General features: G+C 67.6%; 59 protein-coding genes (2 of these 59 only partly in view). 35 read left to right on the forward strand and 24 right to left on the reverse strand.

All coding sequences use genetic code 11. From position 1 onward, the window contains the following. On the reverse strand, positions 1-254 hold the beginning of the coding sequence (locus IEX69_RS19745; protein ID WP_085021821.1) for an ABC transporter permease. Its footprint begins 799 nt before the window's first position; only the first 254 of its 1,053 coding nucleotides appear in the window; its start codon is at positions 252-254; its stop codon lies beyond the left edge, outside the window. A 193-nt stretch (positions 255-447) separates the two neighbouring features. Here IEX69_RS19745 and IEX69_RS19750 point away from each other — a divergent pair, with 193 nt between their 5' ends. After that, positions 448-2,259: a sigma-54-dependent Fis family transcriptional regulator gene (locus IEX69_RS19750; protein ID WP_085021820.1), complete on the forward strand. Its 1,812-nt coding sequence runs from the start codon at positions 448-450 to the stop codon at positions 2,257-2,259. Between the two features lie 435 nt (positions 2,260-2,694). Here IEX69_RS19750 and IEX69_RS19755 read toward each other — a convergent pair whose 3' ends face one another. Continuing rightward, complete coding sequence (locus tag IEX69_RS19755) at positions 2,695-3,426, reverse strand: N-acyl homoserine lactonase family protein (RefSeq protein ID WP_229756489.1); 732 nt, start codon at positions 3,424-3,426, stop codon at positions 2,695-2,697. A gap of 235 nt (positions 3,427-3,661) precedes the next feature. Here IEX69_RS19755 and IEX69_RS19760 point away from each other — a divergent pair, with 235 nt between their 5' ends. Genes IEX69_RS19760 through IEX69_RS19770 form a run of 3 tightly spaced genes read left to right on the forward strand, consistent with a single transcriptional unit; the run spans position 3,662 to position 7,023 of the window. Beyond that, a complete protein-coding gene (locus tag IEX69_RS19760) occupies positions 3,662-4,750 on the forward strand; it encodes a zinc-binding dehydrogenase (protein ID WP_085021818.1) in 1,089 nt (362 codons plus the stop codon). Between the two features lie 27 nt (positions 4,751-4,777). Next, positions 4,778-6,238, forward strand: coding sequence for an NAD-dependent succinate-semialdehyde dehydrogenase (locus IEX69_RS19765; protein ID WP_085021817.1), 1,461 nt, complete (start codon positions 4,778-4,780; stop codon positions 6,236-6,238). A 23-nt stretch (positions 6,239-6,261) separates the two neighbouring features. Next, positions 6,262-7,023, forward strand: a complete 762-nt coding sequence (locus tag IEX69_RS19770) for an SDR family NAD(P)-dependent oxidoreductase (RefSeq protein ID WP_085021816.1) — start codon at positions 6,262-6,264, stop codon at positions 7,021-7,023. A gap of 60 nt (positions 7,024-7,083) precedes the next feature. Here the strand turns inward: IEX69_RS19770 and IEX69_RS19775 are convergent, their stop codons facing one another. From IEX69_RS19775 to IEX69_RS19785, 3 genes are read right to left on the reverse strand one after another with little or no spacing between them, the layout of a single operon-like run. After that, on the reverse strand, positions 7,084-9,189 hold the full coding sequence (locus tag IEX69_RS19775) for an acetate--CoA ligase family protein (protein WP_085021815.1): 2,106 nt from the start codon (positions 9,187-9,189) through the stop codon (positions 7,084-7,086). Beyond that, positions 9,186-9,548, reverse strand: a complete 363-nt coding sequence (locus tag IEX69_RS21230) for a Zn-ribbon domain-containing OB-fold protein (protein ID WP_085021814.1) — start codon at positions 9,546-9,548, stop codon at positions 9,186-9,188. Before IEX69_RS21230 ends, IEX69_RS19775 begins: the two co-directional genes overlap by 4 nt. Beyond that, positions 9,548-10,720, reverse strand: coding sequence for a thiolase family protein (locus IEX69_RS19785; protein WP_229756490.1), 1,173 nt, complete (start codon positions 10,718-10,720; stop codon positions 9,548-9,550). Before IEX69_RS19785 ends, IEX69_RS21230 begins: the two co-directional genes overlap by 1 nt. Before the next feature lie 123 nt (positions 10,721-10,843). Between IEX69_RS19785 and IEX69_RS19790 the strand changes: the two genes are divergently transcribed. Genes IEX69_RS19790 through IEX69_RS19810 form a run of 5 tightly spaced genes read left to right on the forward strand, consistent with a single transcriptional unit; the run spans position 10,844 to position 16,207 of the window. Beyond that, positions 10,844-12,484, forward strand: coding sequence for a flavin-containing monooxygenase (locus IEX69_RS19790; RefSeq protein ID WP_085021813.1), 1,641 nt, complete (start codon positions 10,844-10,846; stop codon positions 12,482-12,484). 3 nt (positions 12,485-12,487) lie between these two features. Further along, positions 12,488-13,321: a transketolase gene (locus IEX69_RS19795; RefSeq protein ID WP_229756491.1), complete on the forward strand. Its 834-nt coding sequence runs from the start codon at positions 12,488-12,490 to the stop codon at positions 13,319-13,321. Then, the gene (locus tag IEX69_RS19800; protein ID WP_085021812.1) at positions 13,314-14,294 is read left to right on the forward strand and encodes a transketolase family protein; all 981 of its coding nucleotides are present in this window, start codon (positions 13,314-13,316) and stop codon (positions 14,292-14,294) included. The genes IEX69_RS19795 and IEX69_RS19800 overlap by 8 nt, the downstream gene beginning before the upstream one ends. A 1-nt stretch (position 14,295) precedes the next feature. After that, positions 14,296-15,090, forward strand: a complete 795-nt coding sequence (locus IEX69_RS19805) for an SDR family NAD(P)-dependent oxidoreductase (protein WP_229756492.1) — start codon at positions 14,296-14,298, stop codon at positions 15,088-15,090. Between the two features lie 4 nt (positions 15,091-15,094). After that, complete coding sequence (locus tag IEX69_RS19810) at positions 15,095-16,207, forward strand: glycerol dehydrogenase (protein WP_085021810.1); 1,113 nt, start codon at positions 15,095-15,097, stop codon at positions 16,205-16,207. 34 nt (positions 16,208-16,241) lie between these two features. Here IEX69_RS19810 and IEX69_RS19815 read toward each other — a convergent pair whose 3' ends face one another. Then, on the reverse strand, positions 16,242-17,330 hold the full coding sequence (locus IEX69_RS19815) for an ABC transporter permease (RefSeq protein ID WP_174604639.1): 1,089 nt from the start codon (positions 17,328-17,330) through the stop codon (positions 16,242-16,244). Between the two features lie 100 nt (positions 17,331-17,430). Between IEX69_RS19815 and IEX69_RS19820 the strand changes: the two genes are divergently transcribed. After that, positions 17,431-18,051: a TetR/AcrR family transcriptional regulator gene (locus IEX69_RS19820; RefSeq protein WP_174604638.1), complete on the forward strand. Its 621-nt coding sequence runs from the start codon at positions 17,431-17,433 to the stop codon at positions 18,049-18,051. A gap of 133 nt (positions 18,052-18,184) precedes the next feature. Here IEX69_RS19820 and IEX69_RS19825 read toward each other — a convergent pair whose 3' ends face one another. Beyond that, positions 18,185-18,892: an efflux RND transporter periplasmic adaptor subunit gene (locus tag IEX69_RS19825; RefSeq protein WP_085021809.1), complete on the reverse strand. Its 708-nt coding sequence runs from the start codon at positions 18,890-18,892 to the stop codon at positions 18,185-18,187. A gap of 37 nt (positions 18,893-18,929) precedes the next feature. After that, positions 18,930-20,141, reverse strand: coding sequence for a DUF3500 domain-containing protein (locus IEX69_RS19830; RefSeq protein WP_085021808.1), 1,212 nt, complete (start codon positions 20,139-20,141; stop codon positions 18,930-18,932). 186 nt (positions 20,142-20,327) lie between these two features. Between IEX69_RS19830 and IEX69_RS19835 the strand changes: the two genes are divergently transcribed. Beyond that, positions 20,328-21,053, forward strand: a complete 726-nt coding sequence (locus tag IEX69_RS19835) for an SOS response-associated peptidase (protein WP_085021807.1) — start codon at positions 20,328-20,330, stop codon at positions 21,051-21,053. Between the two features lie 11 nt (positions 21,054-21,064). Here the strand turns inward: IEX69_RS19835 and IEX69_RS19840 are convergent, their stop codons facing one another. The 3 genes from IEX69_RS19840 to IEX69_RS19850 form a co-directional block, all read right to left on the reverse strand. After that, on the reverse strand, positions 21,065-22,066 hold the full coding sequence (locus IEX69_RS19840) for an ATP-dependent DNA ligase (protein ID WP_085021806.1): 1,002 nt from the start codon (positions 22,064-22,066) through the stop codon (positions 21,065-21,067). Between the two features lie 9 nt (positions 22,067-22,075). Then, positions 22,076-22,432: a DUF2188 domain-containing protein gene (locus tag IEX69_RS21010; protein ID WP_229756493.1), complete on the reverse strand. Its 357-nt coding sequence runs from the start codon at positions 22,430-22,432 to the stop codon at positions 22,076-22,078. Positions 22,433-22,495: 63 nt separating this feature from the next. Next, on the reverse strand, positions 22,496-22,741 hold the full coding sequence (locus IEX69_RS19850; RefSeq protein WP_157127525.1) for a hypothetical protein: 246 nt from the start codon (positions 22,739-22,741) through the stop codon (positions 22,496-22,498). A gap of 977 nt (positions 22,742-23,718) precedes the next feature. Between IEX69_RS19850 and IEX69_RS19855 the strand changes: the two genes are divergently transcribed. The 3 genes from IEX69_RS19855 to IEX69_RS19865 all read left to right on the forward strand — a co-directional run bounded on the left by IEX69_RS19855 (position 23,719) and on the right by IEX69_RS19865 (position 26,436). Next, positions 23,719-24,687, forward strand: a complete 969-nt coding sequence (locus IEX69_RS19855; protein ID WP_229756494.1) for a ParA family protein — start codon at positions 23,719-23,721, stop codon at positions 24,685-24,687. Next, positions 24,677-25,216: a ParB family protein gene (locus tag IEX69_RS21275; protein ID WP_506256322.1), complete on the forward strand. Its 540-nt coding sequence runs from the start codon at positions 24,677-24,679 to the stop codon at positions 25,214-25,216. Before IEX69_RS19855 ends, IEX69_RS21275 begins: the two co-directional genes overlap by 11 nt. A 422-nt stretch (positions 25,217-25,638) precedes the next feature. Beyond that, positions 25,639-26,436, forward strand: a complete 798-nt coding sequence (locus tag IEX69_RS19865; RefSeq protein WP_174604633.1) for a replication protein RepA — start codon at positions 25,639-25,641, stop codon at positions 26,434-26,436. 215 nt (positions 26,437-26,651) lie between these two features. On the opposite strand, the gene IEX69_RS19870 is transcribed toward IEX69_RS19865, so the two are convergent. Continuing rightward, entirely contained in the window at positions 26,652-28,397 is a 1,746-nt protein-coding gene (locus IEX69_RS19870) for a hypothetical protein (protein ID WP_229756495.1), read from the reverse strand. A gap of 1,117 nt (positions 28,398-29,514) precedes the next feature. Here IEX69_RS19870 and IEX69_RS19875 point away from each other — a divergent pair. The 4 genes from IEX69_RS19875 to IEX69_RS19890 all read left to right on the forward strand — a co-directional run bounded on the left by IEX69_RS19875 (position 29,515) and on the right by IEX69_RS19890 (position 32,608). Beyond that, positions 29,515-30,030 carry a hypothetical protein gene (locus IEX69_RS19875; protein ID WP_157127524.1) on the forward strand — a complete coding sequence of 172 codons (516 nt, stop codon included), beginning with the start codon at positions 29,515-29,517 and terminating at the stop codon, positions 30,028-30,030. After that, positions 30,030-30,992 carry a hypothetical protein gene (locus tag IEX69_RS19880; RefSeq protein ID WP_085021800.1) on the forward strand — a complete coding sequence of 321 codons (963 nt, stop codon included), beginning with the start codon at positions 30,030-30,032 and terminating at the stop codon, positions 30,990-30,992. Before IEX69_RS19875 ends, IEX69_RS19880 begins: the two co-directional genes overlap by 1 nt. Before the next feature lie 109 nt (positions 30,993-31,101). Continuing rightward, positions 31,102-32,178, forward strand: coding sequence for an alpha/beta hydrolase family protein (locus tag IEX69_RS19885; protein ID WP_085021799.1), 1,077 nt, complete (start codon positions 31,102-31,104; stop codon positions 32,176-32,178). After that, positions 32,162-32,608 (forward strand): hypothetical protein, encoded by a 447-nt coding sequence (locus tag IEX69_RS19890; protein ID WP_157127522.1) that lies wholly within the window; start codon positions 32,162-32,164, stop codon positions 32,606-32,608. The genes IEX69_RS19885 and IEX69_RS19890 overlap by 17 nt, the downstream gene beginning before the upstream one ends. Here IEX69_RS19890 and IEX69_RS19895 read toward each other — a convergent pair. Further along, entirely contained in the window at positions 32,605-32,913 is a 309-nt protein-coding gene (locus tag IEX69_RS19895) for an ArsR/SmtB family transcription factor (protein WP_085021797.1), read from the reverse strand. The genes IEX69_RS19890 and IEX69_RS19895 overlap by 4 nt on opposite strands. A 642-nt stretch (positions 32,914-33,555) precedes the next feature. On the opposite strand from IEX69_RS19895, the gene IEX69_RS19900 reads away from it, so the two are divergent. From IEX69_RS19900 to IEX69_RS19980, 16 genes are all read left to right on the forward strand, one after another. Then, the gene (locus IEX69_RS19900) at positions 33,556-33,969 is read left to right on the forward strand and encodes a hypothetical protein (RefSeq protein ID WP_085021796.1); all 414 of its coding nucleotides are present in this window, start codon (positions 33,556-33,558) and stop codon (positions 33,967-33,969) included. Between the two features lie 203 nt (positions 33,970-34,172). Continuing rightward, on the forward strand, positions 34,173-35,471 hold the full coding sequence (locus IEX69_RS19905; protein WP_188760991.1) for a hypothetical protein: 1,299 nt from the start codon (positions 34,173-34,175) through the stop codon (positions 35,469-35,471). 23 nt (positions 35,472-35,494) lie between these two features. Next, the gene (locus IEX69_RS19910) at positions 35,495-36,064 is read left to right on the forward strand and encodes a hypothetical protein (RefSeq protein ID WP_085021794.1); all 570 of its coding nucleotides are present in this window, start codon (positions 35,495-35,497) and stop codon (positions 36,062-36,064) included. Further along, positions 36,061-36,354: a hypothetical protein gene (locus tag IEX69_RS19915; RefSeq protein ID WP_085021793.1), complete on the forward strand. Its 294-nt coding sequence runs from the start codon at positions 36,061-36,063 to the stop codon at positions 36,352-36,354. The genes IEX69_RS19910 and IEX69_RS19915 overlap by 4 nt, the downstream gene beginning before the upstream one ends. Beyond that, positions 36,351-37,103 (forward strand): DUF8175 domain-containg protein, encoded by a 753-nt coding sequence (locus IEX69_RS19920; protein ID WP_085021792.1) that lies wholly within the window; start codon positions 36,351-36,353, stop codon positions 37,101-37,103. Before IEX69_RS19915 ends, IEX69_RS19920 begins: the two co-directional genes overlap by 4 nt. Beyond that, the gene (locus IEX69_RS19925) at positions 37,100-38,701 is read left to right on the forward strand and encodes a hypothetical protein (protein ID WP_157127521.1); all 1,602 of its coding nucleotides are present in this window, start codon (positions 37,100-37,102) and stop codon (positions 38,699-38,701) included. The genes IEX69_RS19920 and IEX69_RS19925 overlap by 4 nt, the downstream gene beginning before the upstream one ends. Beyond that, on the forward strand, positions 38,698-40,191 hold the full coding sequence (locus tag IEX69_RS19930) for an SCO6880 family protein (RefSeq protein WP_085021790.1): 1,494 nt from the start codon (positions 38,698-38,700) through the stop codon (positions 40,189-40,191). The genes IEX69_RS19925 and IEX69_RS19930 overlap by 4 nt, the downstream gene beginning before the upstream one ends. A gap of 1,500 nt (positions 40,192-41,691) precedes the next feature. Then, the gene (locus tag IEX69_RS19940) at positions 41,692-42,255 is read left to right on the forward strand and encodes a hypothetical protein (RefSeq protein WP_157127519.1); all 564 of its coding nucleotides are present in this window, start codon (positions 41,692-41,694) and stop codon (positions 42,253-42,255) included. A 12-nt stretch (positions 42,256-42,267) separates the two neighbouring features. Further along, the gene (locus tag IEX69_RS19945; RefSeq protein ID WP_085021788.1) at positions 42,268-43,425 is read left to right on the forward strand and encodes a hypothetical protein; all 1,158 of its coding nucleotides are present in this window, start codon (positions 42,268-42,270) and stop codon (positions 43,423-43,425) included. Further along, a complete protein-coding gene (nrdH, locus tag IEX69_RS19950; RefSeq protein ID WP_085021787.1) occupies positions 43,422-43,685 on the forward strand; it encodes a glutaredoxin-like protein NrdH in 264 nt (87 codons plus the stop codon). Before IEX69_RS19945 ends, nrdH begins: the two co-directional genes overlap by 4 nt. 45 nt (positions 43,686-43,730) lie before the next feature. Continuing rightward, positions 43,731-44,093, forward strand: coding sequence for a single-stranded DNA-binding protein (locus IEX69_RS19955; protein WP_085021786.1), 363 nt, complete (start codon positions 43,731-43,733; stop codon positions 44,091-44,093). A gap of 3 nt (positions 44,094-44,096) precedes the next feature. Further along, a complete protein-coding gene (locus IEX69_RS19960; protein WP_085021785.1) occupies positions 44,097-44,516 on the forward strand; it encodes a hypothetical protein in 420 nt (139 codons plus the stop codon). Then, complete coding sequence (locus IEX69_RS19965) at positions 44,513-45,133, forward strand: DUF6668 family protein (protein WP_085021784.1); 621 nt, start codon at positions 44,513-44,515, stop codon at positions 45,131-45,133. Before IEX69_RS19960 ends, IEX69_RS19965 begins: the two co-directional genes overlap by 4 nt. Beyond that, positions 45,130-46,959: a type IV secretory system conjugative DNA transfer family protein gene (locus tag IEX69_RS19970; RefSeq protein WP_085021783.1), complete on the forward strand. Its 1,830-nt coding sequence runs from the start codon at positions 45,130-45,132 to the stop codon at positions 46,957-46,959. The genes IEX69_RS19965 and IEX69_RS19970 overlap by 4 nt, the downstream gene beginning before the upstream one ends. After that, complete coding sequence (locus IEX69_RS19975) at positions 46,950-47,630, forward strand: DUF4913 domain-containing protein (RefSeq protein ID WP_085021857.1); 681 nt, start codon at positions 46,950-46,952, stop codon at positions 47,628-47,630. The genes IEX69_RS19970 and IEX69_RS19975 overlap by 10 nt, the downstream gene beginning before the upstream one ends. 26 nt (positions 47,631-47,656) lie before the next feature. Then, complete coding sequence (locus IEX69_RS19980; protein ID WP_085021782.1) at positions 47,657-48,925, forward strand: hypothetical protein; 1,269 nt, start codon at positions 47,657-47,659, stop codon at positions 48,923-48,925. Positions 48,926-49,001: 76 nt separating this feature from the next. On the opposite strand, the gene IEX69_RS19985 is transcribed toward IEX69_RS19980, so the two are convergent. Both IEX69_RS19985 and IEX69_RS19990 read right to left on the reverse strand, forming a co-directional pair. Next, complete coding sequence (locus IEX69_RS19985) at positions 49,002-50,615, reverse strand: relaxase/mobilization nuclease domain-containing protein (RefSeq protein WP_085021781.1); 1,614 nt, start codon at positions 50,613-50,615, stop codon at positions 49,002-49,004. Beyond that, on the reverse strand, positions 50,612-51,040 hold the full coding sequence (locus IEX69_RS19990) for a MobC family plasmid mobilization relaxosome protein (protein ID WP_373284509.1): 429 nt from the start codon (positions 51,038-51,040) through the stop codon (positions 50,612-50,614). Before IEX69_RS19990 ends, IEX69_RS19985 begins: the two co-directional genes overlap by 4 nt. Positions 51,041-51,207: 167 nt before the next feature. Between IEX69_RS19990 and IEX69_RS19995 the strand changes: the two genes are divergently transcribed. Next, positions 51,208-51,513: a hypothetical protein gene (locus IEX69_RS19995; protein WP_085021779.1), complete on the forward strand. Its 306-nt coding sequence runs from the start codon at positions 51,208-51,210 to the stop codon at positions 51,511-51,513. 579 nt (positions 51,514-52,092) lie between these two features. Here the strand turns inward: IEX69_RS19995 and IEX69_RS20000 are convergent. The 9 genes from IEX69_RS20000 to IEX69_RS20035 all read right to left on the reverse strand — a co-directional run. Next, a complete protein-coding gene (locus tag IEX69_RS20000; RefSeq protein ID WP_085021778.1) occupies positions 52,093-52,365 on the reverse strand; it encodes a hypothetical protein in 273 nt (90 codons plus the stop codon). Positions 52,366-52,367: 2 nt separating this feature from the next. Beyond that, positions 52,368-52,697, reverse strand: a complete 330-nt coding sequence (locus IEX69_RS20005) for a type II toxin-antitoxin system HicB family antitoxin (protein WP_085021777.1) — start codon at positions 52,695-52,697, stop codon at positions 52,368-52,370. Continuing rightward, on the reverse strand, positions 52,694-52,945 hold the full coding sequence (locus IEX69_RS20010) for a toxin HicA (RefSeq protein ID WP_085021776.1): 252 nt from the start codon (positions 52,943-52,945) through the stop codon (positions 52,694-52,696). The genes IEX69_RS20005 and IEX69_RS20010 overlap by 4 nt, the downstream gene beginning before the upstream one ends. Positions 52,946-52,969: 24 nt before the next feature. Then, the gene (locus IEX69_RS20015; protein WP_085021775.1) at positions 52,970-53,305 is read right to left on the reverse strand and encodes a hypothetical protein; all 336 of its coding nucleotides are present in this window, start codon (positions 53,303-53,305) and stop codon (positions 52,970-52,972) included. Next, positions 53,302-53,634, reverse strand: a complete 333-nt coding sequence (locus IEX69_RS20020) for a hypothetical protein (RefSeq protein WP_085021774.1) — start codon at positions 53,632-53,634, stop codon at positions 53,302-53,304. Before IEX69_RS20020 ends, IEX69_RS20015 begins: the two co-directional genes overlap by 4 nt. A 12-nt stretch (positions 53,635-53,646) precedes the next feature. Further along, on the reverse strand, positions 53,647-53,886 hold the full coding sequence (locus IEX69_RS20025; protein WP_085021773.1) for a glutaredoxin domain-containing protein: 240 nt from the start codon (positions 53,884-53,886) through the stop codon (positions 53,647-53,649). A gap of 14 nt (positions 53,887-53,900) precedes the next feature. Next, a complete protein-coding gene (locus IEX69_RS20030; protein WP_085021772.1) occupies positions 53,901-54,140 on the reverse strand; it encodes a hypothetical protein in 240 nt (79 codons plus the stop codon). A 394-nt stretch (positions 54,141-54,534) separates the two neighbouring features. Next, positions 54,535-54,660: a hypothetical protein gene (locus IEX69_RS21125; RefSeq protein ID WP_268235443.1), complete on the reverse strand. Its 126-nt coding sequence runs from the start codon at positions 54,658-54,660 to the stop codon at positions 54,535-54,537. Beyond that, a protein-coding gene (locus tag IEX69_RS20035) for a hypothetical protein (RefSeq protein WP_085021771.1) crosses the window boundary here: on the reverse strand, positions 54,657-55,068 show its 3' portion. 137 nt of this gene lie beyond the right edge of the window; 412 of the gene's 549 nt are visible here — the last part of the coding sequence; its start codon lies beyond the right edge, outside the window; the stop codon is at positions 54,657-54,659. The genes IEX69_RS21125 and IEX69_RS20035 overlap by 4 nt, the downstream gene beginning before the upstream one ends.

Consider the following 55,068-nt stretch of genomic DNA (forward strand, 5'->3'; position numbering starts at 1 on the left):
GTGATCACCGAGGGGATGCTGAGGTCGATTCCGCCGGTACCGATCACGAACGCCTGAGCGAGGCCGACGAGGATCATGACGCCGAGCAAGGGGGTCAGGGTCGAGAGGGTGCGAGGCTCGAAGAGGTTCTGGCCGGCGACCACCTGCAGGTAGATCAGCAGCAGGACGTTGGCGATGACGATGACGACCAGCGGCGACCACGTGAACGAGGGACGACGACGTCGCACGGCAACCTGCGTGTTCGACTCTGACACTCGCAACCCTCCCTTGGGCTTGTCGGTGCGAGCATCCTCTCCTACGGTCAGACGCCCCTCAGGGCGCTGTGCCAAATCAGGACACCACGCCCGAACGCGGGAGGAGTGCAGCGAGAATCTCTCCGAGCGGTCTTCTGAGCCCGGCAGAGAGATGCTTCAATTCGTTCATTCGCAATGAGGCGAAAGGTGGCGCATGCCCGCACGTACGAGTCTCGACGACCTCCGCGACGCGTTTCTCAGCGGCGGGACGCTGGACGGCAGTGTCGAGCACCTGGTCCGTCCTGTCGTCCTCGAGTCCTGGAAGCGGTCACGAGTGTTCGGCAGTGCCCGTCGATCGGAGCTGCCCTTCCAGTCGCCCATCGTCAGCGATTCCGTCCTTTTGAGGGCGGCTCGGCCCATCCTGTCGACGCTCGCCGACGAGTTGGGCATGAACGATGCAAGTCTTCTCATCGCCGATCGTCACGCGCGCATCCTGGAGACGTGGATCTCGAACCGCGATCTCGCCAAGCGGCTCGAACGCGTGGGGTCGGTGCCCGGACATTCCGCGTCCGAGGAGGTCGTCGGGACGAACGGGGTGGGAACACCCGCCGCTGATCGAGCCTCGAGCATGATCGTCGGAGCAGAGCACATCTCCGATGCGCTCCAGGACTTCGCGTGCGTCGGCGCTCCCATCAACAACCCCCTGACAGGAAGGACCGAGGGCATCGTCACGCTGACTGCTCTCGCCACCGACGCCAGCCCGATCCTCCCCAGCCTGATCAATCAGGCGGCCCGCGAGGTCGGTCGACAACTCGTCAACCTCTCGAGCATGCGTGAACGCGTCTTGTTCGACGCCTTCCTCACGGCATCTCGGAACGGTCGTCCGGTTGCGGTCGTGGGTGGGGATCTGCTCATGGAGAACCCCTCCGCTACCGAGTATCTGCACCAGGTCGACAAGTCGACGCTGTGGATGATCGTCAGCGAGTCGATCTCCGCTGCAAGGCCGACCCGCCTGATCAGGCTGGAGTCGGAGACGTCCCTGACGGAGTTGAGCTGCACGGCCGTCGTCTTCGACGGGGAGATGATCGGCGCGATCATCGAGGTGAAGCAGCAGATTCACGCCGAGCCGCTCACTCCCGCCCAGTCCTCGGGGCAGCAAGGCCAAGGGTGGCCGCCGCTGGCGGAGTCCTTGCCAGGAACCAGCCAAGCCTGGGTCTACGCGCGAGACCAAGCCGAGTCCGCCATGCGCGCGCACCTGCCCGTCGTCGTCTTCGGCGCCCCGGGGACCGGCAAGTTCACGCTGCTTCGGCACATGCTCGACCGCATCGCGCCCAAGCAACCGCTGACGGTCCTCAAAGCGCACGAAGCACAAAAGGCTCCCGACAAGTGGTTCCAGGAGCTCGCCTCGGCGATGGAGAAGAGCACGCCCGTGGTCTTCCGCCACCTGGACGATCTGGACCCTGCGATCGCGCGCGACGCGGCAGACGTGCTCGGTTCCGCCCCGACGCTCCTCAGCCGGGGCCTCGTGCTGGGCACGGCGCACGCGCAGGGCTCCAAGCCTCTCGACGAGGGGCACCAGGCGTTGCTGGATCAGATCGGCGTCGGGCGGATCGACATGCCCAACCTTCGGGAGCGGAAGAACGACATGCGCACGATCCTCCAGGTCTTCGAGCGCCGATACGCGTCGGCGGTCACCGTGAGCTACACGCAGGGCGCGTACACCGCGCTGTCGCGGGCTCCGTGGCCCGGAAACCTCCGTCAGCTCGACTCCGTCATGCGAGGGGTCTTCGCACTCGGCCGGCGCAGTGAGGTCACCGTCGATCAGCTGCCCCCGGCCATCGCGGCCTACGCGCGCCGGCGCGACCTGACGATGCTCGAGCAGTTGGAGGTCGACGGCATCATCAACGCGCTGATCCGGTGCTCCGGGAACAAGGTGATGGCGGCCGAGATGCTCGGCATCTCACGGTCGACCCTGTATCGGAAGATCAGCGGGTACAAGCTCGACGAGGAACGGCTCTTCGTCTGATCACGGGGAAGCGGGGCGACCGAGATCCGGATCGCCCCGCTCCTTCGTGCCCCGGCGGTCAGTGATGGCCGTGCGAGAGCACATCCGCCTTCGTCGGGGGTGTCGCTGCGGCAGCGGCCTCCTGCCGCGAGAGCTCAGCGTCGAGAGCCCTGGTGTCGCGGCGGAAGCGTGCTACCCAAGCGCGTCCCGCGCTCGGTGACATGTGGCACAGCCCAGGCACGTCGGGGTTGGCGGCGCACAGTGCCGCCGTCGAGACGTCCGGCGGCGCCTCAGATGGCCCGCCTCGGCCGCTCACGATGCCCACCGGCGTCCAGCGACGACGACTCTCACCCCCGCACGCGTGACAGGCGACCACCTCGGGCACGGGCCACGTCACGGTTCTCTCCGCGATGACGCCGCACGAGACGCATCGGAAGTCGACGAGGACGGCCATGATCACTCGTAGAAGCCGGGGGCGTGGACGAACTCGGCCCAGTCCTCCGGGTCGTGGCTGATCCACACCGTGGCGCCCATGCTCTCCCGGAGGTTCTTCAGTCGCCGCAGCGAACGAAGCGCGGTCTTCGTGTCCGCGTCGATTGGGAAGTGGTATTCCTGCTCCATCTGGGCCCGGAGATGGATCGCATCACCGGTCAGGAGGAACGTCCTGGAGGGAAGTCGCACGGCCAGGCTCACCTCACCCGGACTGTGCCCGGGGGTGGCGAGGATGGTGATGGCCCCGTCTCCGAACAGGTCGAGATCTCCGACCACTTCGCGGGTGTCGAGTCTCCGGATCACATCGAGCACCTCCTGGCGGTAGACGAAGGACTGGATCGGGTCGGGCCAGTTCGCGTATCGCAGCTCACCTTCCCCGAAGAAGTGCTTGGCCTCGGGGAAGAGGAACAGGCCTCCCGTGTGATCGAAGTGGCCGTGGGAGGAGATGACGTGCGTCACATCGCTGAGCTTGTAGCCGAGGGCCGTGATCTGGTTGTCGAGACGCTGGTCCTCCGATCCCCCGATCCCGAGGAGCGGAACCAGGTCCGCTCCGTAGATCCGCTCGGGGTCGGTGATCGCGTCCGGATGCAGGCCCGTGTCGAAGAGGACGAGGCCTCGCTGATGCTCGATCAGGTAGGAGGGGCACGGTATCGTCACCTCCCCGCTCGTGCCGTAGAGGAGGGTCTCCGATTGCACTGTGAGCGTCGGTGAGTCCAGTGCCCAGAGTCGACGTGCGTGACCGTGTGTCATTCGACTTCGCTCCTTTCGCGAGTACGTCGTCGTACCCTCGTCAGTCTGCCGTCGATGCTCACGCGCCCTCTGTCCCATTGTGAGTCAGGGCGGCGGCTCGTCGCCTGCACGGCTGCTTACCATCGGCCATCGGCGCGGCCTGCCGGGCCTGCCGGGTTGAGTGTCACGCAAAGGAGCGTCCGTGCAGGGAAGAGTCGCAGCGGTCATCGGACCCCATGAGTTCGCCGTCAAGGAGTACGAGGTGCCCGATCCGGCGCCAGGGGCTCTGGTGCTCGACGTGCGAAGGGCCAACGTCTGCGGATCCGACATCCACCAGTTCCATTACGACAGTCCGGCTCTTCGAGAGGCAGCACTCGGCCACGAGTTCGTCGGTCAGGTGGCTGCACTGGGTGAGGGTGTCACCCGAGACAACGCGGGCCAGCCGATCGCGGTCGGAGATCGCGTCGTCGCGGTGTACTACGTCACCTGTCGGCGCTGTGCGGCCTGCTTGCGCGGGGACTTCGGCATGTGCTCCAACTCGCTCCGTGAGTGGTCGAAGAACCCTGACGAGGCGCCTCACTTCCTGGGCGCGTTCGGGACCCACTACTACGTGAACGAGGACCAGTTCTTCTACAAGGTTCCCGACGAGCTCGAGGACTCCGTGGTCGCGGGCGCGAACTGCGGCCTGTCGCAGATGCTCTTCGCCCTGGACAAGACCCGCCTGACCGCGGGGTCCACTCTCGTGGTGCAGGGCGCAGGAGGTCTCGGACTCTATGCCGTCGCGGTCGCCAAGGAACGCGGCGCCCGAGTCCTCGTGATCGATGGCGTACCGGAACGCCTGGCTCTCGCCCGCGACTTCCACGCCGACGAGGTGATCGACATGGGCGAGTACACCTCGACCGACGCGCGAGCAGCACGGGTCGCAGAGCTCACCGGAGAGGCTGGAGCGGACATCGTCCTGGAGGTCACGGGGGTCGCCGCCGCGTTCTCCGAGTCCCTGGCCCTCGTCCGAACAGGGGGCGAGATCGTCTCCGTCGGGAACCTGAACGTCGGTGAAGGCTTCGAGATAGCTCTGTCTCCTGGCCTGCTCACTCGCAAGAACGTCCGCATCCAGGGAGTCCTCCGATACGACCCCTGGTACCTCCACAAGGCCCTCGACTTCCTCAGCCGAACGCGCCGGAGCTTCCCCTTCGAGGCGTTGACGAAGGAGGCGCACGCTTTCGATGACCTGGCAGGGGCGATCCGGGACGGCGAGTCCCGCAGCGTCGCCCGCGCCTCGATCGTGATCTGACCGACAACCAGAGAGAGCAGACCGACAATGACCGACTACTTGGACAGACTCTTCATCGACGGCGAATGGCAGCAGTCCAGCTCCGGTGAGACCTTCCCCGTCGTCAACCCCGCTGATGGCTCCGAGTTAATCCGGATCGCCGACGGCGACGCCGAGGACATGACCCGGGCGATCGATGGGGCGGAGGCAGCGCAAGCGGATTGGGCTGCGCGACCCGCTCTCGAGCGATCCCAGATCCTCCGTCGCGCCGCCGAGATCGCGCGCGCCGACATCGACCGGCTCGCCGCAGTCATGACGGCCGAGCACGGGAAGCCGCTCGCGCAGTCCGTCGGTGAGCTCGACTACGGACTCGGATTCATCGAGTGGTTCGCAGAGGAGGCGCGCCGCGCGTACGGCACGACCATCCCGTCCACCAGCCGAGACAAGAGGATCCTCGCGATCCCTCAGGCCGCCGGGGTCAGCGTGGCGATCACTCCCTGGAACTTCCCCTCGTTGCAGATCCTTCGCAAGCTGGGAGCCGCTCTGGCCGCGGGCTGTTCCATGGTCGTCAAGCCCGCGGCCTTGACCCCCCTCTCGGCGCTGGAGATCGGACGTTTCTTCTCCGAGGCGGGCCTGCCCGCCGGCGTCCTCCAGATCGTGCCCAGCTCGCGCGCCTCACGGGTGAGCCCGACGATCATGGCTGATGGTCGCGTTCGAGTCCTCTCGTTCACGGGATCCACCGAGGTAGGGAAGATCCTCATGCGTGAGGGGGCAACGACCATGAAGCGGCTCTCGCTCGAGCTCGGTGGGCATGCGCCCTTCATCGTCTTCGACGATGCCGACGTCGACCTCGCCCTCGACCAGCTGATCGCGGTCAAGATGCGGAACATGGGCCAGACCTGCGTGTCCGCCAACCGGGTGTTCGTCCAGCGTTCGATCGCCCCCGACTTCACGCGGCGCCTCGTCGAAAGGCTGTCGGCGATGCGGATCGGCTTCGGCTCTGAGGAGGGAGTCGAGGTCGGACCCCTCATCGAGGCATCGGCGGTCGAGAAGGTGGAGTCGCACGTCGCGGACGCGGTCGCGTCGGGAGCGACGGTGCTCACGGGGGGCAAACGGCCCGAAGCCGAAGAGCTCGGACGCGGGCACTTCTACGAGCCGACGGTGCTGGCAGGCGCGACCGACGACATGCTCATCGCCCGGGACGAGACGTTCGGACCCGTCGCACCGATCTTCGAGTTCGACACGGAGGAGGAGGTGGTCCGGCGCGCGAACAACTCGCCTTATGGCCTTGCTGCGTACTTCTTCACCCGCGACGTCAATCGAGTCGTGCGCGTGTCCGAAGCACTCGAGTACGGCACCGTCGGAGCCAACGACGGCACCATCTCCGCCGTCCAGGCGCCTTTCGGCGGCGTCAAGGAGAGCGGCATAGGACGTGAGGGCGGCCACTGGGGCGTTGAGGAGTACATGGACGTGAAGTACATCTCGCTCGCGGGTCTGTCGCGTCCGTGATCGCGAGTCAAGAAGGAGAAGACATGTCGCAGAAGTTGAAGGGCCGTAAGGCCGTGGTGACCGGCGCAGGCTCGGGCATGGGGCGCGCGATCGCGAAGCGGTTCGCCGAGGAGGGCGCGTCCGTCGCCGCACTCGACCTCGATCTCGCCGCAGCGGAGTCGACCGCGCAGAGCATCGTCGAGGCCGGGGGCACAGCGTTCTCCCTGCGGGTCGACGTCTCCGACGACGCTTCCGTGAGGGCAGCGATCGACGGCAGCGTCACGGCGTTGGGCGGCATCGACGTGCTCGCCAACATCGCGGGGATCCTCGACGGCTACGCTCCCGTCCTCGAGACCAGCGAGCAGCTGTGGGACCGCATCATCGGGGTCGACCTCAAGGGGCCCTTCCTGATGACCAGGGCAGTGCTCCCCACCATGCTCGAGAACGGCGGTGGGACCATCGTGAACATGGCCTCGATCGCAGGGTTCGTCGCCCGAGGCGGAGGTGCCGCCTACACCTCGGCCAAGCACGGGGTCATCGGACTGACCAAGCAGACCGCGGCCGACTACGGCCTCCGTGGCATCAGGGTCAACGCGATCTGCCCGGGCGCCGTCGAGACCGCGATGACGAAGCAGATCCTCGACGAGGGAGAGGCTGCCGTGATCGAGTCGATCAACGCAGTCCCGGCGGGTCGTCACGCACAGCCGGAGGAGATCGCGAACCTCGCGCTCTTCCTCGCGAACGACGAGTCGTCGTTCGTGCACGGAGCAGCGTACGTCATCGACGGCGGCTGGACCATCGTCTGACCTGACGACCACGATGCCCCGGACCGATCCTCTCGGCCCGGGGCATCGTCGTGTGAGCACTCAGGATGCGGCCGCTGCGCTCCTCACGACGACGCCATCGACCGCCACGGCTCCGCCGCGCCCGTCGACCGCCTCCAGCAGCATCAACGGGTTGACGTCCAGCTCTCGGATGCCGAGAGCGGGATCGAGCATCGCCTCGCCCAGCCGCACCGCCGCCTCTGCCCAGGCATCGACATCGACCGCCGGCGCTCCTCGAACGCCGCCCAGGACCGCGGCGATGCGCAGCTCGCCGATCGCCGCCTTCGCCTCCTCGAAGGAGAACGGGGGCAGGAGGAGTCGGACGTCGGGCATCGACTCCACGTAGATGCCGCCGGCGCCGACCATGACGACGGGGCCGAACACCGGGTCGTGCCGGGCGCCGAGCATCCCCTCATGCCTGCCCTTCACCATCTCCGCGATGATCACGCCATCTGTCGCCACCCCTTCTCCGTCGAGGATCGCGATCATCTCCTCCGTCGTCCTCACCACGTCATCGCGGTCCACGTTCACGCGGACCAGACCCAGCTCGGACTTGTGCGTGATCGCCGACGAGCATCCCTTCACGACCAGCCGCTCGGACTCGAGCCGTTCGAGCGCCGCCGGGACCTCGTCGCTGCTGCCCACCAGCACCCGGCCCACCGTCGGCACTCCGATACGCTCGAGGAGGTCGAGGCTCTCGGCCTCGTTGAGCGTCACGGCGGGCCCGTCCGGATGGGCGCGACCCCCCGGGTCCACCCGCCGAGCCCGAGCCCGCTCGATGAGCGCGTGGTGACGGAGGTACTGAGCGAGGCCGCGGATCGCCTGGGCCTCATCGGGGAAGACCAGGATGCCGCGCTCCCTGAACACCCGCGCGATCGACGACTGCGGCACGACCATCACCACCGGGATGTCGGTGTCCGCCTCGAAGGCGGCGACGTCGCGGGCGAAGCGCTCGACGTCGTACCCCTTCCCGGCGACGGGGATGCCGACGACGCACGCGTCGACCCCGCCGTCACGGCCGAGGATCGGAAGCACCTTTCCGAACAGGGAGCTGTCGGTGAGGAGCGCCGCCGTGACGTCGATGGGATTCTCCACCGAGGCGAAGGACGGCAGGGCGGCCGTCAGGTCCGCCCGCGTCTCAGCGCTCAGCACGGTGAGCGGGAGGCCCTCCTCACCCGCGGCGTCGGCGGCGAGGACGCAGATCGCGCCGGAGTTGCTCACGATCGCGATCTCGTCGCCTCGGGGCCGCTCGCGACGCAGGTACAGTGGTGCAGCAGCGACGAGGTCGCCGGTGCTGCGTGCCCGCCAGATGCCGTGCTTCTCCAGGAAGACGTCCACGACAGCCTCCTCCGTCGCGAGCGCCCCGGTGTGCGACGCGGCCGCCTTCTGGCCCGCTTCGCTCCGGCCGCCCTTCAGCGCGACCACGGGGACGTCCGCCTCGAGCGCGACCCTGGCGACCTCGGCGAGCGGCTCGAGGTCGGAGATGCCCTCGAGGTAGAGCAGCAGGAGCCGGACCTCCGGATCCTTCAGGACCTCCACGGCGAGCTCCGCAGCGGTGACATCGATGTCGTTCCCCGTGGCGTGAGCGTATCGGACACCGAGCCCCGCCTCGCGCAGCAGCCCGTAGGGCACTGAGCAGAGAGCTCCGCTCTGGCTGACGATAGCGATCGACCCGTCCTGCGGGGGCTGTTCGGTGAACAGCGTCGAGAAGCTCAGGATGGAGCCCGAGGCGAAGTCCGCGAGCCCCTGCGAGTTCGGCCCGACGATCCGCATCCCCGAGCGGGCGGCCGCGTCGAGCATCTCACTCTGCCAGGCCAGTCCCTGCGCATCGCCGGTCTCGCCGAACCCCGATGCCATGATGACGCACCCCTTGACGCCGACCTCAGCGCACCGGACGACCTGGGCCACCGCAGAGGCTCCGGACACGGCGATGATCGCGACATCGGGCGCCTCGTCGAGCGAGTCGAGGTCGGGATAGGCCTGGATGCCCTGGATGCGGTCGCGGCTCGGGTTGATCGGATACAGGCGGCCGGTGAACCCTCTCTCGAGCATGTACTTGATGGGGCGGCCGCCGATCTTCTCGGGGTCGCTCGACGCACCGATCACCGCGACCGAACGCGGCTCGTGGAAGAAGGAGAGGTCGCTCACGAGGCCACCTCCTGGCACTCGGGAAGCAGTCGCCCCGAATCCTCGTCGAAGACGAGCGACACCTGGACTCGACTCCCGATGGTCGCATCGGGTGGGCACCGGACCATCACCCTCGCGCCCTCGTCGAGATCGACCAGGGCTATGCCTATCGCCTCGCGAGCGGTCCCGTCTGCTCTGGCGGGACGGCGGTGCACGGTCGTCCGCGAGAACAGGGTCCCGGACCCCTTCACGTCGAAGGAGTCCGCGATCTCACCACATCGAGGGCACCTCGCCCTGGGGAGGTACCAGGTGTGCCCCTGGGCACACCGCTGAGCCAGGAGCCGAGCCTCCCCCTCCGTCCAGTCCTTCACCATGGTCATCAGCGACCACCTTTCATCGTCGAGCTGAGGACGGCCGTCACATGGGCCGAGAGCACGCCCCCGTCAGCGTGGAGGAGGCCGCGACGTGGGCGGGAGTCGAGCTGCCGTTGCTGGGCCTCGCCTCGCATCTGGACCACCATCTCCACGAGGTGGGCCATGCCGCCGGCGACCCCGGAGTGCCCATACGACAGCAGCCCGCCGTGGAGGTTCAGGGGGAATCGGCCCTCGGGACCGAAGAGACCCTCCGCGGCCCGCCGCCCTGCGGTACCCGGCTCGACGATCCCGATCTGCTCGAGCAGGATGGCGAGGGTGATCGTGAAGCTGTCGTAGATGCCGAGGATCTCGAGGCCGTCGATGGCGACGCCTGCCTCGCGGAGGGCAGCCTGCGCGCTGGATCGTGCTCCGACGTCGTGGAAGTCGGCTTCGCTCACATGCTGGTGCGGGTTCGACTGTCCGATCCCGGCCACGGTGACGGCGCGCGGATCGCCTCGGTCGATCGAGATCACCACCGCGGCGGCTCCGTCGGAGATCGGGCAGCAGTCGAGCAGCCCGAGCGGATCGGCGATCAGCGGCGCCGCGAGGACGTCGTCGACGGAGATCGGCTTCCTGAACTGCGCACCGGGGTGAGTGACGGCGTGCGCGCGCATCTGCACGGCCAGAGGGGCGAGATCGGCCCTGCCCAGACCGTATCGGTCGAGGTACTCCGCCGCCAGCAGTGCGTAATAGGCGGGGATGTTCGCACCCAGCAGCACCTCGTGCGTCGCGTGCCCGACCTGGGCGAGCGTGGCGATCGCCGTGTCCCGCGTCTGACCGCTGGCACGGTTCTCACCTCCCACGACGAGGACGTTCTCGGCCTCGCCGTTCCTCACGAGTCGCACGGCTTCAGCCACCATCGCCAGGCCCGTCGCCCCACCAACGCTCATGCCGAACGCCCGCTCAGGCCGGGCACCGAGGTACTCGGCGAGCACGTTCGCGGGCATGATGTGGTTCAGGGTCGTGGCGTACCCGACGATCACGGTGTCGACGTCCCCCGAGCTGAGACCCGAGTCATCGAGAGCGCCGTACGCCGCACGCGCCTGCAGCTCCAGCGCGGTCGAACCGGAGTCGCGGCCGAACTCCGTGAGGCCGACTCCCGTGATCATGGCGTCGTCGCCGTCTCTCTCGTGGTGCACGGCCTCAGTCTCTCCGAAAGCCCTCATCCACGGCTGTCCCATCTTGCGACGCCCCGGTCATGCGGATCGGGCGCCGGGCGATGATCGTGACCTAGTCAGTGTGGAAAGAAGGGTTATCCGACGATGAGCAATGTCGCTGCACAGCCGGATGTCGTCGAAGTCGACGCCGTGGTCATCGGAGGCGGGTTCGCCGGCCTCTACTCAGTACACGTCCTCAGCAACAAGCTGGGGCTCGACGTGCAGGCGTTCGACAACGCGGGCGACGTGGGCGGAACGTGGTATTGGAACCGATATCCGGGCGCTCGCTCCGACACCGAGGTGAACGCGTACTGCTACTTCTTCGACGAGAAGCTCTACAGGGAGTGGAAGTGGTCGGAGCGCTACCCGCGGCAGACCGAGATCCTCTCCTACCTCAACCACGTCGCCGACCGGTACGACCTCCGGAAGAACTATCAGTTCTCCACCCAGGTCGAGAGCGTCGTCTTCGACGAGGAGTCATCGCGCTGGACCGTGACGACGGACAAGGGGCAGCGGTTCTCCGCTCGCTTCCTCATCGAGGCGGTCGGCCTCCTCTCCGCCACCAACGTACCCGAGTTCCCGGGGCAGGAGCGGTTCAAGGGCGAGATGTACCACACGGCACGCTGGCCGCACGAACAGGTCGACCTCGCCGGCAAGCGCGTCGGAGTCATCGGAACCGGATCCAGCGGCATCCAGGTGATCTCCGAGCTCGCCCCCATCGCCGAGCATCTGACGGTCTTCCAGCGCACCCCCCAGTGGGTGGTCCCCTCTCGGCACCGTCCGATCGACCCCGATCTGCTCGATCGCATCCACGGGGACTACGCGGGCTATCACCGCGAGGTGCTGTACTCCACGACCGCCTTCGGTTTCCCGGAGAGCGCCATCTCGGCGGAGAGCGTCGACGAGGCTGCGCGACACGACGCCTTCGAGAAGGTCTACGACGACGGGGGCGGCTTCCAGTACATGTTCAAGGCCTTCAACGACGTCGGAACGAGCCTCGTGGCGAACAAGGCCGCCACCGACGTGATCGAGAAGAAGATCCGGGAGACGGTGAAGGATCCGGCAGTCGCGGAACTGCTCGTCCCGACCGAGCTGTACGCCAAGCGGCCGCTGTGCTGCGACAACTACTACGAGTCGTACAACTACCCGACCACCACCCTCGTCGACGTGAAGGCGAACCCGATCGTCGAGTTCACAGAGAAGGGGATCAGGGCTGGCGACACCGAGTACGAGCTCGATGTCATCGTGCTCGCGACGGGCTTCGATGCAGTCTCGGGGAACCAGCTCCGCATCTTCCAGCAGGGCCGGCAGGGCCTCTCGCTGCAGGACAAGTGGCGCGACCGGCCCTACACCTACCTGGGCACGATGACCGCGGGCTTCCCGAACCTCTACATGGTCTACGGGCCGATGGGCCCCTTCACGAACCAGCCGCCGGTGCACGAGGCTCAGGTCAACTGGATCGGCGACGCCATCCAGCACACGCTCGAGATCGGTGCGCGCACTCTCGAGCCCACCCAGAAGGCCGAGGACGACTGGATGGAGCTGTGCGACGAAGGGGCCGCCCAGACGCTGTTCCCCAGGGTCAACTCCTGGATCAACGGGGCCAACATCCCCGGCAAGCCCGTGGTGAACTACTTCTACATGGGCGGCAACGCCGCGTACATGGACTTCATGGATGCGGACAGGGCGTCGCGCTTCGGTGATCACTTCCTCACCGACGGGGAGCCCGCCAAGGTCGAGGCCTGAGGCGTGGCCGTCGAAGCTGCCCGCCCCAGTGTCGCGCAGCTCGAGGCCGAGGCCCTCGAGCTGCGGCGGACCATGCTGCGTATGGCGGCGGACAAGGGCGAGGGGTACATCGCTCAGGGGCTGGACATCGCCGACCTGCTCGCCGTCGTCTACTTCCGCGAGCTGAGACACGACCCGCGAGACCCGGACTGGACGGAGCGCGACCGCTTCGTCCTCTCAATCGGTCACTACTCGATCGCCCTCTATGCCGCGCTCCATCGCGCCGGATACATCCCGGAGGAGGCACTCGAGACGTTCGGGCTCAACGGCGCGGACCTCGCGCTGAGCACGTTCGACGACCAGCCGGGGGTGGAGATCACCGGCGGATCGCTCGGCCACGGGCTCGGCCAGGCCGTCGGCATGGCGCTCGGGTACCGGCTGGATGGGAACCCCGGCAGGATCTTGTGCCTGATCTCGGACGGCGAGCTGCAGGAGGGCTCCATCTGGGAGGCGGCGATGGCAGGCGCCCACCACGGGACCGACAACCTCACCGTCCTGATCGACAGCAACGGGATCCAAGCCGACGGGCCGACGGTGCTGCGGATGGAGCCCATCGCCGACAAGTGGCGAGCCTTCGGATGGGACACGGTGGAGGTCGACGGCAACGACGTAGGCGCGATCGCCGGTGCGTTCGACGACCTGCGTGACCGGGACGGGCGTCCCAAGGCGATCGTCCTGCGGACGACGCCCGGGAGCGGCATCCCCACACTCGAGCGGCGAGAGCGCGCTCACTTCGTCCGTGTCGAGCCCGCGGAATGGTCCGCGCTGCTCGAGGAGCTGGAGAGAGAGAATGGTTGAGCTGCGCGCAGGACGCGCCGGTGGCATGGGTGAGATCCTCGACGTCGAGGGCCCCTACGAGGTCGCACCGTTGGGCCGGTCCCTGGTCGAGCTCGCCGAGCACCGGCCGGAGATCGTGGGCTTGACGGCCGACATGGGGCGCTTCAGCGACATTCACCCCTTCAGGGATGCGCACCCGGACCGGTTCTTCCAAATCGGCATGGCCGAGGCGGATCTGGTGATGATCGCCGCAGGTCTCGCCAAGACGGGCAAGATCGCCTACTGCACGAGCTACTCCGTGTTCATCCTGCGTCGGGCACTCGACTTCCTCATCATCGACTGCGCGCACAGCAAGGCGAACGTGAAGATCTTCGGCGGGATGCCCGGTCTGGTGAATCCATATGGAGCGACCCACCAGGCCACGGACGACCTGGCCGTGCTCAGGATGGTCCCTGATCTGACGATCATCGACCCCTGTGATGCCACGGAGCTCGCCCAGGTCGTGAAGGCCGTCGCCGACATCGAGGGCACCGTCTACGTCAGGAGCCTGCGCGGCAAGGTCCCCGTGGTCTTCGATCCCGACGAGTACGAGTTCGAGCTGGGCACGGCGCGCAGGCTCCGCGAGGGAACCGACGTGGGCGTGATCTCGACGGGCTTCATGACGCAGCGCGCACTGATCGCCGAGAGCGTCGCGAAGGACCGAGGGCTCTCGGTCGGAGTCCTCCACACCCCGACGATCAAGCCCTTCGACGCGCAGGGCGTGACGGAGTTCGCGAGGAACGTCGAGAGGCTCGTGATCGTCGAGAACCACCAGACCACGGGCGGGCTCGCCACACTGGTCACCGAGGCGCTCTACGACGCCGGGATCCAGAAGCCCGTCATCCGGATCGGAATCCAGCACCGCTTCCATGAGAGCGGCTCGCAGGCCTACATCGAGGCGAAGTACGGTCTCGACCAGGAGCGCATCACACGGGCGGTCGTCGAGGGTGTCTGAGGTGGGCAGCCTCCGGGATCGCATCGCGCTCGTCACGGGCGGCGGCAGCGGGCTCGGGCGCGCCACGTGTGAGCTCTTCGCTCGCCGCGGAGCGTCGGTCGTGAGCGGCGATCTGGACGGCAGCGCGGCGGCGGAGACGATCCGCCTCCTGGCGGGTGACAGCCATCTCGCGCTGGAGATCGACGTCACAGACGAGGGCTCCATCGACTCCGCGCTGTCCACCGTGCTGGGCCGATACGGCAGGATCGACATCCTCGTCAACAGCGCCGGGCTGGGCGAGGGCCGAAGCGACACCCTCGTCAAGGGAACGCCTCATTGGCAGCGGATCATCGACGTGAACCTGACCGGCACGTACCTGGCCTGCCGCGGTGCCGCGGCCAGGATGCGCCACTCCGGCGGAGTGATCCTGAACATCAGCTCGATCGCCGGCGTGATCGGGCTGCCCAGGCGCACCGCATACAGCGCGTCCAAGGCCGCGGTCACCATGATGACGCGCGTACTCGCCTCCGAATGGGCATCGATGGGCGTACGGGTGAACGCCGTCGCCCCGGGATACATCCGCACCCCGATGACCGATGAGCTCGCCGCTCAGGGTCGACTAAACCTGGACGTTGTGACACGGCGCACCCCCGCCGGGACGATGGGGACACCGGTCGACGTCGCGGAGGCCCTCGCCTTCCTCGCCTCCGACCAGGCGCGCTTCATCACCGGGGCGGTCCTGCCCGTCGACGGCGGCTACATGGCCTACGGCGCCCCGGAGGACGCCTGGAGTCCGAGCGACGAGACAGAGGGCTGAGGAGATGGAGGGGCTTCGAGCGTTCTCGACGGCGGGGCGATACGTGCAGGGCCCAGGCGCGCTCAAGGAGATCGGCGCTCTGTGCGCCGGGTCGAGCGCACATGCGCTGCTGATCGTCGACGCCTTCATGGCCGATCGGGTGGGCCCGGCGATCACGAGCTCGCTGCACCGAGCGGGCATCCGATCGACGCTGCGGAGCGTCGCCGATGAGGTCACTCAGTCGACCGTCGACCGCGTTGCCCGAGACACCCCGGAGGGGGTGGATCTCATCCTCGGAGTGGGCGGCGGGAAGACGATCGATCTGGCCAAGGGAGTCTCGCGAGCGCTGGGCGTCCCGATAGTGACCGTGCCGACGGTCGCCAGCAACGACAGTCCCGCCAGCCGTGCCATCGCGATGTACGACGACCAGCATCACCTCGTCGCCGTTCCCGTGCTCGAGCACAACCCCATCCTCGTCATCGTCGACACCTCGCTCATCGCACAGGCCCCGCCCCGGTTCCTCTCCGCCGGAATCGGCGACGCCCTGTCCAAGCACTTCGAGGTCGACGCTTGCCGGGCGGCCGGGGGTCTGACGATGCAGGGCACCCGAGGGTTGCGCATCGCCTCGATCGTGGCGCGGGGGTGCTACGACACCCTGCGTGAGCACGGTCGGGATGCTCTTCTCGCCTCGACGGCCGGAAGGGTCGATGAGAGCCTCGAGGAGACGGTCGAGGCGATCATCCTCCTCTCGGGGATGTCATTCGAGAACGGGGGCCTCTCACTCGCCCACGCGATGACCAGGGGACTCATGGCGGTCCAGGGCGCTGCCGGCTTCCTGCATGGCGAGCACGTCGCATACGGAACCCTCGTGCAGCTGGCCGTCACCGGACATGGTGACGCGGAGGTGATGGATCTCATGCGGTTCCTGCGCACCGTGTCGCTGCCGAGCTCCTTGGCGGCTCTCGGAGTACAGATCGAAGATCGCGAGGCAGTGTCCGTCATCGCCGGACACACCGTGAGGGCTCCCCACATTACCAACCTTCCCGCTCCCCTTTCGGCCGAGGGTCTCGTCAACGCGATGCGTCGCGTGGAGTCGCTTTCGACCCACCTCGGCGATGAGCCGCCACGACCCTACTGACCTCGGCACCCGGCGACCAGATGCACTCGCCTTCTCAGGCTGGCTGCTCCACGGAAGTTCGGCGGGGTGCGCCCTCCTCGAGGCTGGAGGGCGCGACACGCATGGACGCGCGAGAGCGGAAGTGCCCCGCGAGGGTGAGGACGACGCCGAGCGCGGCCCACGCGGTGAGGGTCCACCACTGCTGGGCAGCGTTCGCATCGGGGAAGTAGCTGAGCGTGCGCAGCAGGGAGTTGGAGGCGCCCGGGACGAGGTACTGTCCGACCACGCCCCACGGCTCGGGGAGGAACTGCCACGGTGTCGCGGCCGCTGAGAGCGGATTGCCGATGAACATCGTCGTGATCGCGCCGACCGCGATACCGGCGCGGCCGAGCAGAGAGGTGCAGCCGATGATGAAGGACGCGGTGGCGAGCATGGTCAGCCCCATCGCTAGGGCGTTCAACCAGAAGTCGCCTTGCAGGTACTCGAACCAGGTCTGCATCACCAGGGAGGTCGCGATGCCCGACACCACCGCGAATCCGGCGACGGCCGCGAGGCGGCGGAGGGGGCCGACCACCAGCAGCGAGATCAGGATGCCGCCGATCATCCCGCCGATCGCGAGCGGGAACGCCGCTGCCGCCAACCCGGCGCCGGTGGGGTCGCTGGCAGACAGCGGCACGACCGGGGTCACGGTGACGGTCACACTGCTCGGGTCGCCACCGGCGGCAGCGACCTGCTTGGCCAGTTGAGCCTGCAGCTGAGATGCGACACCGCTCAGCAGCTGTGCCGACACCGGGCTGGCAGCCGGCGCCGTGAGGACCTCGGGTGCGGTGCCGGCTGTCGCGCCGAGCACGATGGCTCCGTAGGTCTCCCGGGTCTGGATCTGATCGACAGCCTGGTCGCGGTCGGCAGCAGAGACGAACTCGAAGGTGTCGCTGGTGCCCAGTGCTGCCTCGAGGGCGCTCACCGACTCCGCCGGCCCGGCGATGCTCACCGGCAGGTTGTGCGTGCCCGACGTCTTGCTCGGCCACAGGAAGGCGAGGATTACCACCACCAGGATCGCCGCGGCAGCGATGCCCATGCCGACGGCCACGCCCCACTTCGTGTGCAGAGGTGGCGGGGCGGTGGATTCTCGTGCGGCGGACATGCGCGGCTTCTCTCGTGTCGGGCGGGGGGGTTGCCGAGACTTCATCATACGCATAATTCCCCGGGTGAGGAATACCCCGAGTGAGGAGTACTATCGGAGGATGAGCGAGGCTGGCGAGCAGAGGGGGCCCGCCCGTCCCTCCGGTCGGCGTGGTGGCGACAGCGTCACGCGGAACGACATCCTCGATGCAGCCCTCACCCTGTTCGCACGACTGGGTTACGACGCCACATCCGTGCGCGCGATCGCGGCTGAGGCCGGGGTCGACCCGGCCCTGGTCCGCCATTTCTTCGGCGGCAAGGAAACGCTGTTCGCGACCGCGATGGCTCAGCGCAGCGAGATCCCCGACAGGTTCGCCGCGGCATTCAAGGGTGACCCCGATCGGCTCGGCCGCCGGGTGGCGGGCGCGTACCTGGGCCTGTGGGAAGACACCTCGACGCGGCCCCTGCTGCTGGCATTGGCTCGTTCGGCAACGACCTCCGACGCTGCTGGGCTCATGCTCCAGGAGATCCTCGGTGGGCGGATCACCGGCGGCGACCAGACGACGACGGCCTTTCCGGAGTTGTCGCGCCCGATCATCCTCGCCGCATCGCAACTGCTGGGCGTCGCCTTCGCCCGCTACGTCCTGCGGGTGCCCCAGCTGGCAGAGCTCGACCTCGATGAGCTCGTCGACGATATCGCCCCGACGATCCAGCGGTATCTGTCGTCGCCGTCGAGCAGGTGAGGCGCGACGCCCTGTCGCTCACCGTCAGAGCGGGAGACGAAGGCTGAAGCTGGCGCGCCGGGTTTGCTCCATCAGCTACCGACCGTAACGCCGCTTCAGCGTCCGCAGGGGCACCCGGATCGCGGGCGTTCTTCTACCGGGCGCCGGGTGCCCCGCCCGAGGGGCCGGAGCCGCCGGGGAAGGTACCGCCTGCTCCGCTCGGGCCGCCACCATTTGTGGTCGACGAGCCGAGGCCGCTGAGCCCTGAGCTGGTGCTGGAGTCGTCGGTGGGGATTGCTTCGCTGAGGTCTGCGAGGACGACCTGGTCGCCCTCGGTCAGGCCTGAGGTGATCTCCGTCAGCTCGTCTCCGATGGCCCCGACCTCCACAGGGGCGCTGCTGGCGGTGCCGTCGCGGACCACATCGACGGTGTAGTCGGTTCCGGAGCGGTGGGCGGCGGAGGTGGGGATGGTGAGGACGGAGTCGCCGACGGCGACCGCGACGGAGACGGAGGCGGAGGCGCCGTTGAGCAGCGCTTGGTCGTCGTCCAGAGCGATGGTGATGTCGTAGCTCGGGGTGGAGGAATCCGTGGCGGTATCCACGACCCCGATCGAGCTGACGGACCCGGTCACCGTGCTGCCCGATGAGGGCAGGGTCGCGGTCGCGGTCTGGCCGATCTTGAGCTTGCCGATGTTGGAGAGGGTGACGGTGGAGGACACGACGTAGCCGTCGTCGCCGAGGATCGTGACGACCGCGTCGCTTGATCCGGCGGTGACGGCGGAACCGGCCGTGAGGGCGACGGCGGCGACAGTGCCGTTGATGGGGCTGGAGAGGGTGGCGAAGGCGAGGTCGGCTTGCGCCATGGCCAGCTGGGCTTCGGCGGCGTCGATCGCGGCTTGGTCAGAGAGGATGGTATCGGCGGTGATCGTGCTGCTGCCGCCGGCGGAGGCCGACCCGGAACCCGCGGTCCCACCGCTCGTATCCGGAGGTCGAGACACCGGCGACGTCGGCGCCGGCCGAGCCCTGCTGGGCCTGGAACGCGACGTACACGTTCGGGCCGGAGATGGAGAAGTTGATCCCGTCGCCCGTGCTCATGTCGTACACGGTCGCGCCCGACCACGCGATGACGGTGTCGTCGAGGGTGGCCTCGATCTTCGCGCGGGCGTCGGCGGAGGTCTGCGCGTCGGCCATCTCCGACCAGTTGCCGATGAGGTCCAGGAGCAGCTGCTTCTGCGCATCGGTCAGATCCGATCCCATCAGTCCCGTGCCGGTGGTGAAGTCGCAGGTGTCGCCGGGAGCGCACATGGTCACCTGGCCGGAGATGAGCGTGGCCTTCTGCTCATCGGTGAGGCTGTCGTGGAAGGCGAACGCATCCGTGTAGATGCCGTCGAAGGGCTGCACCTCGTTGCCGTCGGCGTCGGTGTAGACCGCAGGCTGCACGCCCAGGTGGGTGGGCGCGAAGGTGATGGCGTCGGTGCTGCCGTCGAGGGTGGCGTTGATGCCCAGGTGGTGCCCGCCGAACTGCACCTCGAACTCGCCTGTGTCCGACGGGTCATCGAAGAACGCGATGTAATACTGCCCCAGCGAGGACTCGGTGCTGGAGCTGTTCTCGTGCAGGTACTCGTCCCCGCCCATGATCCCGGAGACGGTCGCGTAGGCCTCATCGCTCAGCAGCGACTGCAGCACCGCCAGCGCGGCCGTCTTCTGCTCGTCGGTGAGATCGGCGAGGTTCAGCCCGGCGCGTTGCACGAACGTCACCGGGAAGTTCGACCACGACGTCGTCTTGGTCTCGTCGTTGAAGTCGTACAGCACCGTGTCGCGCTGCTCATCCGAGAGCATGGCGAGGAAGGCCTGCGAGGCGGCCGCGGTCGAGCTGATCGTCTCCGCGGTCGTGGTGGCATCGGTCGTTGACGTGGTGGTCGGGGAAGAGTCGCTGCTCGTGCTCGCGCTGTCGGTTGCCGACGACGTCGCGGTGACCACGGTCGAAGCCGTACCCGTCGCGCAGCCAGTGAGGACGAGGCCGCCGGCCAGGAGGAGCGAAGCGACCAGCGGCGCCGTGCGGCGCACGAAGGATCGGGCAGGTCGAGTCTCAGGGGTCTCAGTCGGTGTCATGAGAACACGGTGCGGGCCGCACCTATAGCCATTCCAAGCGCTTCTATGACAAACCTAAGAGCCTCACACGCACCGTGTGACGCACTGATCGAAGGTCGCAGGGGGCCGCCGACGATCAAATCGGTTGCTCGGGCTGCGAATCTCTAGCTGGGTCTGGCACGTAGTCCCCCGAGGTAGCGTGGGGGCATGTGCGGGCGCTACGCGATCGACAGCAAGGTCAACGAGGCGATCACCGCTTACGTCCACGCTGGCGGCCGACCACAGGACTGGCGCCCCTCTGACTGGGACGCCAACTACAACGTCGCCCCGACCAACACGTCCGTGATCGTCCGCGACCGCGTCGACGACGACTCCGGCGAGCTCCGCCGCGAGGTCGACTGGGACGCGACCTGGGACTTCCGACCGCCATGGTTGAAGACCCCGGCGCCGCAGATCAATGCCCGGATCGAGAACCTGACCAGCTCGAATCTGTGGAAGAAGGCGTTCATCGGCCGACGCGCGATCGTGCCGATGCTGGGCTACTACGAGTGGAAGACCATCGCCGGAAAGAAGCAGCCTTATTTCATCCACTCCCCCGCCGACTTCCTCTCCGCCGCCGGCATCTACGTACCCGTCAAGACCGGCGACGACTGGGATGTGCGGTTCGCGATCATCACCCGCGAGGCCCGCGACTCATCCGGCGAAATCCACGACCGCATGCCCGCCTTCCTCACCCCCGACACCTGGGATGCGTGGCTCTCCCCCACCGACCTCGAGGACCCGTCCGAGACGGTCGACATGCTCATGGCGACGTCAGAGACCGTGGCGTCCACGATCACCACCTTCCCGGTGAGCAAAGCGATCAACAACGTGCGCGCCCGCCCCGTCTGGGACGACCCCGCGCTCCTGGATCCCGTCGACGTGAGCGACTAGCGGACCGACGGTCAGCGCTCCCGCTCGGGAACGTCAGCCAAGTCGAGCTCGGGTCGAGCTCGCAGGTAGCGGACGGCGTGCCGGAAGGATCGTCCGGACCAGGCGACGTCGGCGGAGATCTCGACCACGATCGGCTCGACGAGAGTGAGGTCGACGAGCTCGCGGCCGCTGTTGCCGAATCGGTCCAGGGCGCCGGGCTTGATCTGTGCCGGCCAGGGATGCCCCTCCCCCACCGCTGGCCGTAGCAAGCGGCCGAGGCCACGGGCCGGCGCCGCGCGCAGCGGCGTGCTGCGGCCCACGATCCGCAGCTCTCCATCGACGGGCAGGCCGACGACGAGCTCCTGGGGCTGGCGGAGAGTGCCGATGACGGCGGCGCAGATCACGTCGAGGGTGTCGCGGTGCTTGACCTTCACCCACTGCCGCACTCCCCCGCTGTACCGGTCTCCGGCGCCCTTGATGACGAGTCCCTCGATCCCTGCCGTGTGCAGCTGCTCGAACCAGGCCACCGCCTCGCCGTAGTCGGTGGTGGCGGGCGAGAGATTCAGGGGCGGGGCCCAGTCTTGGGCGAGCTGCTCGAGCAGGGCTCGGCGGTCGCGGAGCGGTAGCGAGCGTGCGTCATGGTCGTCGACGGCGAGAAGGTCGAACGCGGCATAGGACGCCGGCCGCTGGTGGGCGAGGCGCTGCACCGCGGCAGGGCTGGTGGTGAGCCGCTTCTGCAGCGCGTCGAAGTCCAGCCTGTCCTCGGACCACACGACAGCTTCGCCGTCGACGACGTACCCGTGGGGCAGCTGCTCCTCCGCGGCCGCCGCGAGGTCCGGGAAGTGCCGAGTGAGGTCCTTGCCCTGACGCGACCACAGCGTCACGTCGGCGGCGCGGACGATGACGAGGCGGAACCCGTCCCATTTGGGCTCGTACAGGCTCCCACCCGGCAGAGCGCCCGGCCCCGGGATCGTGTCGGCCAGGCGGGCCAGAGCAACCTCAGGCGGGCGCAGCCCTGCCGGAAGGTCGCTCATGGCCGCGTCTCAGCCGGGGACGTTGCGGGGGTCGTGGCCGTAGGAGTTCCTCTCCCCGATCTGCCCGTTCTCGTTCCGGATAATGTGCTCCCGCTGCAGCCGACGGGCCTGCTCCCGGCCCGCTTCGGTGGCCTCGCACTTGGTCTTGAACGAGCCGCTAGTGCCCTTCTCCCCCTCGATCCGGTTGTGCCACTGGCCGTCCTGGTGGAAGGTCTCGACATCTCCTGCAGGCATGATCACTCCGTCCTGTACCATCCGTCGACGAAGCCACCGAGACGACCGGAACGCGCGATATTCGTCGCGCTCGCTCGCGATCCCGACAACCACAGCTGCCGCCAGGATCGCCGCCCCGAGGACCCATCCCATGAGCGCGAACCTACGCCCACACCGCCTCGCTCATGACCCCCTCGCCACCGGGACCCGAGACGGCTACTGTTCCGCGAGATCCTCAAGGAACTCCCGCCACCGCACATCAGCCGCAGCGCCGAACTCGAACCGACCCAACCACGCACCAAACGCCGGTGCCCCCACGAGCTTGATCTCCACCCTCAGGACGTGATGGGTGCCATCGTTCTGCACCTTCGGAACGAGCGACACCACATGCTCGGGATTGATCCACATCCGAGCACTGCCGGCAGGACCATCCCGATCCGGTAGGGGCACGAACCGCGGCATACCGCCCACTGTGGCGCGCCACCACTCCCCCAGGCAAGAAGAAGCTCTCACTCCGTGCGGCGGACCGAGAGGACCTCGTAGCCGGCGGGGACCTGAGCCAGGGCCGCCAGCTTCGCGGCCTCGTACTCAACGCCCTCCCCGTGCGTTCCTCGGTCTCAGACGGTCGAATCACGATCGTGACCTTCACAGATACCTCCCCTGGCTCGTAACCTCGCCTGCAGGGCGCGCCGCATTCCTATCCATGGCCGCGACGCGCCGCTCTCCCCCGCCCTCGCCGGGGGTCCTTTCCGGCCGCTTGACCGCCCCGAGCTGCGCGTCCTCTCCTTCCCGATCAATCAGATCGAATTGTGAGAGAGGAGCTCGATTCGCGCGGCTTCTGCGGTAAGTTCTCCAAATTCCGTGTGCCAGCCCGGCCGCTACCACCTCCCCCTCCCCGCTCCTTTTTCGACGGACTTGACGACTTCTGAAATGGTGACGATTGGGTCGTCAGGGTCAAGCGCGATCCCCAGGCGTCCGGTGGGTTGATTTGCGACCCGAGATCGCGGTGGGCTTCACTCGAACGTATGTTCCATGACCTGCCTCGGCTAGGACTACGCGAGGAGCGGCTCGCTGCGAGCTGGCCCCTCTGGCACGCCACAGAAGGCCCTTGTGGGTCGTCGAGACCCCTCTGTCGCCGCTTTGGTCGCGCCGCTTCGGTTCGTCGATTCTCGGCGATTTCGCCCATTTCCGCCGTTCTCTGCCGCTTGCTTGCAATACTGGTTAAGGATGCATTACTGGTTTTGATTTCATATCCAGGTTCGATTGCATTCCGTTTTTGAAAGCAATGTAGAAGCTATTCGGCGATGCATGCAACACTTGCATTTCTTGCCTTACCAGCTTTTCGGGCAAAGTCAGCAACGCTTGCTATGCTGGTAACACCCGCTTTACCAGCGTTGTTTGCATTTCGCGTCGATGTAGGCGACAGGAGAGGAATCCGAGTGCCCGAGATAGATGATCGCCAAGCACTGCAACGAGTCGTAGCGGTTATCAACAACAAGGGCGGTGTCGGTAAGACAACGCTAGCCGCGAACCTCGGTGGTTTGCTCGCGGCGTCTGGTTGGCGGGTCTTGATCGTCGACCTTGACCCACAAGGCAATCTGGGCCTGGATCTGGGATACCGGGGGACACCTCAGGATGACGACGGTCGCGCCCTGTTCACCTCGCTCGTCCTGGGCAGCGAGATGTCGACCGTCTCGGTGCGAGACAACCTGGACGTAGTTATCGGTGGAAGCATGTTGGAGCAGGCCGCGGCGGCGCTCTCCTCGGGCGCTGCAAGCCGGCAGGCGGACTCTCGCCTCACCGTCGCAAACGCTCTAGCGCCGTTGGCTGCCAACTACGACATCATTCTCCTCGACTGCCCTCCGAGTAGCGACATCATTCAATCGGCTGCGGTCGTCGCGTCCCGTTATGTCCTCGTGCCAGTCAAGACCGACCGGGCCAGCCTTGAGGGCCTCGCTCTTACAGCTTCGCGTCTGAGTGAGGTCATCGATCTCAATCCCCAGATTGACTTGCTCGGCATTGTGCTCTTCGCTACCGGAACGAGCGCGATGAAGGTTCGAAACGACTTTGTCTCGCAAATCGTATCGGTCCTCGTTTCTGACGACGCCGGCCCAGACGAAGTCAAGGACGCTCATGAACGGGTGTTTGCCTCCTTCGTCCGTCATGCCGAGGCTACGGCGAATTCAGCTCGGGATAAGGGACTTCTCGTTCATGAGCTCGACGCGAAGGTTCAGCGAGGGCCGAAGTGGTACGAGCGCCTGAGGACGGGGGAGCCGATTGAGCGGATTGGGCCGGCCTCGGCTAAGAGCGTGGCCGACGACTTGCAGGCAGTCACCAAGGAGTTTGTTGAACGACTGACAGCGATGGAGCAGCAGTCAGAGACCGAAGGAGCTACTCATGGCAGATGACGTGGAGCCTGTTGCGAATCGGTTCGTTGGAGGCCCTCCGCCGCGGAAGGCGACAGGTCTGCTGACGCGCAACCGGCGACCTGCTCCATCGCCTGTAGTGACCGATGAAGTAACTGCGGCCGCTGCGCCCGCGACGCATCAAGCTCAAGGCGCCGTGGCGACAGAGAAGCAGCGGACCGCACTTCCGGAAGCCCCGCTCACTCAGCCCGCCGCCTCACCTCCTCGGCCAACTGCACAGGCGCCTGCCTGGACAGACCCCCCCGTGCGCAATATCCAAGCCCCGGATGAGCCCGTGCCGCCCGCCCACGCGGCGGTGACGAAGATCACATGGCAGTTGCCGCTGGATCTTCGTGAACGGGCTCGAGCAATGTTCAAGGCCACGCGAGTTCAAGAAGGCGACGAGAGCTGGGGCGCCATGCTCACGGCTCTACTCGAGGCGGAGTGCCGGCGACGAGAGGAGCTCTACAACGGGGGTGTGCCCTACACGCGGTCCAGCACGAATCTTCCACCTGGTCGGCCTCTTCAATAGATCCGTTCGACACGCTCTAGAAAGCAGCAGAGAACCCGCTGTCGACACGATAATTCCTCTAGACACTAGCTAGCTAGCTACAGGGAGGTCTTTCCGTTGCCGAGCCGGACAAGCAAGCGTCAGCACGAAGCGACTATCCAGATGAACACTCGCGTATCTCCTGAGTGTCGTGAGGTCCTGGACTCCGCGATCGAGGTGCATGGCCTGAGCCTTCGGCAGGCGGTCGAGATGGCGATCATGGAAAAGTGGGGTCAGAACGTGGAAGCAGGCTCTCGATGAGTTCTGCCTTTAACGAAGATGATCAGCCCGGAGGGGATCCACGGGTCGGGCGGGACCATCAGAAGGCGCTTGCGTATGCAGCGGCCCAAGAGTTGTCCGAGAGCGATCCTCTAGTTGGATATAGCGCAAGGGTTTGGGCCCAGGTGTCGCTGCCGTATCGCGATCCGGGGAATGTGAACTACTGGGAGCGTCGGAATGGACCCGTCACGTTGACGATGCGTCCGGCACTTCTGACGGCTCTCGACGGGTCGCGTTACGAGGGGTTTGCCTACGGTTTGTTGCCCCGCCATGCTCTGACGTGGATTGCTACTGAGGCCGTTCAGACCCAGAGCCCGGTGCTCCAGTTGGGGTCAAGCATGTCCTCGTTCATGCAGAAGATCGGGCTGGCCAAGGGAGGTCGAGACGCTAAGCGTTTGACGGATCAGCTGCAGCGGCTGTTCGGCTCTCAGCTCCAGGTCCGTGGGTTGGCGATGACGGATTCGGGGTATGGCGAGAAGTCTCAGTACTTCCAGATTGCTGATGCGGTTCAGTTGTGGTTCTCAAATGATGACGAGTTGCAGGGCACTCGGGGGTTGTGGGCGTCGACGGTGACGCTTTCAGATCAGTTCTTCCGGTCGATTGTTGATGCGCCCATTCCGGTGAATCTTGAGGCGATGAAGGCTCTCGGGGCCTCTCCAATGCGCCTGGATATCTATCTGTGGGCGACGTATCGGGCGCACACGCTTGAGACCACGGCGAGGGTGACGTGGGCGGAGCTGAATCAGCAGTTCGGTGGTCAGTACGGTTCGCTGAGGCAGTTCAAGGCTCAGTTCGTGAAGAACCTGCGTGAGGTCCAGATTGTCTATCCGGAGCTCAGGGTAGAGGTGACAGGAGAACATCTCGTTCTTCGGCCATCGCGTCCGCATGCGGCCGAGCCTAAACGGCGTGCCGAGCTGATCTAGCCGCTGGGGTGTCACCAGATACCCATCTTTGCACTGGTGTCACCAAAGACCCCCGCCTTTGCTGCCGCTGACACGATCAGCGCCCCCTGTCACCAAACACCCACCGAGAACGACTCACCGTCACCGCCTCCGGCCCGCCCACCCGCACAGCAGGGGCAGGCGGCGCGGCCACTTGCCAGTGGGTAGTCGGTGACGACGATGGGTAGTTGGTGACGCTACGCGGCCACGTCCCCGAGTTTCCATCGGCTGGTGGGGGAGAGGACGCCAGCGTCGACGTAGGTCCGTGCTGTGCGGTGATCCGCGCGTCCTACCGTATCGCGTGGATATCGCGGCCAATTTCGCTCCCCACCCTCATCTGCGGTGAAGAGCAGCCGGCTGGTGACGTGGTGTCTTCGAGGTCGTTGGCGTGGCTGGCTCGTCATAGTCGCATATTCCGCCAGCCACCAGGCCCACTGTTCTCGCTCCCTACGATAACGCTCAGCGCGGGCCTGAAGCGTGCCCCTGATGCCGAGCTGACGCGCGACGGTGTCGCGCCGATCCTGTCTAGATCGTGCCCATCCGGTGGAGCGCTTGACGACAAGCCTCGCCGAGCGCAGTAGTCCCAGCGCGCGGCTTGCAGTGCGGGGGTCCAGCCCCAGGGTGGAGGCGAGTGTGTCTTTGGTGACGCTTCGATCGATTGAACGCAGATGGGCGTAGACCATGCCGGTGCGGTGGCCGAAGCCGGCGCGTGTAAAGAGGTCGTGGCGCTGGTCTGTCAAAAGATCGGTGAGTTGTTGTGCGATGACGCTGCGTGCCGTGAAGAGTTCGGTGGGGGGGCGGGGGTTCTTAAATGGCTGTGACCGGACGTTGCCTGACGATGTGGAAAATCGGTGCGAGAGCTCGAATTCTGCAGCGTTGGGGCCGTCGGTGGGGTGCACTTTGGTGATCCATCCGTTGTCCACAAGGGTGCGGAGTGCTGTAGCCGCGGTGGTTCTCCCGATGCCTGCGAGTAGTCCGAGGTCTCGGATTGAGGCCGCGACTGTGGTCTTGCCGGTTTGGACCATGAGGTGGGCCAGGGCGATGAGGACGCTGCGTTGGTTTGCTGCGGCTTCGGTGCGGGTCCAGCGGCCGGGGCTGGTGTGGAGGGTGTTGAGGAGGGTTTGGGTGCGGTCTAGGAGCTCGCTGAGGTCTGACAGGTCGCGGGGTTCGCTGTTTTGCGGGGTTGTGCTGTGCAGCTGGGCGATGCCTAGTGCTTTGAGCCATTGCCGGTGTAGTCGTTCGGTTGCTTCGCTGGTGGAGCGGGGTCGGCGGGTGCCGCGTCCGGTGTTCTTGGTGCGGTAGTGCTCCATGCCGGGTGCGGTACGTGCGGCGTGTTCGACGTCGCGGAGGCTCCAGCCGGCGCTGGCGGCGGCGAGTAGGCACATGAAGGCGGTCCAGCTGGGGTTTGTTCCGCCCCGGGTTGTGGCCATGTGGGCTTTTCCCCAGCGGCTGAGTGTGCGGTGGGGGTTGTGGTTGCTTGTGGGGCCTGAGGGTGAGCTATCGGCGGGGTGGCTGGCTGGTGCGGTGGCGCGCAGGAGTTCTGTGAGCGCGTCGAGTTGTTGCGGGTCCGCCGCTGGCTCGAGGAGGGCGTGTGGGGTGCCGTGGAGGATGCGGGAGTGGCTGCCGTTGCGGTGGGGGGAGAGTGGTGGTCTTGCGGCGCCTTCGCGGGGGTTGAGGAGCATGCCGTGGTCGAGGGTGCGGTAGTGGGCTCGTGCGGCGATGGCGAGGGCTGCGGTTTGGGCGCTGCTGTATCCGCCCGCGGGCGCGATCCAGAGGTGGCGGCCGCCGCTGCTGGATGATTCGCAGAGTACGTGGGGGATACCGAGTGTGGTGAGGTGTGCGGCGAGAGCCTCGCTGTCTTCGACGGCCGCGTCGTCGTCGGTCTTGGCGTCGAAGTCGAAGCAGAGCTGCTTGAAGGTGCCGTCCGTGTCGGCGAGCCTCATGCACCAGGGAGTGCTGGGGGCCTGGGTGCTGAGCGTGTGTAGGTGCGGGTAGGCGTTGATGTGAAGGCCGCCGTCTGCTTCCCGAACCATGGTTCGGACGCTGTCGCGTGGGCTGATTCGGCGGGTGAGTTGCCATGCGTCGTGGGTATTGAGTGACGCGTGGGTGTCTGGTGACGGTGCGTGGGTGTTTGGTGACACGCCGTGAGGGTCTGCTGCTGCGACTGGTCGGCGAGCACGAGTTACGATGGGGTGTCTCCACTTCGGTGGGTACAGAAAATGGCCGGCACATGCCGGTTGTGTCAGCGGTCTCGGCCCGGGTAGTCGCCAAACTTGTGCGGGTCGGAGATCGTCGGAGAGTTTGGGCCCGTCGCGTGCGACGGGCCTTCTTCATTTGCGGGTCATGGGAGGGCCTCCCGACTGGTATTGCGTGCCTCAGCGGCGCCGTGGGTATTTGGTGACACGCCGAAACTCTCAGACAGATCTGGCCATGGACTGCTTACGCTTTGAGACATAGAAAAGCCTCCCGTGAGGGCGGTGAATCTGAGGAGCTCGGAGCTTTCGTGCCGGCAAGCTTGGATAGCTCGAGCGAATGTGGGAGACGCCCGCCGCACCGCGGCGGGCTCTTTCATTTACGCGCTGATGGGCAACTCCTCCTGTAGGGGAAGCAGGGGAGTTTGAGGCGCAAGGTCGGCCATGCCGACTTCACGCGCTAGGACTGAGGCGACGAAGTCATTTACGCTCATTCCTCGCTGGTGAGCGGCGAGGCTCACCGCGTCACCGAGCGGCACAGGGACGCGCGAGATGATTGCGCGCCGGTCACCCTTACTCTGCCTGCCGCCTTGGTATCGCTGCCTGGTCATGCGGTCGAATCTAGGAGCATTCAGATTCTGAATCTGGAAGGCGGGACGGCGTGTTGGGCTTCCAGAATCAGATTCTCCTCCCATGGGACATGTCTCGAACATTTCGCCTCCGCTCAACCGGACAGTTTCGATCCCGACCTTTCTGCTCAGCACAGGGCCAACATCATGTAGTAGAAAGGATTCAAAGGCGCCAACATCTACGGTAACTGTTGGAGCGCTCCAATGCTTGTCCATTTCAAGACCTTAGAGGATCTTCCGTGTCAGCAGTCCGACCGAACCCCCGCCCAGAGGGCCGGACAATCGAGATGACCCTCGCCGACTTGGACCTTCATCCTGGAGTTACTTGGGACACGCTGAAGCGGCGAATCGGGCTCCATATCGGGCACCCCATCTACACCCACGGGGTCGCCGACACGGCGATTCCGAGCGGACTGATGATCCAGGACGGCGACGGCGCGTACTGGATCTACTTCCGCAAGAACGACCCACCGCTGTATCGCCAGCATGCCTGCTTTCACGAGCTGGCTCACATCCTGCTCGGCCACGACGGGTGCACAATTCTCAACGGGGTCTCATCAGAGACGATCAACCGTCTTGGCGTAGGTGGTGCGATGAAGGTTCGCGCCCGAAGTCTCCAGGTGGACGTTGCAGCCAGCGCCTCAGACGAGGCTGCGCTGCGGAAGGCGGAGGAGCTCGACGCTGAGCGAGGCGCCTACGCCTTCGCAGAGCTCCTGTTGCCCGCCGTAAGGTCTGGAGCTTTTGGGATCTCCTGATGCGATCCATCCCCCTGGCGGTTCTGATCACTTTTGGCATCCTGATCGCGCTGTTCCTGCTCCGCACGCCGGTAGCGCTCAAGCAGCCTCAGCAGCGCCCGGCCTGGATTGCCACTGGAGCCGGGATTTTGGGGCTTCTGACGGTAGGAGCTATCGTGCCGCTTGAAGACATCGATGCGCTTCTCGGCGGTGCCAACATCGTCTCCTTGGGCAAGACTGTGCTTCCTACGATCGCTTTCTGGTTCTTGCGTGACGCAATTCGATTGCAGATCACTCCGCCCCGACCCCGCGGAAACCGGCTCGTACTCCTGACCCTGGTGGTCGTCCAGGTGATTGCCTTTGTACTTATTCCCGGTCGCGAAGGCACAGATGAGAACTTCGTGAATCAGGCAGTGTTGTCGCCCGCCGGCCTGATTTGGGCGTTGCTCTACACCGGCGGAGTGCTCTGGATTGCCGCCACCGCGGCAGTTGAGGCGTTCTCGATCTTCAAGAGCATCTTCGGATTGTTCGTCATCGGGGCGTTCATGATCGCCGCGGCGTGTCTAGCGCTGGCCATCCACTGCGTTCTGGTTTTTGCGAGAACACTTCCGCCAAGATCCGATGACGCGTTAACGACGATCTTCGCGCTCTTCTTCTACACAGGCATCGTCTTCGCAGCTTTCGGGTTTGTCGTCTTGGTCACGCGAGAGCTCGCCTGGCGGGCGCACTTGCTTCGATTGCTCCGGATCAACCGCCTGTATCCCTCGAGCCAAGGGGGCTACGACGTTCCTCAGGTCGGCGGGCCATTCACGGGATCACCTGAGTCCGCCGCGTACATCGTCCTGATGAAAATTCGAGACCGCCAGTTGCTCGATTCCATCGAGCTGTCGGCTGGTCATGAACGCATCGTGTCGAGGATTGAACGACGCATGAGTCGAACGTTGGTGCTTCACAATTTCGAGAGTGGCTCAGGTGAGAGGTAACGCGAGGATGTTCCAAGGAGTTGTTTTCGCCGGCCTAGGCCTAGGCCTCGCGGCAGCGGCAGCGGCGGCAGCGGCAGCGGTCGGTCGAGCCGCGGGCAGGAAAGTCGTCATGCCCAGCGCCGCCCGGACCTTGCATCTGCAGGACGCCTCGGAGCTGGAAGTGGTCCTGCCAAGGACGGAGGACACCTTGAGACCGGGACGGTTCGGGATCTGGCGCTCCCCGGAAGACCACGTAATCGTCGGCGACGTCCTTTCTGTGACTGATGGGCTCGTGAGACGCGCCGTGGTCGAACGGTTCGGCTCACCGTTGTCAAAGGGTGACACCGTCGAGTTCCGCCGGGATCTTTACAAAGACCCTGGTGAGTTTGGCGTCGGCTTCTCCGCCGTCGAGGTGAAAACAGACCTGGGTCCGGCGCCGGCATGGCTCGTCGAGGGAACGGCGAGACGGCCATGGGTTCTTCATCTGCACGGTATCCGGACCGAGCGTCGCGTTGTACTTCCTGGCGTCCAGGTTGCGACGAAACTCGGGATGACCTCGCTCATTCCGTCGTGGCGCGGCGACTCCGAGGGGCCGTCCTACCCAGGAAACGCATCTACGTTAGGGCAGGACGAGAGCATCGATGTGGGTGCCGCGATCGACTACGCGATGAGGCACGGCGCGCCGGGCGTAATTCTCGTGGGATGGTCGCTGGGAGGGACCATTGCCCTGCGTCTCGCGGAGTCAAGGCACCGGTCCGACGTCCAGGGGTTGGTGCTGATCGCACCGGTGAGCGACTGGCGCAGAGTGATCAGGCATGGGGCGCGAGATGCCAAGCTGCCCGCATGGGTCGGTGACCTTACCTGCTGGATGCTCGGCAGCAGACTGGGGCACCGACTTGTCGGCACTCCTGCTGCGGTGGAGGTCAGCGAGCTCAACTGGACCCTGGGATCGAGCGTGACCGCTCCCTTGCGTGTGATCCATAACCCTGCCGACCAGCTCGTCCCTCTTGAGCTTTCTCGGATGCTGGTGGACGCGCACGAGGATTCGGTTCTGATTGTCTTTTCTCCTGCGCCGCATGCGATGGAGGCGAACACAGAACCCGGCCGGTTTGAGCAAACTATCGAGCGGTGGTTGACAGCTCCCCTAAGTTATGAAGGAACAAGTACCCCGACCCGACCGGAAGTACGAAGTGACAGAGAGTCCTGATGACGCGGTGCGTGCGCGCACCCGCGAGCTTGCACGTCGAATTCAGTTGCTCCAGGATCTCGCGACCGCCGAGCGCGGTGCGCCCTATAACTACGCCGAGGTGAAGTCTGCACTGGCAGAAGAGGGGGTTCACGTGTCATCGGGCCGGTGGCACTACCTCATCAATGGTGAGGGTGCGTTGACGACCGATAATGCCCTCCTGCGTGGCCTCGCTCGTTTGTTCAGTGTCGAGCCAGACTTTCTTCTCAATTGGGACGACCCAGAGCTGCCCGAGCGGCTTCTAGCCCAGCGCGAACTGATTCAGAGGATCAGGCAGGACAAAATCCAGAAGTTTGCTACCCGCGCCCTAGGCGAACTTACTCCGGAGAGCCTCCGAGCGATCACTGCACTGATAGAAGCGCAGAGCCGTGGCGACTTCGATCGTTCCTAGGACTCGCTGTCCATGGCGCCGACCCATGCATTGAACAACGCCTTGTAACGCTCGCGGTCGAGCCGCACTGTGAAACGCCGGCCGTGGCGGGAGCCGCGGGGAAGGTCAATTTTCGCCACTCCGAGATCCTCGAGCTCGTTGATGTGGCGAGTAACGGTGTCAGCCCGAATGTGCGTTTCTTTGGCGATTGTAGGCACCGACACTTCACCGCGGCGCACAAGCACCCTCAGCACCTCGTTACGCGCCTGATTGCCGAGCATCTGGCCGGCGGCCGCCAACAGATCCTCCGAGCTGTTGTCACTCATCAGTCAATTCCAAACAAGGCTAATTCTGCGACGGCCATGGCACCCTTTGAAGATTACGACAAGTCCTTCACCAGTCCGGGCGGTATCGGTTACCATTGGAGTACTCCAATCCCGGGTGCCCGGCACTTCAAGATGTCGTCACTCGAAGAGGGGCCTGGCTAGTTGTAGGAGACCACCAGGCCCCGACCCACGGAAGGGCCATACCCATGGTTACACCCAGCCCGGTGTCTTACCGACAACAACCGCGCATGTCGTCTGCTGAGCAGAGCTCGCGCACAACTTCCTAGCCCTCGCCGCTCGTGACCTGGCTCCATCGACCATAGGGCTCTTATCCCACGCGGCTCCTTTCCGAGCGTGGAAAGGATCTCGCCGAGCCGAGCCGCGGCGAAGGGCTGCAGCATCAAACCCGCACGGGCAATGAGCCGAACGTGGCCACTAGGGTCAGCCTCCGCGAAAGACAGCGCCTACTGCTTGTTTCGTTGCTGCCGAGCAACCAATGGGAGCTAAACCCCATCAGGCTCTTCTGCTCTGCATCAGAACCGTCAAGGCGTTGTGCGCGTGTCCACAACGTCGGGATCGGATCGGGCGACCGTCTACACCGCTCACACCCACCCCGTTCACCCCCTCCCAAGGAGCAGACCAATGTCGCCGACCTCCCGCGCGTCCGATGTCGTACACTCCTCAACCATCCGTGCGCTCGACGCTGGGACTGTCCCTGTCGGCACACGGTTGCGCTGGCGTCGCCTGGAATGGGCGGCCGTCGGTACCGAGCCCGACGCGGCCCCGGACGGCGGCCAGTTGATCCGGGTCACCGCGCACACTTTCAACGGCCGCGCCTGGCACCTTCGGGCGCCCGGTGCCCGTGTCGTTGCACGCACCCTCGCGACAACGGGGATCCTCAGCAGCCTTGCCGACGTCGCGACCTGGATCGTGGACACCGTCACTCACGGCGGCTGGGGGAGTGTCTGCGCACTCGGGCTGCAGGCGCTCACCGCGGGCGAGGGCGTGGAGGTCGACGCGCCGCTCCGGAACCGGGAGACGGACTCATGGCAGTGAGCGCGGGGACTGAGACGACGGTCTGCGAGAGCTGCCATGCCCCGATCCGGCGCGCGCATGCACGGTTCTGCACCTCCTGTGGTGCCGCGATCGACGTGCCCGATATCAGCGACCTCACCATTCCTCGACGTGTCGCGCGCGACCTGATCGGAGATCTCCGACAGCCTGCGCCTGCGCCTGCAGAACCGTCGGCACCGGTGATCGTGGTTGAACCGGAGGACATCGACGACGTCGTGGTCAGCCCTCCGGTTCAGCTCGACGCCGACGAGCCCGCCAGCGCGGCCGAGGACGGCCTGATCGACGTGCAGCCGCTCCCGGCCGCGGCGCCTCAGCTTCGCGTGCTGGATCTTCCCGGCAGGGTCGCTCCGGGTAAGGAGCTCGTGCTCCGTCCCAGCGGGGCCCTGGCACGGCGGGTGCTCCCAGTTCGTCCGTTCCGCCGGCGAGGTCCTCTCGTCGCCGCGGCGACCGTGGTAGCCGGGTTGGTCCTCATCGCCGCCGTGGTGTGGGGTGTGACCGGCCTGCTCACCGGACCCTCCACCACGACCAGGCCGGCGCCTGCCGCCGCGGCTGCAGTGCCGCTGACGGGCTGGAACGCCGCGCCGGCCTGGTCGTGGTCGGGCGCGGCCGCCGACGTCGTGCTCAGCGCCGACGGCTCCCGTGTCGGGATTCTCGGCGCCGGCAAGGCGACCGTGCTGGACAACTCGGGCGTGACCGTGACGACCGAGACGGCGGCTGATTCGGCGGAGTTCCTCCCCGTGAGCGTCGGTGGCGTTCCGGGGCTCGTGCTGCTGGACGGGTCGACCCTCACGTCCTGGTTCGGTGACGCTGCTCCGGTGCAGGCTCAGCTGCCGGACGGCGCCACCGTCATCTTGAGGGCAGGGGCGCTCATCGCTGGCCATGAGGGGTGGGCGACGGCGCAGCTGCTGACTTTGGACGGTCTGGTGAGCTACACCAGCCCGCGCGCGGGCACGGTCCCGATCGGGGTCACCGCCGACGACGGCATGGTCTGGGCGTCGTCACGCGGGGAGGCGCTCGTCGGTTCTCCGGTCGGCACCGTTGCCCGCACCATCCCGATCAGCGCGCCGGCCCAGGGTGCGACGCTCTCGGGCTGGCTCGCGGCGAGCGGCGACACGATCTTCACGACCTGGTCGACGCCGGCAGGCCCGGCCGTCGTCGCGACGTCGGCGACAAGCGGCGCGCTGCAGGGCCAGGCAGCGGGGACCGATCTGGTGTGGTCGCAGGACTTTGCCCAAGCCGCCTCCGGTGCCGTGGTGTTCGACGGGGCTGCCGGGGCGGTGTCGACGCCGGATGCGGGGTTCACGGCCACGACCGGTTTCGGGTCGGGGTTCTATGGCGCGTCCGGTACCCGTCCCGCCGTGCTCGAGGACGGAACGGTCGTGGTCTCGGACCAGACCCCGCCGTCGACGCCGACTGGCCTTACGTCGGCCGGAGATCTCGTCCTGGCCAAGGGCGACTCCGTCACTGCTTACCCACATCGCTAACCCCATCTGAAAGGCAGACCACCATGTCCAGAAAGCTCCGCGCCGCGGCGACGGTCACCCTGATCGGTGCCGCCGTGCTGGCCGGCCCCGCCGTGCTCGCCCACGCCGATCAGACCGATCCAGAGGCCAGCCCTACCGTCTCGGCGCTTCCCGCACCCCTGCCCGCGCACGCGGCCGCCGACGCGGACGACCCCACGGACCCGACGGACCCGACCGATCCGACCGATCCGACCGACCCCACGGACCCGACGGACCCGGTGGATCCCACGGATCCAGGGGAGCCGACCGTGACGCCGTCCGAGCCTGCATCACCGGCTCCTGCGGCCGATCCGTCGAATGAGCCCGCCGACAGCGGACCCTCCACGTCCGGGTCCCCGAGCGGCAGCCGCAGCGGCGGCAGCTCCTCCGGAGGAAGCGAGTCGGGATCCCCCACCTTGGCACACACCGGCGCCGAAATCGACGCCCTGGGCCCTGCCGGGATCGTGGGCATTCTCGCGGTCCTCGGCGGCGGGCTGCTGCTGGCCGTGAAGCGTCTGTCCCCGATCTTCGCCGCGCCGCGGCGGAGCACCTTCAAGAACGGAGCGAACCGATGATCCTGCACACCCTCACCGACCTGATTCAGGCCGTCCCCACCGTGGACTTCCCGGAGCCGTCGGGCGGCAACAACATGCCCGGCGCTGACAAGGTCAGCGCGATCCTGGGCGTGATCAAGTTCTATGCCCTCGGTGTTGGTGTGGCCGGCATCATTATCGCCGGAGCCCGCATGGCCATCAGCCACGGCCGCGGCGATGGCGCCGCCCACATCGGCACCCTCGGCTGGGCGGTCGCGGGAATCGCGGTAGTGGCGATGGCGGTATCGATCGTCGGATTCGTCGTGTCATGACCGACACCCGACGGCACCCCCACCGTCGCACGATCCTGCTGATCGTCGCCGCCGTGGCCCTTGTGGCTCTCGGCGGGGTCGTCACCTGGACCGTCACCACGCGCCCGGGCGGGGGCGACGCGATCCCGGTGACACCCGCCCCGTCGGCCACCGACGACTCGTGGGCGGAGTCGGTCTGCGGTCTGGAGGGCTTCGAGGAGTCCGGCGAGCTCACCACGGCGCCGACGGTGTCGTGGGAGAGCGTCGAGGGCGGGCAGATGCCCGCCAGCGACACTGCGGGCCCGGCGAAGATCTCGGACGCCGGTGTGCGCACCTGCTTTGCGCACACGCTGGAGGGTGCGGTCCTCGCGGCCGCGTGGGCGGAGTTCCCCTACGGCCAGTCGTGGGCCGCGGAGCGGGGGTATTGCGAGGAAGGCCTGGCGGAGGGCGCCGGTCAGGACGTCTGCCGCAGCAGCCACCCCACCGCCGACCCGCCCGCCGGCAACTGGGTGCCTACCTCCTACGGTGTCTCGGTCGTCGGCGTCCACGTCGAGTCCTACACCGCCACGGATGCGGTGATCCAGGTCGGCACGACTTCCACCGTCGGCGCGTACCCTAACTCGGTCGACACCGTGCGGCTGCGCTGGGTGGATGGGGATTGGAAGCGGTACTACAACGAGAGCACCGGCGGGTCGCTGCCGATCTATGAGTTCGACACCGTCAAGTCCTTCGACGGGCTCGGTCTGCTCCCGTGGGGGCCGGCATCATGAGCGTGCTCGCTGCGAACCCGATCGCCGACTGGTGGCTGCAGGACATCGCCGACAAGGTCGCCGAGTTCGTCGGCACCGTCGCCGGCTCGATCGGTGCTGGCTGGCTCGCCATCGGCACCCCCAACCTGATCGGCGACGCCAACGGCACCTCCGCGACCAGCGCCGCTCAAGCCCCGAACGCCGCCAATGTGACGGAGCTGCTGGGCGCTGTGCAGGTCATCAGCGTCGTCCTGGTCCTGGTCGGGGTGATGGTCGTCGGCGCCCGGATGGCGGTGGCGCACCATCGCGGCCACGGCCTGCTCGAGGTCGGCAAGCTCGGCTACATCGCCGCCGCCGGCCTCCTCGTCGGCGCGGCCGGCCTGGTCGGGTCATATGCCCTCCCGGGCATGTCCGGCGGCGGCGGCACGGTCCCCTTCGTGCGCGACGCGCTGTGGTGGTGGACCGCCGCCGCGGTGGTGTTCTCCGTGCTCTTCGCCGCGGGCCGCACAGCGTTCACGCTCCGCAAGGAACCGTTGATCGACCTGTTCCGATCGCTGCTCACTCTGCTGGTCGTCGCGGCCGCGAGCTTGTGGGGCATCCAGCTGGCCGTGCAGGCCGCGGACGGGTTCTCGATCTGGTTCATCGAGCTCACCGCCGGACGCGAGGGCGGGTTCGGGTCGAACCTGATGGCACTGATGGGCGGCCTCACCTCACCGACCGGGGGAGTGGGCGCCCTCGGTGTCGTCGTCGTCGGGATCATCGCCGCGCTGGCCGGGATCGTGCAGATCGGATTCATGCTGCTGCGCTCGGCGATGATCGTGCTCCTAACCGCGACACTGCCGACCTCGGCGGCGTTCACGAACACCGACATGGGGAAGTCCTGGTTCAAGAAGAACCTCGGCTGGCTGATCGCGTTCATCCTCTACAAGCCCATCGCCGTACTGGTGTACGGGATCGCGTTCCTCATGGTCGGCGCGGACTGGACCCAGGGGTGGGACCAGCTGATGACGATGATGCTCGGCGTCCTCATGCTCGGCCTGGCGCTGGTGGCGCTGCCGGCGCTGATGAAGTTCATGGTCCCCGCCGTGTCACCGCTGATGGGCGGTGGCGGCGCTGGCGCCGGCGTCGCTCTCGCCGCGGCAGCGGGAAGCGTCGGCGGAGAGCTCGCCTCGCACGCGGTCCGCAGCAGCAGCTTCAAGTCTCAGCAGAGCGTCTCGTCGTCCAGCTCGAGCGAGCAGATCACCACCGGCAGTGGCTCAGGGCCCGCGCCGAGCGTGTCCCGCACCGGTGCCGCGCCGTCGACGTCGAGCCCGTCCACCTCCGCCGGTGAGGGATCCGCCGCGGCCTCGTCGAGTGGCAAGACCGCCGCGACCGAGTCCGGGAGCGGCACCGCGGCCGCGAGCACCGGCACCGGAGCCGCCGCGGGGTCGGGCGCCGCCGCCGCAGGGTCCGGCGCCGCTGCAGGCTCGGGCGCTGCCGCCGCGGGATCCGCCGGCGCGACGGCCGCGGGCCCCGCGGCTCCTGCCGTGATCGCGGCTCAGAAGGCGGCGGAGCTGGGTCTTGCCGCGAAAAACGCCGCCGCGCAGGCGACCGAAGGAAGCACAGGAGAACAGTCATGACCAGCACGCCGGCGCAGCCTCGCGTCTACTCCCACGTCGACCGGATCCGCTCGGCCGGGATCCTCGGCCTCAGCTTCGTCGGAACGATCGTCCTGTTCGGCGGACTGATCGCGTCGATCATCACGCTCATGGTGTCGAACCTGTGGGCGGCCCTGGCGGTGTTCGCCCCGGTGACGGCCGCGCTGTGGGTGACCAGCCGGAAGGACCAGCACGGCCGGTCCCTGTCGCAGAAGGCCCTCACCCGCATGGGCTTCGCCTCCGCACGGCGAGCGGGCCGGACCCGGTACCGGTCGGGCACGGTCGGGGCGATCGCGTCGGGCCGGAACGAGCTGCCCGGGCTCGCGGCGGCGTCGACGATGAGCGAGTTCCGGGACTCGTGGGAACGTCCGTTCGGGCTGATCCACCACCCCCACCCCGGCCACGTCGTCCTCGGCTTCGCGGTCAGCCCCGAGGGCGGCGCGCTGGTGGACAACCACCAGATCGACTCCTGGGTGCGGGGCCTGGATGAGGCGCTGCGCTCGTTCACGGTGGAGCCCGACGTGATGGCCTGCCAGATCATCGTCGAGGCCGCCCCTGGCACGGGCGCGAAGCTGCACCGTCTGGTGCAGACCTCCGTCGACCCGAACGCCCACGCCGTTCCCCGGCAGGCCCTGGACGAGCTGCTGCAGCTGCTCTCCTCCGGCGCCGTCGTGCTCCAGGCCTACGTGACGATCACGTTCACCACCCGCACCGCGGAGGGCGGGAAGCGGTCGGTGCTGCAGATGGGCCAGGACCTCTCCGCCCGGGTGCCATTCTTCGCCGAGATCCTCGGCATCACCGGCGCCGGCCAGGTCCGGCCCCTGTCTGCGCAGGAGTGGTGCGAAGTGATCCGGGTGGGCTACGACCCGGCCGCGCAGACCGCGATCGAGGCCGCCCACCACGACGGCCAGACCCCGGACCTGTCCTGGTCCGACGTCGGCCCCGTCGCCGCCGACGCCGAATGGAGCCACTACCGCCACGACTCGGCGGTGTCGGTGACGTGGCAGATGACCGGCATGCCGCAGGGCATGTGGACCGCCACCGTCCTCGCGCCGCTGCTGGCCCCGCACGCGCGCATCGCCAGGAAGCGGGTGACGCTGCTGTACCGGCCGATCGACGTCGCCGTGCAGAACACCGTCGCCGTCGCCGACCGCAAGACCGGCGGGTTTCTCTCTTCTGGGGGTGCGCAGGACGCGGTCGCGCTGGAGAACGCTAAGCGCCGCGAGGAAGCCGTCGCCCAGGGAGCCGGCCTGGTCAACTTCGGGATGCTCATCACCGCCACCCTCACCGACGAGTCCCAGATCCCCGACGCCGTCGTCGCGATCGAGGGCATGACCGGCGCCGCGCGAGTGCAGACCCGCATCGCGACGGGGATGCAGGACACCGCCTTCGCAGCCGCGCTGCCGCTCGGGATCGTGCTGCCGCTGCACCGGGCGATCGGGAAGGCCACCGCGCAGAGGAGGGGCCGCTGATGCTCGCCACGATCACCAAGCTCGGCAAGAAGCTCGTCGGCCTCCCGACCACCGAGAACGGGACCCGCGGGCCGGGCCTGCTCGGCTGGCGGGGCCCGGACATGGGGACGGCGGGGGTGGCGTTTACGGCGCCCGAGTTCCGGGCGTCGACGAACCAGATCTGCGGGATGTGGCCCTTCGCCGCCGGCTCCAGCGTCCCCATGGTCGGAACCCCGATCGGCCGCCACCAGTTCACCGGTGCCCCGGTGTGCTGCGACCCGGTGTCCTGGTTCCGGGCGGGCCTGATCCGGAACCCGTCGATGTTCATCCTCGGCGAGCCCGGGCTGGGGAAGACCAGCGTCATCCACCGGATCAGCACCGCCCTCTATGGGTTCGGAACGATCCCGATCGTGCTCGGCGACATCCGCCCCGACTACATCGGCATGATCCGCGCGTTCGGCGGGCAGGTCATCACCATCGGCGACGGCGAGCACTACCTCAACATCCTCGACCCCGGCGACCTGCCCGACGCGATCCAGCTCCTCGAGGACGCCGCCCGCGCCGCCAACGTCGCCGGCGACGTACAGAAGGCCGCCGACCTGCTCCAGGCCGCCGAGGGGCGTCTGGCGTCCTATCAGGCACAGCGACTCTCGCTGGTGGTGATGGTCGTCGAGCTCTCCCGCCGCGAGCGGTTGCAGACCGTGGAACGCAACATCATCGCCGCAGCACTGTCCCACCTGGACGAGACGGTCACCGGTCGGGTGCCGGTGCTCGCGGATCTGCTCGAGGTGGTGCAGAACCCGCCGCAGGCGGTCCGGACTGTCAGCGTCGACCGGGGTGATGACGACCGGTACCGGAACAAGACCGAGCAGCTCGAGGAGGACCTGATCGCTCTCACCCAGGGGGTGGGCCTCGGGGCTGCGTTCTCGAAGCCGACGAGTGAGCCGATGCGGCGGGATCGGCCGGTGGTGTTCGATCTGTCCGCGATCAACGAGGACGATAAGGCGCTCCTGGCGGCGGCGATGCTCGCCTGCTGGTCGGTCGGGATGATGACCACGAAGCTCAATTCCGTGCTCGCCGACCACGGGCTCGCGCCGCGGCGGCACTACTTCATCGTCCTCGACGAGCTGCACCGCGCCCTCCAGGCGGGATCGGGGGTTATCGACCACCTGGTGCTCCTGACCCGTCTGAACCGGTCCCGCGACTCCGGACAGGTGATGGCCACACACACGATGGCGGACCTTGAAGCGGTTCCGGACGAGCACGACCGGGAACGGGCCCGCGAGCTCGTCGCGCACTCCCAGATCAAGGTGTTCGGCGGGCTGCCTCCGGTGGAGGTGAAGGAACGCCTCACCCGGATCACGGAGATCACCGGCCGCGAGGCGGACCTGATCGGGTCCTGGTCCGACCCGGGGGTGCTCGATGAGCGCACCGGCGAGGCCATCCCGCCCGGCCGCGGGAAGTTCCTCATCAAGGNACTCGGCGACCCCACCACCAGCCCCGACCTGCAGGAGGACCCCGATGACGACTGGGAGTAACCGCCTCGCCGGCGTCAGCGCCGTGGCAATCGCCGCGGCCCTGGCCTTGACCGGATGCGTCGCCAGCGACGCGCAGACCGGGGTCGCGCCGTCGACGTCGGCCGGGTCGACGCCGACCCCCGGCTCACCTGGTGCATCCACCTCGGCGGGGGAGGGGTCTCCGGCGCCGACGGCGGCGCAAGACGACGACACGACCGTCAGCGGGGATGCGCTGTCGCAGGCGCAGACCGCGGCCGCGCAGGCCGCCGTCGACACCGTCGCGATCTTCGCCCGCAAGGACCTGCCCTACGACGCCTGGTGGCAGCTGCTCGCCCCGCATCTGACCGAGCAGGCGCAGCAGGCCTACCAGTACACCGACCCAGCGAACGTCCCGATCCATGCCGTCACCGGGAATCCCGCGCCGCTGGAGGAGACATGGACCAACAACGGCCGGATCAGCGTGCCGACCGACGCCGGCGTGTATGAGGTTCGGCTGTTCCGCGTCGACACCGCCTCGGGCTGGCTGGTGTGGGACATCGTGCCCCCGGACCGACAGAACAACGGATAGAGGACAGGGCTCGTGAAGGCGTTTGGTGGGGTCGCGGCCGCGGTGGTGGCGATGCTCGTTCTGGTGCTCACGATCGGCGTGATGGGCGGCAGCCAGACCGCGGCCGCCTGCGGCCAGGGCGGTAGCAGCACCGTCACCCTCTCGCCCGGTCTCACCGTGGAGGGGTTCACCGCCGAGCAGCTGGGCAACGCCGCCACGATCATGAACGTCGCCGCCCAGCGACAGCTCCCGACCCAGGCGCAGCTGATCGGGGTGATGACCGCGATGGGCGAGTCCTCGCTGGTCAACATCGACTACGGCGACGGGGCCATCAACCCGGACGGGTCCGTGGCGGACTCGATCGGGCTGTTCCAGCAGCAGTCCTCGTGGGGCACGGTCGAGCAGCGGATGGATCCCGCCACGGCGGCGGGGCTGTTCTACGACCGGCTCGTGAACGTGCCCGACTGGTCGACCCTGCCGCCCTCCCGCGCTGCGCACGCGGTGCAGCGCAACGCCGACCCGGACCACTACACGAAGTACGTCGACGGAGCTCAGCGCATCGTTGACGCCCTCACGGGCGCCGTCTCGGCTTCCGGTGCGGGGTCCGCGCCGTCTGGCGCCACGGCGCCCACTGGTGCTCCGGCGGGTGCGGGCGGGTGCGCGGTCAGCGGTGACGCGGTCGCGTTGGCGCAGGAGCTCGTGGCCGCCGTCGACGCCGGGAAGCTCGTCGGGTCGACACCGGATCACATCAAGGAGATCCGGTGGATCGCCGAGGGGCAGACCGTCCCCGACTGCGGGGTGGACGTGCGGATCCTGCAGATCATTGTGATCGCTGTCCGCTCGTTCGACAACGTCGGAGTCTCGGACATCAACCGCAAGTGCACCGGCCAGATCGAAGGGGCAGGCACCGCGTCCAGCCACTACATCAACGATGGCGGCCACGCTGTCGACTTCTACCGCCTCAACGGGCACTCCCTCACCGGCGCCGATGACGACTCAATCAAGCTCATCCAGATCCTCGACCCGATCGTCCCCACCGGCACCAACGTGGGCCAGTCCTCCTGCCGGGCCGCGGCGGGGATCTCGCTCGAGCTGGTGCACCTGCAGCCGTTCGACGACACCTGCAACCACTTCCACATCGACGTCGGCCACACCGACGGATCCCTCACCCCCGGAGGTCTGCTGTCATGACCGACCGCATCACCGTCTACACCAAGCCCGCCTGCGTGCAGTGCAAAGCCACCGAAACCGCCCTCGACCGCGCCGGCATCCCCTACGACCCGGTCGATCTGTCCACGAACGCGGCCGCGCTGGAGTACGTGACCGAGGATCTCGGCTACCTCGCCGCGCCCGTCGTGGTCGTCGACGAGCACGACCACTGGTCCGGGTTCCGACCCGACCACATAGCCCGCATCGCCGCCCTGGCGACCGCGGCCCGGGATGCGTCATAGCCCGCGACCATCCCACCCCAATCCACACGAGCAAAGGAGCAGCACATGTCCACACCGCGCACCATCACCGGCAACCTCGCCGCCGACGTCGAGACCGTCCAGGCCGGCAACGTCCAGATCACCAAGTTCCGGGTGATCGAGAACACCGGCGAATACCGGGCCGGGAAGTACGTGGAGCACCCCAACCCGACCACGCACTTCGTGGAAGCGAAGTTCGAGCTCGGCGAGAACGCCGCCGCCACTCTCCACAAGGGAGACGCGGTGATCGTCGTCGGCCGGGAGCACACCGTCTCCTGGGGGCCCGAGGACAACAAGAGCTACGGACGGGTCATCGACGCCGACAACATCGGCGTCAACCTCGCCCGCCAGGTCGCCACCATCACCCGAGTCACCCGCACCGAGGAGTAACCCGTGAGCATCCCCGTCCCCTCCTTCCCCGTCATCCGCTCCACCCTCCGCGACGACGCCACCGGTGAGCTCGTCGTCAACGACACCTCCTACCCGATCGCAGGCGACACGATCAACCGCACACGGACGGGCGTGATCGCCTACACCGCCTCCCGGGCCCGAGAGCTCGGCCGGCCCGTGCGGTTGCGGGCGACCGAGCCCGGCGGCGGCACCTTCGACGTCGCCGTGAGCGGTGACGGCTACGTGCAGACGCTCAACCCTGACCAGAGCGTCGACGAGCCCCGGCCCGGGCAGACCCGCCTGGTCGAGCAGGGCAAGTGCCGGACCTGCGGAGGGGAGACGGACGTGAGCGAGAACTACTGCGCGTTCTGCGGAACCAAGGATCCGCTGTCCGCGATCGTCACCCCGGGAGAGCACGCATGAACGCCCCCAGCAGGTTCAGCCGCCACAACCCGGAACCGGCCGAGAACCCTTACCTGACCAAGCCCGAGCAGGCACCCGTGGTCGATCCCGGCCGGCAGGTACGGGCATCCAGGGTGTCGGGGCCGCAGCCGTTCGTGACGGTCCCCGACCTGGTCGACGCGCTCCCCGCGCGGGCTGTGCGCGCGCAGGCGTCGCTGTGGGTGGTCGGGGTGCACGGCGGTGCCGGTGTCGACACTCTCACCCGGCTCGGCACCGGGTGGGCCGGCATCTGCCGTGCATGGCCGGCCTACCCCGACGGCGCTCTCGTCGACGTCGTCCTGGCCGCGCGCACCCACTACGCGGGCCTGCGCGCAGCCCAGAACGCGGCACGCCAGTGGGCGGCCGGTCAGGTCCCGCACGTGCGCCTGCACGGCCTGGTCCTCACCGCCGACGCCCCCGGCAAGCTCCCCAAGCCGCTCGCCGAGCTCGCCCACCGCATCGGCGGGGGAGTGCCTCGGGTGTGGGTCATGCCGTGGGACGAGAACACCCGCCGCAAGGGACAGGCGCCCGCCGCTGCCGCCTACGCGGAGTTCGCGGCGGACCTCAACACGATCCTTGAAGGAGGACCCCAGCGATGAGTGAACCGAACCGCCGCAGCCAACCGGGCAGCGGCCGAGACCAGCTGATCCTCTTCGCTCTCGGCATCGGGGGCGTCCTGGTGCTCGTCGGGGTCTACCTGGCCTTCCGGGTGGGCTCGGAATGGGACGGCGTCAACGCCGACACCCGCGAGAACCCCGTCAAAGCGTTCTTCGGCATCGGCAGCGGATCCGTCCTCTGGCCAGGCTCCGCAACGCTGCTCCTGATCGGCGCCGCCGTCCTCCTCATCGCCGCGGCGGTGCTCATCAGCATCCCCGTGCGACGTGCCTCGAAGAAGCGCACCCGCGTCGACCGGTTCTCCCGGTACATGGGTCAGGGCTCGGCCCTCGCCGCGTACACAGACGCCCGAGCGCTGCGGGCGAAGGCGGAGAAGTTCGGCGGGACCTGGACCGGAGTGTCCGTGGGTCGCACGGTTGTCGGGAACCGTGAGTTCGTCTCCGGCCTCGAAGAGGTCTACATGGAGATCGCGGGGCCGCGGACCGGTAAGTCGACGTCGCGGTGCATCCCGGCGATCGTGAACGCGGTCGGCGCGGTGCTGTCGACGTCGAACAAGCGCGACCTGGTCGATTCGACCCGGGATATCCGAGCCCAGAGGGGGCCGGTATGGGTGTTTGACCCGCAGCAGATCGCGATGGAGCCGGTCACCTGGTGGTGGAACCCGCTGGCGTACATCGTGCCCGAGCCGATGGATCCCCGCTACAAGACGGCGTTGATGACGGCGGATGTGCGGGCGGCGAAGCTGGCCAGCCACTTCGCCAACGGCTCGAAGGCGGACGGCGCGAAGGGGGATGCGTTCTTCGAGCCCAAGGGCGAGAACCTGGTGAAGAGCTTCCTGCTCGCGGCCGCGCTGGATCAGCGCTCCATCATCGACGCGTACATGTGGACCACCGAGATCTCCGTGACCGAGGTGGTCGACATCCTCACCGGACACGGGTTCATCACCGACGCGGCCAGCGTGCGCGGCAACGACAACGCCGCTCCCGATCAGCGGTCGGGTGTGTTCGAGACTGCGGCGAAGATGCTCGCCTGCCTCCAGTACGCGCAGATCCGGCCCTGGATCACCGGCGCCGGCCCGTATGACTCCCGGCCCCGGTTCGACGCGCACGAGTTCGTGCGCAGCACCGGCACCCTCTACTCCCTCTCCCGCGAGGGCGCCGGCACCGCCTCCACCCTCGTCACGGCGCTGACCGCGGAGGTCGCCGAAGCGGCGGAGGCATACGCCACTGAGCAGGGCGGGCGTCTGCGGGTGCCGATGGTGTGCGTGCTGGACGAGGCCGCGAACGTGTGCCTGTGGCGCGAGCTGCCGCAGCTGTACTCCCACTACGGCTCCCGCGGGATCCTGCTCATGACGATCCTGCAGGCCTGGTCGCAGGGCGTCCGGGTGTGGGGTAAGGAGGGCATGGACCAGCTGTGGAGCGCCGCGAACGTGAAGGTCTACGGCGGTGGGGTTGACGAAGAGGACTTCCTCGGTCGGCTCAGCCGCCTGATCGGCAACTACGACAAGGAGACCAGCACCGTCACTCACTCCCGGCAGGGACGGTCGACGTCGTTCCAGCTGCAGCGCCAGGCGATCATGGAGATCGGAGATCTCCGGGCCCTGCCCCGCGGCCGCGCCGTGGTCCTCGCCTCCGGCGCACCGGCCACGATGGTGCGCACCATCCCGTGGATGGAAACCGAGCACGCCGACGCGATCGCCGCATCCGTGCGCGCCCACGACCCGGGCGCGCAGAAGACCCTCACCGACCTCGAGAAGGAAGCGGCGAAGGTCCGCGACGAGCAGCAAAAGTGGGAGCGGACATGGGCGTGAACGACGACGCGCTCGAGGACGGCGCCGAGACCGAAGAGGACGAGACCGAAGCTCGGGAGCTGGTGTACGGCAGCGTCAACGAGTTCGTGCGCGAATACCTCAGGAACGTGTACCGGCGGCGCATCGACGGTCAGCCGTGGATGTGGGTGGGGGACTGGTGGCGCTACCCAGAAGCAGAAGACGTCCTCGACGCGCTCTGGCGGGCCTGGGAGCATCTGAACCTCGACGGCCGCACCGGTAAGAGCGTGTGGTGGCGTGACCATGCGCGCCCGCACATGGAGTCGCTGATGACCAAGGGCACCTCGCCATTCCCTGCCGAGGCGGTCAAAGCGCAGAGCACGACCGTGCTCGAGCCGCTGCCCTACGTTGAACCGCCCGCGGGCAGCTACCCGGATCAGCGGGGCCCCGCCGCGGTGGCGGCCGCGATTGTGCACCTGCTCGCCCATCGCGACCTGCCCGACTGGGAGATACGCATCGCCGGCTACCTGGCCCATCCCGGCGCCGTTGACGTCGACGAGCTGCCGGTGCCGGCGGCCACGAGTGATGCCGTCGAGGTCCTCGACGGCGAGGGCGAAGCGGTCGACGTGGTCGTGGGTGAGCTGCTCGTGCAGCTCGCCCGGACCGCGCCCGCGGATCCGTGGCTGGCCACCGACATCCAACCCCTCACCTGACCGCTTAGACGCCTAGGAGGCATCCGATGGAACACGAACACGAAGACCCCACACAGCACGCGACCCGCTCGATGCAGACAATCCTGCTCGCCGCGTCGCAGCTGGCCGGGAGGATCAGCGCGGCGCGGCAAGAGATGCTGCGTGCAGCTCAGGCCCGCAGCGAGCAAGCCGCCCGGGCCCTGCAGGCGCAGCTGGACGCCCAGCGCGCGTCCGAGCTGGCGCAGCTGCGGCCCGTGCACGACTTCCGCTGGTGGGACACCGCGACCCCGGGCACGATCGCGGAGAAGTACGAGATCGCATCCAGGTGGCGTGATCACTCCCCGGACGAGGCCACCGCCAGGGCGGTCGCCGACGCGGACGCCGCGATCGCGCAGAACGTCCGTGACCGGTACGGGGTGGAGATCTCCGCACTCTCGGCGCCGCCGGCAGAGGTGATGGCCGCCGCGGCAGAGATCGCCGACAAGCGAGCGGCCGAGACTCGACTGCGTGCCAGCGCCGATGTCGACCGGGCCAAAGCCGAGTTCCTGCTGGCGGAAGCGAACGCCTACGACACACTCGCGAGCGAGCAGCGCGAACAGGCGAGCGAGCTCCGTGGAGGTGTCGACTGGGACCGGGGCTCTGCCGACGACGTGGCGCAGTTCGAGAACGCGGAACGCTTCGACGACGCGGCCACAGCGCTCACGGGCGAAGCTGACCGTTCCCGTGCGGAGGCGAATGAGGCGCTCGGGCGCGCGGACTGGGCGGACGGTCACGCCGACAGGCTCGGCACCGACGCAGCGCAACAGGAGGCCGCGCTGAACTCTACGTCGGGGCAGCAGCCGGTCGAGCGGTTGCGGGAGGACGCCGCGGTCCGCGACGCTGCCGCGGCCGAGGCGAGCACGGAAGAAGCTGGCCTCGCCGAGGTCAAAGCGGCGCCTCGCACCGCCTCCGCCGACGTGCCGCACGACATCGACGACAGACACGCCGCCGCGGCACAGGCCACTCAAGTGGCCCAGCACGGCGCTGCTGCAGCGCATGAGCGAGCCGGTCAGCCTCGAACGCCCGCGGAGCGGTCGACGGCAGAGGAGTACCGAGCCAAGGCCGCCGACTGGGACACCCCGCAGCGGCTCGACCGGCTGCGGGAGAGCCTGACTAACCGGAACGTGGACCCGCAGCTGATCGACTCACGCATGGTCACCGAACGCGGTCGCCGCACCCCGCCCAACGCCGCGGTGCAAGGCGCCACGACGGCCGCACCCAAAGCCAGGAAGAACACCGGCCGAGGCCAGGGCAAGGACCGCACGCTCAACATGTGACCGCCCTACTCGAACACGGCCCGAGAGGGGCCCGGCACACCTGGTGCCGGGCCCCTCTCAGCGCGTCTGAGCCCGCCTACCGGCCGAGCGTCGGCCCTTGGCCGGGGCCGGGCCGCCGCCGCGTGTACGGGACGCTCCCGTCGCTTCCAGGGGCGCCATGGCCGGCGTTCCTGTTCTGCGCTTCGCGGATCTCTCGGAGCCGGTCGCGTGCGCGTTCCTCGGCCGTCTTCGGTGCCGGGGGAGCGGCCGGCGCACCGGTCGGCTGGACTGCGGCGAGCGTGGCCGCGAGAGCACGTTCGGTGCGTTCGGCTTCGTGGGTGAGGCCGGCCTGGTTCTTCCAGTCGATGATGCTTCGGGTCATCGCGGTCAGCTGCCGGGCGAGCATGAGGTAGGCCATGTCGGAGGACGCCTGGCCGGACGCGACCATGAGCAGCATCCCGGTCTCGGCCGCGATGAGGCGAGGGCTCGTGGACGGCTTTCGTGTCGCGTCTCGAGCGGGTGTCGCAGCGATCTTCCCGAGCTGCCTGGACACCTCGCGCAGCGGCCCGGGCTTGGCTCCCTCGACCCGGTAGGACCACGCGGAGTAGACGCCGGCAACCTCGCGGGCGGCGGACGTCCACGCGGCACGATCGGTCGCGGGAGTGCTCTTGAGTCGCTCCGCTGCAGCCTTCAACTGTGACGCCGCGGCCTCCCACGATTTCGTCGACGCCGCTCCCGGTGAGCTCACTCGGGAGGTCCCGTCGCGGGTCGATCGCCACGCCGCTTCCTGCACCGTGGGCGACGTCGGCCCCCACCCGTCACGCAGCCGCGGGAGGGTGAGCTCGCGGGAGAGCCGGCCCCCACCAAACCAGACCGGGTCGCTGCCCGCTCGAGGTCGCGCGGCCACCGAATAGCCAGCCACTTCGGTGCGTGACCCCTTGGCGTAGTAGGGGCGGATCATCACGCCCGACGCGCGGACGGCGTCTACGAATGTCAGATCGTTGCGCGACGCGGCCGCCGCGGCACGCACGACCCGCTCCAGCCTCTCCCGCTCAGTCTCAGCCAGTCCTTCCCGCACGGTGCGGGCCTGCTCGGCGGGCTTCACCCCGCGCGAACCGACGCCCATGTCCCGGGTCTCCAACACGCGCAAGCCGTGCTCACGCTCGAGCTCCCCGGCCACAATTTGAGAGCGCCGATGCGAGTAGCCGAGGTCCACCTTCGCACCGTTGGTCCGCACGATCGACACGGCCAGATGGATGTGATCGTTGCCGTTCTTCGACAGGCCGTGTCGAATCGCCGCCCACCGAACACTGGGCGCGTCGTCGGTGGCGCCGAACCCCATCCGGTCGATGTAGTCGTGCGCGATCGCCGCCCACTTCTCGTCCGTCAACTCGCCCTCATCAGCCGACAGAGACAGCGAGACATGGAACACGCCGGCGTCGACCTTCCGGTACGACACCTTGCCCGTCTCGGCGTCGACCTGCTTCACCGAGCGACGGCAGTCGACGTCATGCTCACGCCGCGGCGCGTCGATGTGGCGAGCAAGAGACACCACATCCTGCCGGCCCAGAGGGGCGCCGGCGAACTCCATCTCCACGTACCGCGACCCCGCGATGACGTGCTGGTTGGTGTGGTCGTTCTGCCTGCCAGGACCGGCCAGGTACGACACCAGCCCGGTCATGTTGGCGCCCTCAACGACGTTCGGGATCACGTCAGATCCCAGGACTGCACGGTCGCTTCGATCAGCCGCGCCACTCGTCGCACTTCCTCGAACGTCGCCTCCGCATCGGAGGGATAGACGCGCTCCGTGTTGGCGTACTTCGCGATCTGGTTCACGTTGTTCCCGATCGCCGCCAACCCGTCCTGCAGCTCGAACACCCCCGCGATGAACTTCCGGACGTCCGACCGGGTCTGGACGTTCGCGTTCATCGCCGACTCCACCAGCAGTCGCGGCACCGTGATCCCGCCCGCCACCACGGCGCGGGCCTCCAACGCGGCCTGCTCCTCAGCGTTCACGTACACGACGTAACGCTTATCGCGCGGCGACTCCGAGTTCTCGCGCCGCGACCGGCCGAACAGCTGCGAACGCCTCACGAGCAGCTCCAATCCACGCCAGCGCAGCGACCCCGCACCCACAAGGCGCGGGGACCACCGAGGCCATTCAGCCGCGGTGAGATCAGGTTACAGCATGTAACCTGACAGCTTGCTCCCGAATGACGGCCCGCAAAGCGGGTCCAGACGGGTGCTCCTTGGCGACCGGGAGGTCGCGGACCGCTCCAGCGGTTACCCTTTAGGATTACCTCATGAATGAGCCCATCCAGAATGTTGAAGAGTCGGTCGAGGCCGCGCGTCGGTTGGTCGAGCAGGAGACCAACGCGCGTGTCGATGCGGTGCGCGCGATCGTGGTCGCGTCGAACGAGGTCGAGACGTTGGAGGCGCGCCTGAGAGACGCGCAGGCCGCGCACGATTCAGCGTGGCAGGCGGCACTGCGTGCGGGTTGGAACGAGAAGAGTCTGCGCGCCACGGGCGCCCGTGGTCCGGGTCAGCAGGGCCGTCGCCCGCGTCGCCGTGAGGCCGCGTCAGCGGCGTCGGCGACGGCGGGGGAGTGACGCCTTCGGCGTCTGGGGGGTTGCGGTCCTGATCCCCCTGACCACCTGTGGACAGCACGAGCTCTCTCCTTCGGGCTCGTCCTGCCCACAGGTGGACAGCGGGACCCTCCACCCGGCCGCACACAGGCCACACGTCCCGTCACGTAAGCGTCGACGCGTCGAGTGCAGTGTGGCCTGTGCACGGCCTCATCGAGTGCAACTCCAGACCAGATACAGCGCAGCGCAGCTGCTCCCATTGTCGGGCGCAGCGACCTAGGTGATCGCCACCCGCCAGCAGTAAAGTGCACCGCGATTGGAGATTGCGGCGGTCGTCCCCGCTGTGTGCAGGACACCCAGCCGAGAGGTGTGCTGTGCACCATTGGGGGCGACCGCTTCCGCGTGGCTCGCATGCGAGATCAGTGGTTGTCCCCGGGCCGCTCAGCCCGGCGCCCGTTCAGGGCTGCCGGGCCGCGGCCGGGGCGTCAACCACACCGACCCGCTCTGCCTGCACCAGGGAACTGAAGCTGGGGGAGCGCGAGGGCGCCGAGCCCTCGCCGCCGGCCCTCGGAAAGGGCCGGCCCACCACCTCGGAGGGGTGGGCTATCCGAGTTCGAGGGAGTGCAACTCGGAGAGCAGCATCATCACCTCGCGGCGTGTGAAGGAGTGCTGAAAGTCCAGCGTCAGCACCGGGTCATCCACGCCGACCGGGCCGTCTTCATAGACGGCCTCGATCGCCGCGTGCTCCAACACGGATCGGACTCGCGCGGCAACCTCGGGGGAGGGTTTGCCCGCGATGATCGACAGCAGCACCGCGGGCGACAGCTCCGCGTTCGCCGCGGTCGCATTGCCGATCGCGGGCAGCTCGTCGCTCATGGCTAGTGGGCGACGAGGCGAGAGGCGACGAGGCGGTTCAGGGACACGTTCTGCTCGGCAGCTTCCAGTGCGAGCTGGCGGTGCTGCTCGGGCAGGAGGCGCACCTGGAACTTGCCCGAATACTCCCGGTCCGCGATCGCTTCCGGGACGCTCTCACCGTTGCTGACCATGTCGTCGACGACGTCGCGGGCGAGGGTCTGGATGCCGTCGAAGGCGGCTCGCTGATCCTCCGCGAACCAGGACAGGGACGGCATCTCGGCCACGGTTCCGATGTACCCGCCGTCCTCGCCGGACCAGCGGACCCGGTAGCTGTAGTGCTCTGCAGCGTTCATGATTCCATCCCTTCCAACTTCTCGATGGCGGCCAGGACCTGCCCCACCTGGTAGGGCTTGGCCTTGCCATGATCGTCCTGAATGTTCACTCGCGGATCCCCCGGCCAGGGCATCCGATAGACCCGGTGTGAGGTGCCCTGCTGGCGCGGTTCACCGAAGTAGTGGTCGCATACTTTGGCGAGGTCGTTGAACCTCACCCCGCTCCGATTGCGGCGCATCTCCTCGATGAGCTTGTCGATCCGAGCCATGAATCTATGATACCACTATTGATACTACGCCGCAGGGCGTCGGACGCGCGCGTCCGGCCAGTCAGTGACCGCGTGAGCTGCCGATGAACGCGCCATCTTCTGTCGGCGGACCTCTAGTTCCTGACGGCTCACCACCGGTCGTGCGTCGGGGCGGGGGGAGAAGGCGATGCGGTAGAAGAGTTCGACATCGGCGAGGGCCTGTGCGAGCTCGGCCTGCGCGTGGGCGAGGTCCGCGAGAGCGTCGTCAGTGAGCTGCTGCATCACACGGGTGTCGTGCTCGTGGGCGTCGAGTGCGTCGGCGTACCCGGCCACGTAGATTTCGAGCTGCTCGAGGCTGAGCGCGGCGAGGTCGATGCTCATGACCGATCCTTTCCGTAGGCGTCACGTTCGTACTGCTCGAGCGCGGCCAGGTAGGCGGGGGAGTGGGTGTCGTAGCGGGCGACCGCAGCGGCGGTCCCGGTGAACAGGTCGGTGTTGCGGTAGAGCCGTCCGCAGGCGGGGCAGAGGGTGTGCTCGTCCGGGTTGGTGCTGCCGCTGCTGTCGAAGGTGATCGCGCCCTCACTGTCGGCGGCGTACCAGTCGGCGGCGTAGCTGTCGTTGCCGCACGCGCACGTCTGGTTCTCCCCGTCGACGTCTGCCACGGCGATCCCGTCGACGACGGGGTAGGCGGGTGCATCCAGGACAGGCATCGTGTCGACCCGTTATGCGGCGGCGAGGGTGCCGATGAGGTCGGGCCGGAAGCCCGCCCACGACCCCGCCGCGGTATCGGTGATGACGATGGGGGCGGTGAGCCCGATGGTCGCCTTGAAGTCCTCAATGACCTCGGCAGGCTGGTCCTCCAGCAGCCGTGGCTCGTAGGCGATCCCGGCCCGATCCAGTGCGGTCTCGGTGGCCTTGCACTGACCGCAGAACCCGGCCTTGGTGTAGACGACGACGCTCATGATCCCTGCCCCTTTCAGCGGCCGTAGTAGTGGAGACGGTCAGCAACACGCGAGGCGACGAACCCCGCAGCGAGGAAGAGCGCGGCGACCCCAACCGCGACGAATGTGACGATCACCGAAGCCGCTCCCAGACCGAGGAGCACCAGGCCGATACCGGCCACGATGCCGACGACAACGACGCCCACGGCGGTGAGGTAGAGGGTGTCCGAGACGGTGTCGGCCTGCTCTGCCTTGGTGTATCCGGTGGTGTTCATCTGTCCTTCTCCTTCGCTGATTCGCGGTATCGGATGTGACCGGTTCATTGAATAAGGGGACCGTCCTGCCGGCCGCCGGAGCCTGTCAAGCGACGCTCCCGCCCCTACCCGCTTGCAGGAGTGTTGGACCGCAGGTGCGGAGCACCTTCCCGAACCGCCCACATGTCTGGGGCGAGGCGCGGCGCTTGACAGGCGGAGAGCGGCCGGCAGTACGATCCACCCTTCGATGCACCGGACACCCCACCGGCACCCGGCCCCCACAGCGCGACCACACAACCAGCGACCCGCCCCGTCCTGCTGCGGCCCGGAGGGCGCCATGCCTGGGGGTGTCGGAGGGGGCCCGGCTAGAGGCCCCCTCCGGGCCGGCCCCCGGGGTGGGGCCGGCCGCCGCGTCTCAGGGCAGCACGGACCTGCACAGCAGCACCACGAGCAGCAGCCCGCCCAGCACCGTCAGCGCCAGGACCACGCCTCGCCCAGCCGCGGGTCGGGGGCGGGTGTGGGGGAGTGGCTGGCCGCTCACGACGCCTGCCCCGTGGTGTCGGTGCGGAGTTGATCGAGTAGGTGGCGGATGCCTTGTCCGTAGCCGAGGACGATCGCGTAGGCGATCGCCACCGGGTCCGCGCCGGGGGTGTAGCTGGCGGCTCCGGGCTTGGCTCCGGGGTCGAGGTAGCAGCCGTCGCACACGTACTCGAACACGTCCGCGTAGGTGGTCAGGTCGGACTCCTCGGAGCCGGACTGGATCGCGTCGGCGGCGATCACGTCGAGCTGCACGGTGATCTGTTCGGGGATCTCGACTTCCGCGAGGATGAGCCAGCCGCGGACTCGTTGGAGGTCGGAGGCGTCCCCGACATCGCCTACCCAGCGGCGCGCGTGGCCGTCGGTCATCCACCACATCCGCGGGTCGTCGGACACGGCGGGCGGTGGGGTG

The sequence above is a fragment of the Cnuibacter physcomitrellae genome (genome assembly GCF_014640535.1).
In the GTDB taxonomy this organism is placed as follows: Bacteria; Actinomycetota; Actinomycetes; order Actinomycetales; family Microbacteriaceae; genus Cnuibacter; species Cnuibacter physcomitrellae.

Excerpts from the sequence above, each read along its gene's own strand:
- IEX69_RS19750 (WP_085021820.1), top strand. The coding sequence starts at position 448 with ATGCCCGCACGTACGAGTCTCGACGACCTCCGCGACGCGTTTCTCAGC.
- IEX69_RS19765 (WP_085021817.1), top strand. The coding sequence starts at position 4,778 with ATGACCGACTACTTGGACAGACTCTTCATCGACGGCGAATGGCAGCAG.
- IEX69_RS19770 (WP_085021816.1), top strand. The coding sequence starts at position 6,262 with ATGTCGCAGAAGTTGAAGGGCCGTAAGGCCGTGGTGACCGGCGCAGGC.
- IEX69_RS21230 (WP_085021814.1), bottom strand. The coding sequence starts at position 9,548 with ATGACCATGGTGAAGGACTGGACGGAGGGGGAGGCTCGGCTCCTGGCT.
- IEX69_RS19790 (WP_085021813.1), top strand. The coding sequence starts at position 10,844 with ATGAGCAATGTCGCTGCACAGCCGGATGTCGTCGAAGTCGACGCCGTG.
- IEX69_RS19800 (WP_085021812.1), top strand. The coding sequence starts at position 13,314 with ATGGTTGAGCTGCGCGCAGGACGCGCCGGTGGCATGGGTGAGATCCTC.
- IEX69_RS19810 (WP_085021810.1), top strand. The coding sequence starts at position 15,095 with ATGGAGGGGCTTCGAGCGTTCTCGACGGCGGGGCGATACGTGCAGGGC.
- IEX69_RS19815 (WP_174604639.1), bottom strand. The coding sequence starts at position 17,330 with ATGTCCGCCGCACGAGAATCCACCGCCCCGCCACCTCTGCACACGAAG.
- IEX69_RS19820 (WP_174604638.1), top strand. The coding sequence starts at position 17,431 with ATGAGCGAGGCTGGCGAGCAGAGGGGGCCCGCCCGTCCCTCCGGTCGG.
- IEX69_RS19825 (WP_085021809.1), bottom strand. The coding sequence starts at position 18,892 with ATGGCGCAAGCCGACCTCGCCTTCGCCACCCTCTCCAGCCCCATCAAC.
- IEX69_RS19830 (WP_085021808.1), bottom strand. The coding sequence starts at position 20,141 with ATGACACCGACTGAGACCCCTGAGACTCGACCTGCCCGATCCTTCGTG.
- IEX69_RS19835 (WP_085021807.1), top strand. The coding sequence starts at position 20,328 with ATGTGCGGGCGCTACGCGATCGACAGCAAGGTCAACGAGGCGATCACC.
- IEX69_RS19840 (WP_085021806.1), bottom strand. The coding sequence starts at position 22,066 with ATGAGCGACCTTCCGGCAGGGCTGCGCCCGCCTGAGGTTGCTCTGGCC.
- IEX69_RS21010 (WP_229756493.1), bottom strand. The coding sequence starts at position 22,432 with ATGGGATGGGTCCTCGGGGCGGCGATCCTGGCGGCAGCTGTGGTTGTC.
- IEX69_RS19850 (WP_157127525.1), bottom strand. The coding sequence starts at position 22,741 with ATGCCGCGGTTCGTGCCCCTACCGGATCGGGATGGTCCTGCCGGCAGT.
- IEX69_RS21275 (WP_506256322.1), top strand. The coding sequence starts at position 24,677 with ATGGCAGATGACGTGGAGCCTGTTGCGAATCGGTTCGTTGGAGGCCCT.
- IEX69_RS19870 (WP_229756495.1), bottom strand. The coding sequence starts at position 28,397 with ATGAGGCTCGCCGACACGGACGGCACCTTCAAGCAGCTCTGCTTCGAC.
- IEX69_RS19880 (WP_085021800.1), top strand. The coding sequence starts at position 30,030 with ATGCGATCCATCCCCCTGGCGGTTCTGATCACTTTTGGCATCCTGATC.
- IEX69_RS19885 (WP_085021799.1), top strand. The coding sequence starts at position 31,102 with ATGCCCAGCGCCGCCCGGACCTTGCATCTGCAGGACGCCTCGGAGCTG.
- IEX69_RS19895 (WP_085021797.1), bottom strand. The coding sequence starts at position 32,913 with ATGAGTGACAACAGCTCGGAGGATCTGTTGGCGGCCGCCGGCCAGATG.
- IEX69_RS19900 (WP_085021796.1), top strand. The coding sequence starts at position 33,556 with ATGTCGCCGACCTCCCGCGCGTCCGATGTCGTACACTCCTCAACCATC.
- IEX69_RS19910 (WP_085021794.1), top strand. The coding sequence starts at position 35,495 with ATGTCCAGAAAGCTCCGCGCCGCGGCGACGGTCACCCTGATCGGTGCC.
- IEX69_RS19915 (WP_085021793.1), top strand. The coding sequence starts at position 36,061 with ATGATCCTGCACACCCTCACCGACCTGATTCAGGCCGTCCCCACCGTG.
- IEX69_RS19920 (WP_085021792.1), top strand. The coding sequence starts at position 36,351 with ATGACCGACACCCGACGGCACCCCCACCGTCGCACGATCCTGCTGATC.
- IEX69_RS19925 (WP_157127521.1), top strand. The coding sequence starts at position 37,100 with ATGAGCGTGCTCGCTGCGAACCCGATCGCCGACTGGTGGCTGCAGGAC.
- IEX69_RS19930 (WP_085021790.1), top strand. The coding sequence starts at position 38,698 with ATGACCAGCACGCCGGCGCAGCCTCGCGTCTACTCCCACGTCGACCGG.
- IEX69_RS19940 (WP_157127519.1), top strand. The coding sequence starts at position 41,692 with ATGACGACTGGGAGTAACCGCCTCGCCGGCGTCAGCGCCGTGGCAATC.
- nrdH (WP_085021787.1), top strand. The coding sequence starts at position 43,422 with ATGACCGACCGCATCACCGTCTACACCAAGCCCGCCTGCGTGCAGTGC.
- IEX69_RS19955 (WP_085021786.1), top strand. The coding sequence starts at position 43,731 with ATGTCCACACCGCGCACCATCACCGGCAACCTCGCCGCCGACGTCGAG.
- IEX69_RS19965 (WP_085021784.1), top strand. The coding sequence starts at position 44,513 with ATGAACGCCCCCAGCAGGTTCAGCCGCCACAACCCGGAACCGGCCGAG.
- IEX69_RS19970 (WP_085021783.1), top strand. The coding sequence starts at position 45,130 with ATGAGTGAACCGAACCGCCGCAGCCAACCGGGCAGCGGCCGAGACCAG.
- IEX69_RS19975 (WP_085021857.1), top strand. The coding sequence starts at position 46,950 with ATGGGCGTGAACGACGACGCGCTCGAGGACGGCGCCGAGACCGAAGAG.
- IEX69_RS19980 (WP_085021782.1), top strand. The coding sequence starts at position 47,657 with ATGGAACACGAACACGAAGACCCCACACAGCACGCGACCCGCTCGATG.
- IEX69_RS19995 (WP_085021779.1), top strand. The coding sequence starts at position 51,208 with ATGAATGAGCCCATCCAGAATGTTGAAGAGTCGGTCGAGGCCGCGCGT.
- IEX69_RS20000 (WP_085021778.1), bottom strand. The coding sequence starts at position 52,365 with ATGAGCGACGAGCTGCCCGCGATCGGCAATGCGACCGCGGCGAACGCG.
- IEX69_RS20005 (WP_085021777.1), bottom strand. The coding sequence starts at position 52,697 with ATGAACGCTGCAGAGCACTACAGCTACCGGGTCCGCTGGTCCGGCGAG.
- IEX69_RS20010 (WP_085021776.1), bottom strand. The coding sequence starts at position 52,945 with ATGGCTCGGATCGACAAGCTCATCGAGGAGATGCGCCGCAATCGGAGC.
- IEX69_RS20015 (WP_085021775.1), bottom strand. The coding sequence starts at position 53,305 with ATGAGCATCGACCTCGCCGCGCTCAGCCTCGAGCAGCTCGAAATCTAC.
- IEX69_RS20020 (WP_085021774.1), bottom strand. The coding sequence starts at position 53,634 with ATGCCTGTCCTGGATGCACCCGCCTACCCCGTCGTCGACGGGATCGCC.
- IEX69_RS20025 (WP_085021773.1), bottom strand. The coding sequence starts at position 53,886 with ATGAGCGTCGTCGTCTACACCAAGGCCGGGTTCTGCGGTCAGTGCAAG.
- IEX69_RS20030 (WP_085021772.1), bottom strand. The coding sequence starts at position 54,140 with ATGAACACCACCGGATACACCAAGGCAGAGCAGGCCGACACCGTCTCG.